This window comes from Cohaesibacter haloalkalitolerans, assembly GCF_003574655.1.
Lineage (GTDB): Bacteria > Pseudomonadota > Alphaproteobacteria > Rhizobiales > Cohaesibacteraceae > Cohaesibacter > Cohaesibacter haloalkalitolerans.
This window is the reverse complement of sequence record NZ_QNUM01000005.1, coordinates 172,577-229,643: the sequence shown is the minus strand read 5'-3', so window position 1 is coordinate 229,643 and position 57,067 is coordinate 172,577. Positions and strand designations below refer to the sequence as shown.

General features: G+C 58.3%; 54 protein-coding genes and 2 riboswitches (2 of these 56 cut by a window edge). Of the genes, 14 read left to right on the top strand and 40 right to left on the bottom strand.

Annotated elements, in window-relative coordinates; all coding sequences use genetic code 11:
* The 10 genes from cbiQ to DSL70_RS14125 form a co-directional block, all read right to left on the bottom strand.
* On the bottom strand, nt 1–410 hold the start of the coding sequence (gene cbiQ / locus DSL70_RS14170; RefSeq protein WP_119308596.1) for a cobalt ECF transporter T component CbiQ. 412 nt of this gene lie to the left of the window's left edge; 410 of the gene's 822 nt are visible here — the first part of the coding sequence; it begins with the start codon at nt 408–410; its stop codon lies off the left edge, out of view.
* Complete coding sequence (locus DSL70_RS14165) at nt 407–1,117, bottom strand: cobalt ABC transporter permease (protein WP_205563269.1); 711 nt, start codon at nt 1,115–1,117, stop codon at nt 407–409. Before DSL70_RS14165 ends, cbiQ begins: the two co-directional genes overlap by 4 nt.
* On the bottom strand, nt 1,114–1,749 hold the full coding sequence (gene cbiM, locus DSL70_RS14160) for a cobalt transporter CbiM (RefSeq protein ID WP_119308595.1): 636 nt from the start codon (nt 1,747–1,749) through the stop codon (nt 1,114–1,116). The genes DSL70_RS14165 and cbiM overlap by 4 nt, the downstream gene beginning before the upstream one ends.
* Nucleotides 1,750–1,775: 26 nt before the next feature.
* Entirely contained in the window at nt 1,776–2,567 is a 792-nt protein-coding gene (locus tag DSL70_RS14155) for a DUF4198 domain-containing protein (RefSeq protein WP_119308594.1), read from the bottom strand.
* A gap of 148 nt (nt 2,568–2,715) precedes the next feature.
* A riboswitch (cobalamin riboswitch) is annotated at nt 2,716–2,938 on the bottom strand.
* Nucleotides 2,939–3,023: 85 nt separating this feature from the next.
* Nucleotides 3,024–3,653, bottom strand: a complete 630-nt coding sequence (gene cobO, locus DSL70_RS14150; RefSeq protein WP_245418218.1) for a cob(I)yrinic acid a,c-diamide adenosyltransferase — start codon at nt 3,651–3,653, stop codon at nt 3,024–3,026.
* A complete protein-coding gene (gene cobN, locus DSL70_RS14145) occupies nt 3,650–7,438 on the bottom strand; it encodes a cobaltochelatase subunit CobN (RefSeq protein ID WP_119308593.1) in 3,789 nt (1,262 codons plus the stop codon). The genes cobO and cobN overlap by 4 nt, the downstream gene beginning before the upstream one ends.
* A gap of 34 nt (nt 7,439–7,472) precedes the next feature.
* Complete coding sequence (gene cobW / locus DSL70_RS14140) at nt 7,473–8,570, bottom strand: cobalamin biosynthesis protein CobW (protein ID WP_245418217.1); 1,098 nt, start codon at nt 8,568–8,570, stop codon at nt 7,473–7,475.
* 9 nt (nt 8,571–8,579) lie between these two features.
* Nucleotides 8,580–8,996, bottom strand: coding sequence for a DUF1636 family protein (locus tag DSL70_RS14135; protein ID WP_162916706.1), 417 nt, complete (start codon nt 8,994–8,996; stop codon nt 8,580–8,582).
* A 116-nt stretch (nt 8,997–9,112) separates the two neighbouring features.
* Nucleotides 9,113–9,326, bottom strand: a riboswitch (cobalamin riboswitch).
* 156 nt (nt 9,327–9,482) lie between these two features.
* Entirely contained in the window at nt 9,483–9,944 is a 462-nt protein-coding gene (gene derI / locus DSL70_RS14130) for a D-erythrulose-4-phosphate isomerase (RefSeq protein WP_119308591.1), read from the bottom strand.
* Nucleotides 9,945–10,176: 232 nt separating this feature from the next.
* Nucleotides 10,177–10,959, bottom strand: coding sequence for a DeoR/GlpR family DNA-binding transcription regulator (locus DSL70_RS14125; protein ID WP_119308590.1), 783 nt, complete (start codon nt 10,957–10,959; stop codon nt 10,177–10,179).
* Between the two features lie 179 nt (nt 10,960–11,138).
* On the opposite strand from DSL70_RS14125, the gene tkt reads away from it, so the two are divergent.
* A complete protein-coding gene (tkt, locus tag DSL70_RS14120; RefSeq protein ID WP_119308589.1) occupies nt 11,139–13,169 on the top strand; it encodes a transketolase in 2,031 nt (676 codons plus the stop codon).
* A 115-nt stretch (nt 13,170–13,284) separates the two neighbouring features.
* Complete coding sequence (gene fsa / locus DSL70_RS14115) at nt 13,285–13,938, top strand: fructose-6-phosphate aldolase (protein WP_119308588.1); 654 nt, start codon at nt 13,285–13,287, stop codon at nt 13,936–13,938.
* A 359-nt stretch (nt 13,939–14,297) separates the two neighbouring features.
* On the opposite strand, the gene dhaL is transcribed toward fsa, so the two are convergent.
* From dhaL to DSL70_RS14075, 8 genes are all read right to left on the bottom strand, one after another.
* Nucleotides 14,298–14,945, bottom strand: a complete 648-nt coding sequence (dhaL, locus tag DSL70_RS14110; RefSeq protein WP_119308587.1) for a dihydroxyacetone kinase subunit DhaL — start codon at nt 14,943–14,945, stop codon at nt 14,298–14,300.
* Between the two features lie 2 nt (nt 14,946–14,947).
* A complete protein-coding gene (locus DSL70_RS14105) occupies nt 14,948–15,946 on the bottom strand; it encodes a dihydroxyacetone kinase subunit DhaK (protein ID WP_119308586.1) in 999 nt (332 codons plus the stop codon).
* Nucleotides 15,947–16,061: 115 nt separating this feature from the next.
* Nucleotides 16,062–16,715: a class II aldolase/adducin family protein gene (locus DSL70_RS14100; protein ID WP_245418216.1), complete on the bottom strand. Its 654-nt coding sequence runs from the start codon at nt 16,713–16,715 to the stop codon at nt 16,062–16,064.
* Nucleotides 16,716–16,876: 161 nt separating this feature from the next.
* A complete protein-coding gene (locus DSL70_RS14095; RefSeq protein WP_119308585.1) occupies nt 16,877–17,827 on the bottom strand; it encodes a carbohydrate kinase family protein in 951 nt (316 codons plus the stop codon).
* A 172-nt stretch (nt 17,828–17,999) separates the two neighbouring features.
* Nucleotides 18,000–19,031, bottom strand: coding sequence for an ABC transporter permease (locus tag DSL70_RS14090; protein ID WP_119308584.1), 1,032 nt, complete (start codon nt 19,029–19,031; stop codon nt 18,000–18,002).
* Nucleotides 19,028–20,623, bottom strand: a complete 1,596-nt coding sequence (locus DSL70_RS14085) for a sugar ABC transporter ATP-binding protein (protein ID WP_119308583.1) — start codon at nt 20,621–20,623, stop codon at nt 19,028–19,030. Before DSL70_RS14085 ends, DSL70_RS14090 begins: the two co-directional genes overlap by 4 nt.
* A gap of 341 nt (nt 20,624–20,964) precedes the next feature.
* Complete coding sequence (locus DSL70_RS14080; protein ID WP_119308582.1) at nt 20,965–21,969, bottom strand: autoinducer 2 ABC transporter substrate-binding protein; 1,005 nt, start codon at nt 21,967–21,969, stop codon at nt 20,965–20,967.
* A 99-nt stretch (nt 21,970–22,068) separates the two neighbouring features.
* Nucleotides 22,069–23,085 carry an ABC transporter permease gene (locus DSL70_RS14075; RefSeq protein ID WP_119308581.1) on the bottom strand — a complete coding sequence of 339 codons (1,017 nt, stop codon included), beginning with the start codon at nt 23,083–23,085 and terminating at the stop codon, nt 22,069–22,071.
* Nucleotides 23,086–23,737: 652 nt separating this feature from the next.
* Between DSL70_RS14075 and DSL70_RS14070 the strand changes: the two genes are divergently transcribed.
* Entirely contained in the window at nt 23,738–24,520 is a 783-nt protein-coding gene (locus tag DSL70_RS14070; protein WP_162916704.1) for a sugar-binding transcriptional regulator, read from the top strand.
* 42 nt (nt 24,521–24,562) lie between these two features.
* Here the strand turns inward: DSL70_RS14070 and DSL70_RS14065 are convergent, their stop codons facing one another.
* Entirely contained in the window at nt 24,563–25,516 is a 954-nt protein-coding gene (locus tag DSL70_RS14065) for a LysR family transcriptional regulator (protein ID WP_119308579.1), read from the bottom strand.
* 152 nt (nt 25,517–25,668) lie between these two features.
* On the opposite strand from DSL70_RS14065, the gene DSL70_RS14060 reads away from it, so the two are divergent.
* The 9 genes from DSL70_RS14060 to DSL70_RS14020 all read left to right on the top strand — a co-directional run bounded on the left by DSL70_RS14060 (nt 25,669) and on the right by DSL70_RS14020 (nt 34,013).
* A complete protein-coding gene (locus DSL70_RS14060) occupies nt 25,669–26,454 on the top strand; it encodes a transporter substrate-binding domain-containing protein (RefSeq protein ID WP_119308578.1) in 786 nt (261 codons plus the stop codon).
* A gap of 149 nt (nt 26,455–26,603) precedes the next feature.
* On the top strand, nt 26,604–27,251 hold the full coding sequence (locus DSL70_RS14055; RefSeq protein WP_119308577.1) for an amino acid ABC transporter permease: 648 nt from the start codon (nt 26,604–26,606) through the stop codon (nt 27,249–27,251).
* A gap of 27 nt (nt 27,252–27,278) precedes the next feature.
* Nucleotides 27,279–27,935: an amino acid ABC transporter permease gene (locus DSL70_RS14050; RefSeq protein ID WP_119308576.1), complete on the top strand. Its 657-nt coding sequence runs from the start codon at nt 27,279–27,281 to the stop codon at nt 27,933–27,935.
* A 20-nt stretch (nt 27,936–27,955) separates the two neighbouring features.
* Complete coding sequence (locus tag DSL70_RS14045) at nt 27,956–28,726, top strand: amino acid ABC transporter ATP-binding protein (RefSeq protein ID WP_119308575.1); 771 nt, start codon at nt 27,956–27,958, stop codon at nt 28,724–28,726.
* Nucleotides 28,723–30,072: an aminotransferase family protein gene (locus DSL70_RS14040; RefSeq protein WP_119308574.1), complete on the top strand. Its 1,350-nt coding sequence runs from the start codon at nt 28,723–28,725 to the stop codon at nt 30,070–30,072. Before DSL70_RS14045 ends, DSL70_RS14040 begins: the two co-directional genes overlap by 4 nt.
* Nucleotides 30,069–30,761: a CoA transferase subunit A gene (locus DSL70_RS14035; RefSeq protein ID WP_119308573.1), complete on the top strand. Its 693-nt coding sequence runs from the start codon at nt 30,069–30,071 to the stop codon at nt 30,759–30,761. Before DSL70_RS14040 ends, DSL70_RS14035 begins: the two co-directional genes overlap by 4 nt.
* The gene (locus DSL70_RS14030; protein WP_245418214.1) at nt 30,748–31,401 is read left to right on the top strand and encodes a 3-oxoacid CoA-transferase subunit B; all 654 of its coding nucleotides are present in this window, start codon (nt 30,748–30,750) and stop codon (nt 31,399–31,401) included. The genes DSL70_RS14035 and DSL70_RS14030 overlap by 14 nt, the downstream gene beginning before the upstream one ends.
* A gap of 29 nt (nt 31,402–31,430) precedes the next feature.
* Entirely contained in the window at nt 31,431–32,723 is a 1,293-nt protein-coding gene (locus DSL70_RS14025) for an ArgE/DapE family deacylase (RefSeq protein ID WP_119308571.1), read from the top strand.
* Nucleotides 32,724–32,828: 105 nt separating this feature from the next.
* On the top strand, nt 32,829–34,013 hold the full coding sequence (locus DSL70_RS14020; RefSeq protein WP_119308570.1) for an acetyl-CoA C-acyltransferase: 1,185 nt from the start codon (nt 32,829–32,831) through the stop codon (nt 34,011–34,013).
* A gap of 110 nt (nt 34,014–34,123) precedes the next feature.
* Here DSL70_RS14020 and DSL70_RS14015 read toward each other — a convergent pair whose 3' ends face one another.
* From DSL70_RS14015 to DSL70_RS13950, 14 genes are all read right to left on the bottom strand, one after another.
* Nucleotides 34,124–35,128 carry a TIGR03842 family LLM class F420-dependent oxidoreductase gene (locus DSL70_RS14015; RefSeq protein ID WP_119308569.1) on the bottom strand — a complete coding sequence of 335 codons (1,005 nt, stop codon included), beginning with the start codon at nt 35,126–35,128 and terminating at the stop codon, nt 34,124–34,126.
* Between the two features lie 71 nt (nt 35,129–35,199).
* Nucleotides 35,200–35,868 (bottom strand): NADPH-dependent F420 reductase, encoded by a 669-nt coding sequence (npdG, locus tag DSL70_RS14010; protein WP_119308568.1) that lies wholly within the window; start codon nt 35,866–35,868, stop codon nt 35,200–35,202.
* Nucleotides 35,865–36,635 carry a coenzyme F420-0:L-glutamate ligase gene (gene cofE, locus DSL70_RS14005; protein ID WP_205563268.1) on the bottom strand — a complete coding sequence of 257 codons (771 nt, stop codon included), beginning with the start codon at nt 36,633–36,635 and terminating at the stop codon, nt 35,865–35,867. Before cofE ends, npdG begins: the two co-directional genes overlap by 4 nt.
* Nucleotides 36,635–37,297, bottom strand: coding sequence for a 2-phospho-L-lactate guanylyltransferase (gene cofC, locus DSL70_RS14000; protein WP_119308566.1), 663 nt, complete (start codon nt 37,295–37,297; stop codon nt 36,635–36,637). The genes cofE and cofC overlap by 1 nt, the downstream gene beginning before the upstream one ends.
* Entirely contained in the window at nt 37,294–38,274 is a 981-nt protein-coding gene (gene cofD, locus DSL70_RS13995; RefSeq protein ID WP_119308565.1) for a 2-phospho-L-lactate transferase, read from the bottom strand. Before cofD ends, cofC begins: the two co-directional genes overlap by 4 nt.
* Nucleotides 38,271–39,548 carry a 5-amino-6-(D-ribitylamino)uracil--L-tyrosine 4-hydroxyphenyl transferase CofH gene (gene cofH / locus DSL70_RS13990; protein ID WP_119308564.1) on the bottom strand — a complete coding sequence of 426 codons (1,278 nt, stop codon included), beginning with the start codon at nt 39,546–39,548 and terminating at the stop codon, nt 38,271–38,273. Before cofH ends, cofD begins: the two co-directional genes overlap by 4 nt.
* Before the next feature lie 5 nt (nt 39,549–39,553).
* Nucleotides 39,554–40,765 (bottom strand): 7,8-didemethyl-8-hydroxy-5-deazariboflavin synthase CofG, encoded by a 1,212-nt coding sequence (cofG, locus tag DSL70_RS13985; protein ID WP_205563267.1) that lies wholly within the window; start codon nt 40,763–40,765, stop codon nt 39,554–39,556.
* A 243-nt stretch (nt 40,766–41,008) separates the two neighbouring features.
* Complete coding sequence (locus DSL70_RS13980) at nt 41,009–42,010, bottom strand: ABC transporter substrate-binding protein (RefSeq protein WP_119308563.1); 1,002 nt, start codon at nt 42,008–42,010, stop codon at nt 41,009–41,011.
* An 80-nt stretch (nt 42,011–42,090) separates the two neighbouring features.
* Nucleotides 42,091–42,936: an ABC transporter permease gene (locus DSL70_RS13975; protein WP_119308562.1), complete on the bottom strand. Its 846-nt coding sequence runs from the start codon at nt 42,934–42,936 to the stop codon at nt 42,091–42,093.
* Nucleotides 42,933–43,796 (bottom strand): ABC transporter permease, encoded by an 864-nt coding sequence (locus DSL70_RS13970; protein ID WP_119308561.1) that lies wholly within the window; start codon nt 43,794–43,796, stop codon nt 42,933–42,935. The genes DSL70_RS13975 and DSL70_RS13970 overlap by 4 nt, the downstream gene beginning before the upstream one ends.
* Nucleotides 43,789–44,589 (bottom strand): ABC transporter ATP-binding protein, encoded by an 801-nt coding sequence (locus DSL70_RS13965; protein WP_119308560.1) that lies wholly within the window; start codon nt 44,587–44,589, stop codon nt 43,789–43,791. Before DSL70_RS13965 ends, DSL70_RS13970 begins: the two co-directional genes overlap by 8 nt.
* Nucleotides 44,590–44,695: 106 nt before the next feature.
* Nucleotides 44,696–46,150, bottom strand: a complete 1,455-nt coding sequence (hydA, locus tag DSL70_RS13960) for a dihydropyrimidinase (RefSeq protein ID WP_119308559.1) — start codon at nt 46,148–46,150, stop codon at nt 44,696–44,698.
* A 246-nt stretch (nt 46,151–46,396) separates the two neighbouring features.
* On the bottom strand, nt 46,397–47,638 hold the full coding sequence (locus DSL70_RS13955; protein ID WP_119308558.1) for a Zn-dependent hydrolase: 1,242 nt from the start codon (nt 47,636–47,638) through the stop codon (nt 46,397–46,399).
* Between the two features lie 126 nt (nt 47,639–47,764).
* Nucleotides 47,765–49,255: a CoA-acylating methylmalonate-semialdehyde dehydrogenase gene (locus tag DSL70_RS13950; protein ID WP_119308557.1), complete on the bottom strand. Its 1,491-nt coding sequence runs from the start codon at nt 49,253–49,255 to the stop codon at nt 47,765–47,767.
* Here DSL70_RS13950 and DSL70_RS13945 point away from each other — a divergent pair.
* Together DSL70_RS13945 and DSL70_RS13940 are read left to right on the top strand one after the other, a co-directional pair.
* Nucleotides 49,247–49,567 carry a hypothetical protein gene (locus DSL70_RS13945; protein ID WP_162916702.1) on the top strand — a complete coding sequence of 107 codons (321 nt, stop codon included), beginning with the start codon at nt 49,247–49,249 and terminating at the stop codon, nt 49,565–49,567. The genes DSL70_RS13950 and DSL70_RS13945 overlap by 9 nt on opposite strands.
* A gap of 98 nt (nt 49,568–49,665) precedes the next feature.
* Nucleotides 49,666–50,232 (top strand): TetR family transcriptional regulator C-terminal domain-containing protein, encoded by a 567-nt coding sequence (locus DSL70_RS13940; protein ID WP_245418213.1) that lies wholly within the window; start codon nt 49,666–49,668, stop codon nt 50,230–50,232.
* Between the two features lie 33 nt (nt 50,233–50,265).
* Here DSL70_RS13940 and DSL70_RS13935 read toward each other — a convergent pair whose 3' ends face one another.
* The 7 genes from DSL70_RS13935 to DSL70_RS13905 all read right to left on the bottom strand — a co-directional run.
* Nucleotides 50,266–51,942, bottom strand: coding sequence for an alpha-keto acid decarboxylase family protein (locus DSL70_RS13935; protein WP_119308554.1), 1,677 nt, complete (start codon nt 51,940–51,942; stop codon nt 50,266–50,268).
* 142 nt (nt 51,943–52,084) lie between these two features.
* The gene (locus DSL70_RS13930; protein ID WP_119308553.1) at nt 52,085–53,053 is read right to left on the bottom strand and encodes a glutathione S-transferase family protein; all 969 of its coding nucleotides are present in this window, start codon (nt 53,051–53,053) and stop codon (nt 52,085–52,087) included.
* 62 nt (nt 53,054–53,115) lie between these two features.
* A complete protein-coding gene (gene ygiD / locus DSL70_RS13925; protein WP_119308552.1) occupies nt 53,116–53,940 on the bottom strand; it encodes a 4,5-DOPA-extradiol-dioxygenase in 825 nt (274 codons plus the stop codon).
* A 168-nt stretch (nt 53,941–54,108) separates the two neighbouring features.
* Complete coding sequence (locus DSL70_RS13920) at nt 54,109–54,843, bottom strand: NADPH-dependent F420 reductase (RefSeq protein ID WP_119308551.1); 735 nt, start codon at nt 54,841–54,843, stop codon at nt 54,109–54,111.
* 43 nt (nt 54,844–54,886) lie between these two features.
* A complete protein-coding gene (locus DSL70_RS13915; RefSeq protein WP_119308550.1) occupies nt 54,887–55,783 on the bottom strand; it encodes a LysR family transcriptional regulator in 897 nt (298 codons plus the stop codon).
* Between the two features lie 114 nt (nt 55,784–55,897).
* Complete coding sequence (nifM, locus tag DSL70_RS13910) at nt 55,898–56,761, bottom strand: nitrogen fixation protein NifM (protein WP_119308549.1); 864 nt, start codon at nt 56,759–56,761, stop codon at nt 55,898–55,900.
* Nucleotides 56,758–57,067, bottom strand: the 3' portion of a protein-coding gene (locus DSL70_RS13905; RefSeq protein WP_119308548.1) for a nitrogen fixation protein NifZ. The gene runs 197 nt beyond the window's last position; 310 of the gene's 507 nt are visible here — the last part of the coding sequence; the start codon falls outside the window, past its right edge; it ends in the stop codon at nt 56,758–56,760. The genes nifM and DSL70_RS13905 overlap by 4 nt, the downstream gene beginning before the upstream one ends.

Sequence of the window (57,067 nt, the reverse complement as noted above, 5' to 3'; positions counted from 1 at the left end):
GCCATGACAATGGCATTGGCCCTCAGCAGGATGACAACCGCCTGCAACAACCCTTCATAGCTGGCGGGCCAACCGAACAGGCTGAACAGCTCGGTGCCCGACGTCGTGAAAGGCAGCATGACGAGCAGCAGGATTATGAAGCTGTCAACCGTCATCACGCGCTTGATTGTCGGCAGAAAGGGAAGCTGTGCCTGTAGCAGCAGAAACAGAGACGCACAAAGAGAGGCGACCAAAAGAGGCAGTTGGTCCAGTTGCACCACACAGATCGAGAAGACCAGAACCGTGATGATCCGGACGCGGGGATCCAGCTCGCGGATCCACATGCGCCGCGAGAACAGCACCGTTTCCGCCTGTTCAGCATCCGAGGTCAGAGTGCGAGCTCTGCCTGCTTCTTCCAGCAGATCACTCATGCAGCTTCCTTTTCCTGACCCACGTGTTTCTTGCGATCCCTTACCGCAGCAACATAGAAACCGATGCCGAACAGACCACAAATATATCCGATACCGCCGAGAATTGCCTGCAGGTCATTCTTCTCCATATATTCGGAGACGACCTTGCGCAGTGGCTTGATCTCGTTGCGCATTTGCGTTGCGATTTCCGGTTTGAAGGCTTCAAGCTGCTGGCCCACCTCGGCCGCGATCAGCTTCTGCAACATCGCCGGGTCAAGTCCCACGGCGACAGACGAGGCTGAGCCTTCCGGCGTACCAACATTGGTGGGAGCCATTTGCGCCACCACGTCGTTGACGGCATCAGCCGCCGCAGCGCTCCTTTCGTCGCCACCGATGCCCTCAGGCAGTTCATCCAATCCCATGTGATAGGTGGCAACATGCCCTGCCCCGAGATTGGCCCGAAACGTCAGCGGTATCCTTTTGGTCGGCGTGTAACGGAAGATGCCATCGTCATCGGTTTTGGTCGAAGCCAGAATGTTGCCATCGTCGTCAAGGATGTCGACGTCGGTCTCGATGGCCATGTCGCCGTTGGAGAAGCCGATCTCGCCTTCGATGTCAGCCCCGTCGGCATAGGCGGATACGATCACCTTGTGGGCCGATGCCGGAGCGGCAAAGGCGCAGGCAACCACGAGCATCAAGCCTGCCAGAGTTTTTCCAAACTGTCTCATTTCACGTTCCTTTCCCTGCTCGTCTGGCTCATGACATGGAGCAACTCGGGCTTCACCTTGAAAATCAGATAGATCGCGGCTGCCGACAGCAGCCCCTCGATGATCATGACCGGGATATGCGCCAGAAATACCAGCTTGGCCTGAGCAACGAAATTGTAGCCCGACAAGGCCAGCGACAGCGCCACACAAAGCGTTGTCAGGGCAATGGCCATGGCTCCCGCAACGCCACCGGCAAGAGCCGCTGAGCGTGCGCCGCAGGCCCTTACGATGAGGGGGTGGACCATCAGGCCAACCAGCACCGCAGGTGCCGCGATGTTGAAGGTATTGACGCCCAGCACAGAGATGCCGCCAAAGGCGAAGAAGACCGCCTGCAGCAGCAACCCGACAAACAGGGCAGGAAAGGCAGCCCAGCCGAGAATAATCCCGGCAAGGCCATTGAGAATGAGATGCACACTGGAAAAGCCCAGCGGCACATGAATGAGAGACGCGACAAAGAATGTTGCGCTGAGCACACCCGCAGCGGGGATCAGCTCCATTTCCAGCTTGCGCAAGCCCATGACGAGGCCGCAGGCACTGAGCACAGCCCCCGCTATCACGACCTCACTGGACAAGGCTCCATCGACAATATGCATGTTAGGTCCTCCCGACCTTCAAGGGGTTACCTGAGGTCGTAGGCCCGGATCCAGATCACTGCATCCTGCGAGAGGTCCTTGCCTTCATATTCGGTGTCCGGCCCGGAACCGAGGGCGGCAAAGCCCCAGAAACCGGCTTTGGGAATACCGAAGGTGAAGACGCCATTATCATCAGTGATAGCCGAGAGAGTGCCGCCTTCAGCTGGCTCTGCCGTCACCTTGCCAGCCGCATTGGCGACCATGTCGGGCTCCGCGGACATGTATTCGATTTCCAGCTCGGTTCCGGCAACAGGCTTGCCCTCGGACAGCACTCGTCCGGTGAAGGTGGAGCCGGTCAAAATGTTTGTCGGCTTGTTGAGCGGCACGATTTCGGTTTTGAGGCCCGCTGGCTCATGCCAATCCGTCGGCACCATGCCCTTGTTGATGTAGCTTTTGGTGATCTGCTGGATATAGATATCCTCGCTGCCCTCGTAATAGGGCGCAGGCTCCAGCACCACCGTGTAGTCGCCATTGCGCTTTACCTTCAGCGCGCCCTCGAAGGCATCGGCCTCGTTGCTGGCGCCCTTGAAGCGGATGGGCTTGAGGCTGTCCATCAGGTCGATCTTCTCACCCTTGTAGAGCGCATAGAATGCAGCAGGCGCGCCCATGTCCATGACATGACCGTTTTCGAACGGGTGCCAGAAAATCAGCTTGAAAGGAACATCGCCTGCCTTGGCGAGATTTACTTCAGGTGTATAGACCAATTGAAAGTGGGCGCTGGCGGCAGTTGATGCCACAAGCGCTACAGCCAGAACGGCCCCGGACAGAAATTGTTTCATAAATCATCTCCCTCAGGCAAAGCCTGGTTGGAGACGCTTTGGGAATGGAGGCAAGGGATTTGCTGGGGCATAAAGAGAACCACCAGACCATCTCCACCAAACGCACACCCCGGCGTCTTGTTAAGAGCAGCGACGGCTGACACATTCAGCACGCGCCTGTCTGATGGCAGGTCTCCTGGCTTGCGGGTCTTGGCTGTCCATCCGAACCTTCCCAGCGCATCGCGCCAGTGGCATATTTCGGGTGGAAGCTCACCGCTCACAGTTGCGGGGGCAGCCATGGTTTTGGTCCCTGTTTGGTCAACCTCACCATGTTCCCTTTTTCATTTTCGCGTCACGTCAGGACGAGAAAAACCATCGAACATATTCTGTCTATGGGTGTCTTGATGCCATGTCAACTCGGCTCAAAGACCCATCGACCCTTGGGCACAGAAAAGCGACTGTGCCTCCGCATTTCTTCTAATATTCAATACCTTCCTGAGCCTTGATGCCGGACCGGAACGGATGCTTGACGAGCGTCATCTCGGTGACCAGATCGGCAATCTCGATCAGTTCGTCCTTGGCATTACGACCTGTGATGACGACATGTGTCTGGTCCGGCTTCTGATCCCTGAGGAAGGCAACGACCTCGTCGATGGGCAGATAGTCATAGCGCAGAACGATGTTGAGTTCATCGAGCAGAACGAGCCGGACCTCCGGGTCAAGGATGGCTTCCTTGGCCGCCTCCCATGCCGCACGGGCATTGGCAATGTCCTTGTTGCGGTCCTGGGTTTCCCATGTAAAGCCCTCGCCCATCGCCTTGATGGTCACCAGCTCGGGGAATTTCTCCAGCATGCGCTTCTCGCCCGAATCCCATGCGCCCTTGACGAACTGGATGACGGCGATCCTGTGACCATGACCTATGGAACGGAAGGCCATGCCAAAGGCGGCGGTGGATTTGCCCTTGCCCTTGCCGGTATGGACGATGATCAGCCCCTTCTCTTCGGTCTTGGTCGCCAGAATCTTGTCGCGCGCCGCCTTCTTCTTCTTCATCTTCTCGGCGTGGTAGGCATTCTGCTCTTCTTCTGTCATGCCTTCGGTCTTCTTCATAGGAACTCCCCTTCCTTGTGAGTGGCCTTGGTCTTGTTGTCTAAAAGATTGAAACGGGCGCTGTTTGACCGGGGCGTCCAGAGCCCTCTATCCAGCGCTTCGAGAAACCTGTCGATCATGTCGTCATAGGCGGGACGGTTCTTGTCCTTGAGGAAATCCGCCACCGCTTGATCCTCGATATAGGCTTCATAGAGCTGGTCGAAATGGTGATCACCAACCGCATTGGTCGTTGCCGCAAAGGCAAACAGATAGTCGAGCGTTGCCGCCATTTCAAATGCTCCCTTGTAGCCGTGGCGCATGACGCCGGCAATCCACTTGGGGTTCGCCGCCCGACCTCGCACGACGCGGGCAATCTCTTCGTCGAGTGTGCGAATGACGGGGCGCTCGGCACGGGAATGATCGTTGTGATAAACCTTGGGGGCACTTCCCCGGAAGGTCTCAACGCTGGCCGCCAGACCGCCCTCAAACTGGTAATAGTCGTCGGAGTCCAGCAGATCATGTTCGCGGTTATCCTGATTCTGGATCACGGCATCCACCTGCGAGAGCCTGCGCTTGAGACTGTCGGCTGCGCGATTGCCATAGTCACCCGCGCCATAGGCGAAGCCGCCCCATGCAACGAAGGCCTCGGCGAAATCGGAACGCCTGTCCCAGATCTTTTCATCGATCAGCGCCTGTAACCCGGCCCCGTAGGCGCCCGGCATGGAACCGAAGACGCGAAAGGTGGATTGCCGTCTGGCAAGCTCGGAATCAATCCCTTTGGCTTCCGCCTCGGCCCGTTCGCGGCGCACCTTCGCGGCCAATGGGTTGGCATCTTCGTCCTCATCAAGCTCGGACACCTGCCGGACAGCGCTGTCAAAAAGATCGATCTGATGCGGGAAGGCATCGCGGAAGAAGCCAGAAATGCGCAGCGTCACATCTACACGCGGGCGGCGCAGCTCTTCAAGGCGCAGGATTTCCACCCCCGTCACACGACCCGACGCGGCCTCCCAGACGGGGCGCGCGCCAAGCAACGCCAGTGCCTGAGCGATATCGTCGCCACCAGTGCGCATGTTGGAGGTGCCCCAACAGGTCAGCACGATGGCCTGCAGCCATTCGCCCTCATCCTGAAAATGGCGCTCCATCAGCCGCCGGGCAGACAGTTCACCGATAGCCCAGGCCGTCTTTGATGGCACGGAGCGCACATCGACTGCGAAGAAATTACGTCCGGTGGGCAGAACATCGGGACGCCCTCTGGTCGGCGCGCCCGACGGGCCGGGCGGCACGAAGCGCCCTGCAAGTCCGGCAAGAAGATGGTGCATTTCCTGCGGCCCGCAGGCATCGATTGCCGCAGTCAGATCGGAACCGATCCAGTCCAGCACGGCCCGGGTTGCCTCCATGCTGGATGGGCAACCCAAGTCTCCTGCCACCAATGCCTTGGCCAACAGCTCAATCCGCTCGACGGTATCGCCACAATGCCGCCAGAGAGCCTCCGACTGTTCGGCAAGCAGGTCTGGCCGCGCACCATCCCACGCTTGCGCAAAGAGGCAATCCAGTGGGTCAAACACCTCTCCTGCCACTGTCAAGCCAAGATCCTGACTGATGGCACGGTGCAGTGACTGCTGGGCGGGCAAAGAGCCTCGTGGCACGCGGGCAATGGCCACAAGCAGATCGGTCCGATAGCCGCCTTGCGGAGAAGTGCCAAGCACATGCAGGCCATCGCGGATCTGCAGCTCCTTGATGTCACACAGATGCGCGTCGAGCTGCTGGAGCGCCGCCCGGTTATCGTCGTCACTGCTGACGCCAGCGTCCTTGTCAAGGCCGGTCCGGCTGGCGAGAAATCGGATTTCCTCCATCAGCTTGTCCGAGCGGCGCGGATCGACCCCTTGCGCGGTGTAGAATTCATCCACCAGCGCCTCAAGCTCTTCCCCTGCTCCGTGGCTCTCGGCCCGAGTCAATGGCGGCGTCAGGTGATCAATGATCACGGCGCTAGTACGGCGCTTGGCCTGACATCCCTCGCCCGGATCATTGACTATGAACGGATAGAGATGGGGCACAGGGCCAAGCACGGCCTCAGGATAGCAGGCCTCGCTCAGCGCCAGCGCCTTGCCCGGCAACCATTCCAGATTGCCATGCTTGCCCGCATGTATGACGGCATGCACACCATGGACCTGCCGGAGCCAGAAATAGAAGGCGAAATAGTTATGCGGCGGCACCAGATCCGGATCGTGGTAGGTATCCTTGGGGTCGATATTGTAGCCGCGGGCTGGCTGTACGCCGACCACCAAGTTGCCGAAACCGAGGATGGCGAGCTGGAAGGCATCCTCCCGGACCTTCGGATCCGTTTCCGGAGCACCCCAGCGGGCTTCGACACCTGCCCGAACTGCCTCTGGCAGCGCCGAGAACATCTGCTTGTAGAGGCTCAGGTCCAACCGGTGATCGCTTTGCCGGATGGCTGCGCCCAGCGCATTGGTCGGGCCGGAGAGGATCTGCTGCATCAGGGCGTCCGAGTCGGCGGGAATGCCCTCGACACAGTATCCTTCTGCCTGCATCGCCTGCATCAGGCCGATGACGGACCGAGGGCTGTCAAGACCGACGCCATTGGCGATACGGCTATCCTTGTTGGGGTAGTTGGCGAGAATGACAGCGACCTTGCGGTCACTGGCCTCTGTGTGGCGCAGCATGGCCCAACCGTTTGCCAGATCGGCAACAAAGGCGATCCGGTCCGCATGGGGCACGAGTTCCACAGGCCGGTATTGCGTCCGCTCGTCGAGCGCGCCCTCTTCCTTAAAGGCGACGGCGCGGCTCAGTATACGACCGTCGAGTTCCGGCAACACCACATGCATCGCCAGATCCCGGGCCGACAGTCCACGCGGGCTGTCTTCCCATGCCTTGCAACTGGATCCGGACAGGATCACCTGCAACACCGGGCAGTCATAGCGGTCAAGAATGGTTGGCTCATGGGCCTGCCCAGCTTTCGACAGAGCAAAGGCGGTGCAATTGAGGATGACGGACGGCGGAAGCGCCGTCAGTGCAGCAGCAAGGAATTCCTGCGCCTCCAGGTCCTTGAGACTGGGCACAAATATAGGCAGGGCATGAAGTCCCTTTGCAGCCAGAGCCTCGGCCAATGCCTCGACCGGCGCCGTCATGGCGCTCTGGACATAGGAGCGATAGAAAAGGATCGGCACCACCTTTTGGGTCGTTTCATTGGCAATGGTGGCAAGATATCTCTCAAGCCCATCCCCACCACTGAAGCTTTCGCAGCCCTTCAGAATGCCGACGCGGGGCAATGGCAGCGGATGGGGCACTGAGGCGCTATCCCCCGACAGCAAGGCATCGGCAAAGCGCAAGGCCAGTGCCATGTTCTCGGCACCACCCTCGACGCAATAACGCCAGAACTGACGGACGATGGCAACCGGTTCACTGGACCAGTCAGCAAGGCTTTCATCCCACTTGTCGTCGCCCGGCATGACCAGCAGTTTGACGCCATAACCACGGGACAGCTTTCTGAGTTGCTCAAGCCCGTATCGCCAATATTCAACGCCACCCAACAGCCTCAGAATGATGAGGTGGGCGTGGCTGGCTGTCTGGTCGACATAGAGATCAACCGAATAGGGATGACCAAGCGCCATGAGATTGGCAAGGCGCAGCGAGGGAGCATCGTCTGAGCGGCCACGGGCCGACAGGGCAAAGGCGGACAGCTCGCTGTCGGCGGACGACAGGATGAGGATGTCTCCGGCGCTCTGCCCCAGATCCACGGCCTCCTGTCCATTATCGATCCGCCCCGCATCGGGCGCCAGAATATGCATGTCGTCCCTATCCCCGTTCGTCTCTTGGGCCGCTTCAGGCCAGCTTTTCGTTGGCGCTCGCCAGATCGAAGTCCTTGAGGCCGATGACGACCAGACCGGTCTTGACATCGGCTCCCGTATCGAACCAGCTTTCGACGCGACGGCCCACGGCCTGCACGACGACACGCGCCTTTTTGCCCTCGACGGCGGCATAGCCCTTCACGCGCAACACACCGGGCTGCGCCAAAACGTCGGCGACTGCGTCCTTTAATGCCTCGACCGATGCAAAGGTGCGCGGTGGGACGACCGCGGAATGGAAGTCATCATGATCGTGATGATGGTGGTGATGCCCGTCATCATTGTCATCATCGTGGTCATGGTCGTCATCATCATCGTGGTGGTGGTGATGACCATGGGCGGCTTCACGACCATCGAGATTGTCCTCCACCCCGGCCTCAAGACCCAGCAGAACGGCGGCAGAGACATTGCCTTTGGCAGAATGGATGATCTTGACCCCCTCACGCATATGCTCGGCAATGAGGGTCTCGACGCGCGCCATCGCCTCGTCATCGACCAGATCGGCCTTGGAAATCACGATCATGTCGGCGCATTTGAGCTGGTCGGTGAACAGCTCGTCAATCGGGCTGTCGTGGTCGATGGTCTCGTCCATCTGGCGCTGGCGGGCAATGGCCTCCTCATCGGCACTATAGTGGCCTTCGCTGAGGGCGGCGGCGTCAGCAATGGTGATCACTCCATCCACCGTAACGGATGCGCGGACGCTTGGCCACTGGAAGGCCTGGACCAGAGGCTGCGGCAAGGCAAGGCCCGAGGTCTCGATGACGATGTGATCCGGGCGAGGCTCGCGCTTCAGAAGCATCTCCATTGTTGGTAGGAACTCGTCCGCCACCGTGCAGCAGATGCAGCCATTCTTGAGTTCGACCACATCGTCTTCGGTGCAGTTGGGATTGCCGCAACTGGCAAGCAGTTCGCCATCAAACCCCATATCGCCGAACTCATTGACGATGAGCGCGATCTTCCTGTCCCCGGCCCCTTCGATCAGGTGACGGATAAGGGTGGTTTTTCCCGAGCCGAGAAAGCCGGTCACGACAGTGGCGGGAATTTTTTTCGTCATCACGGGGGGCTGAAAAGACATGATGTGCCTCTAGCTTTCAGTTGAAGGGATGGAGGGAACCGGATGCAGACGCGCCAAGGTGTTCTTGCGGATATGCTGCGGCCGCAGGCGCCATTCAGGCAGACCGTCCTCGGCCTCGACATAGCTTCTGGCAAAGGCGACAAGATCGTCCACCCGCTCGGCGCTGCTGTCGAGTTCGCCAATGACGAACTGATACTTGCTGGCATCCATCAGGGCGGCTACGCAGCTGCGCGTACAGCCGCTCATGCAGCGAGCGGGCTGAACGGACAGCTTGCCGCAAAGGGCTTCGTCAGCGACCACAAGAGCTTCGACGGCCTTGAGAAGCTGCTCGCCTTCGGGGCGTTCGGTTGCCAGTCTTTCGGGATTTTTCTTGACAGCAGCACTGTTGCAGGTGCTGCAGATCTGCAAGATCGCCTTGTTTTTCAACGCCATTTCCTAGCTACGCCCAAAGGGTTGCATTCGTCAAAACGCCGATAGCAGGGAGAAACAGGCAGGGAAGCAAATCAGATTTGCCTCATCTCCGATACACCCCGACCGGTTAGTGAGATTCAGTGCGGCTGGCAGGTCTCCTGGCTCACGGTATTGCGCCCTGTTCCCTTCCCAAACCCGTTGGTTCAGTGGTTCACAAACAAGGCAATCCGCTTACAGTTGCGGGGGCAGCCATGGCATTGGCCCCGAGTTGGGTCGTCCGCACCATGTTCCCTTTTCATCTTTCCAGATACGATCGTGGAAAGAACCATCCGTTGAGTGTTTTGCGTGATTGGCCGGTCGTTGTCAATCTTGTTCAAAATGATTTCAAACTGCCAACCGACAAAAGAGGCCCGGACCACAAGGGGGACCGGGCCTCTTTCGGGTTATGAAATTCTGGTGGACGACAGCCGCAGCCCTCGCCCGCCATGGCTCAGCATCAGCCTAACTGTTGCGGGCGTCGAGGTCGTCGATTGCCTTGACGTTGCCTGCTGAGCGGCCGTTTTCGTCAAAATTCTCGGTGTTGGCAAAGAAGGTGTCAGCGATGGCCTTTGCCAGCTCGGTACCAATGACGCGAGCACCCATGGTGATGATCTGCGCGTTGTTGGAAAGCGCTGCGCGTTCGGCAGAATAGGTGTCGTGGCACTGTGCTGCCCGGATGCCATGAACCTTGTTGGCGGACATGGCAACGCCGATACCGGTGCCGCAGCACAGAATCGCGCGATCATAGTCACCCTTTACGACGCCCGTGGCGACGCGTTCGGCCATGTTGGCATAGAAGTCATCGGCCTTGCCTTCTACCCGGGAAACCTCATGGACTTCCATGGATCCCTTGCCGGCAAGATATTCAGCCAAAATGTGAGCCAGGCCTTCGCCTGCACTGTCACCAGCTACTGCAATTTTCATGTTTCTACTCCCTATTGCAACCGTGGTTAAGATAAGCGGCACATTCCTGTTGCGGCCCGGATATCTCCGAAACCGAAAAGGATGGCAAGGTCCATCAGGGGCCCGTCAATATGTGAACGCTGAATTGAAAATTGGCATTTGTCGACACCAGTGAGCGCGCTGGAGCAAAGCCCAGCCCCGCCCGTTTCGACGCCTCGTCGACAAATGGCCGCAAGAGATGAACAGGCTGCCCTCATGACGGCTCCTCACTGTCCTTCTGGGCGATGGTCAGGGTCAGACCGGCATTCTCGATAATCGCGAGCGCGTCTTTGGAGGGCGCCTTGTCGGTGATGATATAGTCGAACTCATCGAGTGTTGCGAGCTTGTGCAAGGCCGTGTGATCAAACCGGGTATGGTTCACCAGCAGGCAGCATCTGGTGCCACATGGCATCATCGCGCGCTTGGTTTTGACCACCATGTCATCCATATGGAAGACCTCAAGCCCTGAAATGGCCGGTGTCGAGATGAAGGAGATGTCGGCGCGCAGATTGGCCAGCCCCACTTCTGTAACGCTACCGAAATAGGCATTAAACTTGCTGGAATAGCACCCGCCGAGCGAGATCAACGTGATGCCGGACTCATTGCGCAGCGCATCCATGATCGCGGCATTGTTGGTGATGACAGTGAGCGGGCGTTTCTTGATCAGGGACTTGCCCAGAAAGGCTGCCATGGAGCCATCGTTGATGATGACACTCATACCCGGATCGATCAGCTTCAGGGCAGCTTCAGCCATCGCCACCTTGGCATCCTGACTCTGGCGTTCACGAAAGCGGAAATCACTCTCGAAGCGGGTACCCGACTCGATCGTCGCCCCACCGCGAATCTTGCGGATCACGCCTTCTGTTTCCAGATCATCAAGGTCCCGGTGAATGGTCATTTTCGATACGGCAAACTGCTCTGCCAGATTATCGACCTCAACCTCTCCATGGGTAACCAGAAGGTCCATGATCGCCTTTTGGCGGTCCTCGCGCTTCATGAAGTCTCCTTTCGATCCTGCCCCTCTTCCGACAACGCTACGCCATCGGACAGGCTCGATAAAATTTCAATATCACATATATTTCACAACATTTATAACATAACAAGTGTTATTTTGTGATTTTCCGTTGCGTTTTCTGTTGCAAAGGTGTACCTCAAAGCCAACATGGAGGAGTAAACATGTCAGACTATTCTTCAGAAACCGCCCTTGAGCACGCCAAGCGTGATGCCACCAACTTCTCTCTTGCCAATTGCATCCGCGCCTTGAGCATCGATGCCGTGGAAGCAGCCAATTCCGGCCATCCCGGCGCCCCGATGGGCATGGCCGACGCTGCTACGGTTCTTTTCAAAAATCACCTGAAATTTGATGCCTCCGCACCTGATTGGCCAGACAGGGACCGCGTTGTCCTGTCCAACGGCCACGCCTCTGCGATGCTTTACAGCCTGCTGCATCTGACCGGTTACGCCGACATGACGATCGACCAGTTGCGCAATTTCCGCCAGATGGGTTCCATTACAGCCGGTCACCCGGAATATGGTCATGCCAAGGGCATCGAGACAACAACCGGCCCGCTTGGCCAGGGCATCGCCACTGCCGTCGGCATGGCCCTTGCCGAACAGATCATGGCAAAGGACTTTGGCACCGACCTCGTCGACCATCACACCTATGTCTTCATGGGTGACGGTTGCCTTGAGGAAGGTATCGGTCAGGAAGCCATCTCGCTCGCCGGTCACCTTGGCCTTGGCAAGCTGATCGTGCTGTATGATGACAACGCCATCACCATCGATGGCCCAACTTCAGTTTCCTTCTCGGACAACATCCCGCAGCGCCTTTCGGCCTGCGGCTGGCATGTCCAGTCCTGCGACGGCCACGACGCCGCTGCTCTGGACGCTGCGCTGACCGCAGCCAAGTCCGTCACCGACAAACCGTCGCTGATCGCCATGAAAACCGTGATCGGTCTTGGCGCACCAACGAAGGCTGGCAAGGAATCCTCCCACGGCTCGCCGCTTGGCAAGGAAGAGGCCGCTGGCGCAAAGGCCGCTCTTGGCTGGACTGCCGCACCGTTTGAAATTCCCGCCGACCTTCTCGCCCAGTGGCGAGCCATTGGCAGCAAGGGCAAGGCTGACCGGAGCGCATGGGAAAGCCGTCTGGCCAAGTCGGACGAGGCCCTGCAGGCCGAGTTCCTGCGCCGCGTCGCCCATACCCTGCCTGCAGAATTCAAGGGTGCTGTCGCCGAGGCTCGCAAGGCCCTGTTTGCCAAGCCGCAGAAAGTGGCCACCCGCAAGGCCAGCCAGATGGCACTTGAGGCTCTCGCCCCTGCCCTGCCTGAAATGATTGGTGGCTCAGCTGACCTCACCGGCTCCAACCTAACCCGCGTGGCAGCCGTTGACAGCCAGTATAAGAAAGGCCAACCGGGACGCTATATCGGTTACGGCGTGCGCGAGTTTGCCATGGCAGCCGCGATGAACGGCATGATGACCCACGGCGGCATCATTCCTTATGGCGGCACCTTCATGGTCTTCTCCGACTACGCCCGCAACGGTATCCGCCTGTCGGCCCTGATGGGGATTGGCACCATCTACGTGATGACCCACGACTCCATCGGCCTTGGCGAAGACGGACCGACCCACCAGCCGGTCGAACATCTGGCCTCCCTGCGCGCCATCCCCAATCTTCTCACCTTCCGCCCGGCTGACGCGCTGGAAACGCTGGAATGTTGGGAACTGGCAATCCGCTCGCGCAACCGGCCTTCGCTGCTGGCGCTGTCCAGACAGGCTGTGCCGCAGTTGCGACTGGAAGAAACCGGCGAGAATCTCTCGGCCCGCGGTGCCTATGTGCTGCGCAGCTTTGGCAAGGGCGATCGTGCCCTGACGTTGCTGTCCACCGGCACAGAGGTCAGCCTCGCCATGGAAGCGGCGGAAAAGCTGGCCACGGAAAAGGGTATTTCCGTCGCTGTTGTATCAATGCCAAGCTGGGAGCTTTTCAAAGAGCAGGATCGGGACTATCGTATGTCCGTTCTTGGTGACTGCCCACGGATTGCCGTGGAAGCGGCCTCGAAGTTCGGCTGGGCTACCTTTGTTGGTGATGAAGACAATGTCATCGGCATGGATGGGTTTGGCGCATCCGCTCCGGCTGAAGAGCTCTATGAGAAATTCGGCATCACGAGCGACGCAATCATTGCACGCGCCTGTCATCTTCTCAAACTCTAGGAGCCAACGGTCGAGTGGACCTTCCACTCGACCCGCCCCAATATTGTAATGAATGCATGTCCAGTCCCCCGAAAGACATTTCACCAATGGGAGACATGCGCAAGGGAGAGAAAAAATGAAATTTTTCGTCGATACCGCCATCATCAAAGACATTGTTGAACTGAACGACTACGGTCTTCTGGACGGTGTGACCACCAACCCCAGCCTGATCGCCAAGTCCGGACGTGATTTCAAGGAAGTCATCGCAGAAATCTGCGCCGTCGTGACCGGTCCGGTTTCCGCCGAAGTCGCTTCGATGGACTATGACACGATGATGGCTGAAGCCGATTGCCTGAGCAAGATCGCTTCCAACGTGGTCATCAAGCTGCCGCTTACGCTCAATGGCCTCAAAGCCTGCCGCAGCCTCACCGACAAGGGCATCAAGACCAACGTCACCCTGTGCTTTGCCGCCAATCAGGCGCTGCTGGCTGCCAAGGCTGGTGCCACCTATATTTCTCCGTTCATCGGCCGTCTCGACGATCTCAACCTTGATGGCATGGATCTGATCCGCGACATTCGCGACATCTATGACAACTACGACTTCAAGACCGAAATTCTGGCAGCCTCCATCCGTTCTGCCAACCACGTCAAGGAAGCCGCTCTTGCCGGTGCCGATGTTGCCACCATTCCTCCGTCTGTCATCAAGAGCCTGGTAAACCACGCTCTGACCGACAAGGGTCTTGACCAGTTTGCCAAGGATTGGGCAGCCACCGGACAATCAATCCTCTAATCGGTCATCTCCGATCCGGGCATTCATGGAAATCCTCCAAAAAGAAGAGTGAAAGCGGAGGAAAGCAGCCTCTTCCCCCACTTTTCAAATTCGGGCTCCTTCAATCCTATCCAGCAGAGCCCCACCTCTCCTCATAAGCAACCAACCCAATTGTCGTCCCGTACGGCAATTGGGCTTTTTTTTTGCGAGCACACCTGAGCCGGAGGATCGGCAATGGACGCAGCCGTTCGACGGCTGCGCGCCCCTCAGCGGCAAAAGGCAAAGAAAAAGCCGGTGAGCTCCTCAAACAGGAACCCACCGGCTTTTCAATCTGCCATGGCTAACAGATTTCTTCATGGAGAAGAGGATTACTCAGGCGCTCAGGCGCCCATGCGCTGCCTGATACCCTTGGCAAGGGTCTGCAGGATGAGGCAACAGGACGTGGCACCGGCATCAAGCACTCCGCGAGACCGCTCACCAAGGCGTGAGGCCCGGCCAACCTTTGCGACCATGTCTATGGTGGCATCCCGCCCCTTTTCAGCGGCCAAAGACATGACTTCGAGGCACTCGGCAAAGCCCTTGCCAGACCGCCATGCCTCATCAAAAGCCTCACTCGCCGGAGACAGGGTATCAAGCAAGGTCTTGTCGCCAACATTGGCCGAGCCGATTTCCTGAACCCCTTCCAGTGCCGCATGCAGCATCTTGCCGAACACGTCGCCATCGAGCTTTTCCTGCCCTTCCAGTTCGTCGGCCATGCTCGAGAAGAGATAGCCATAGAGTGGCCCCATGGAGCCGCCCAGATCCTCGATCAGAGTCTCACTCAGGATGTTGAGGGCGTCAGGCAGAGGAGGAATCGGCTCGCCCAGCTTGCCACCAGCCAAGGTGAAGCCCTTGCTCATGTTGATGCCGTGGTCGCCATCGCCGATGGCTCCGTCGATCTTGGAAAGCCAGGCGCGGTTTTCCCGGATCACGTCGATGAGCTCGACCACAAGACCGCCGGAATCCTTGATGGAAATGGATGAAAGCATGGTCAAACCCTCGTCAGGCCGATGGAATGGGCAGGCGCGGCGAGTAGACGATCAAGCTCGCTGTCGAGACGCATCATGGTCAGGGTGACACCCTGCATTTCAAGGGACGTGAAATAGTTGCCGATAAAGAGATGGCGGGTCTTCATGCCGCGGGCCTCGATCACTTCGGCCAGCCGATCATAGAGAACATAGAGTTCCATGACCGGCGTAGCACCAAGACCGGAAACCAGGATCGCCACGTCGTCGTCCTTTTCAAACGGCAGATCCGGCAGGATATGGTCGAGCATCAAATCAGCCATCTCCCGGGCGGGCTTGACGGGCATGACAGCAACCCCCGGTTCGCCGTGATGGCCGATGCCGACTTCCATGTGGCCGTCTTCGATGTGGAAATTGGGCTTGCCGACTGCGGGAATGGTGCAGGCCGAAAGACCGATGCCGATGCTGCGGGTCGCATCGATTGCCTTCTGTGCGGAAGCGATCACCTCATCCAGATCAGCCCCCTCTTCGGCACGCGCGCCACCAACCTTCCACATCAGGATTTCCCCGGCAACGCCGCGCCGTTTGGACCGGTCGTCCTTCGAAGCGGACGGAACATCGTCGTTGGCAACGACAGTCTTGACGGTCAGTCCGTGCTTTGCGGCCTGTTTGGCGGCCAGCTTGACGTTCATGTTGTCACCGGCATAGTTGCCATAGAGACAGGCAACACCGCGCCCACCATCGGCGGCAATGAAGGCATCATGGAAGGCCTTGGCCGATGGCGAGGAGAAGATTTCGCCGATGGCCACAGCATCGAGCATGCCGTTGCCGACATAACCGAGAAATGCCGGTTCATGCCCCGAGCCGCCGCCGGTGACAATGCCCACCTTGTCCTTCTGCGGTGCGGCAGGACGGCGCAGAACGCGCGGATTGTCGGTTGCAGCAAGAATATCCGGGTGTGCCTTGAGATAGCCGCGGACGGCATCTTCGACGATAAAATCGGGGTTGTTAAAGATCCGGTTCATTGTCTTTCTCCATCGGACTGTGTCTTGTGAGGCACCTTCCAAGGTGTCTCACCTTCGGGGGAGTTCAACGTCGCCGGGCCATCACCAAGGGCGTGATGGCCTGCGCGTTCATCATTCAGGATGGGCTTCGGGTGACCCCGTAATGCATCTGGTTCATCTGGTTCATGACACGCCCCATTTCCTCTTCGCTAAGAACAGGCGGCTCGCCCATCTGGCGGGCAATGATATACATCTTGGCCAAGGTCTCGACCTCGATGGCCAACGCCAGCGCCTGCTTCAATGTCGAGCCAAGGGCGATCTGACCGTGCTGGCCGAGCAGACAGGCCTTGCGCCCTTCGAGCGCCTTGAGCGCGGAGTCAGACAGAGCCTGCGTGCCGAAGGTTGCGTAAGGGGCGCAACGAATATTGGTTCCGCCTGCGACGGCTACCATGTAGTGGAAGCTGTTGATGTCGAGCTGGTGACAGGCCATTGCGGCAGCATGGGTCGAGTGGCAATGCAGAACAGCGTTGACATCCCGCCGATTGGAGAGGATGTCGTGATGGAAGCGCCACTCCGACGACGGCTTGCGCTGGCCCTCAAAATGCCCGTCAGCATCCATTGCGACGATGTCTTCGGGCTGCATCTCGTCATATGGCAACGAAGTCGGCGTTACCAGGATCCTGTCACCACAGCGTGCCGACACATTTCCCGAAGTTCCCTGATTGAGGCCTATGTCATTCATTCGACGGCAGGCCGCAACCATCTCACGCCGCAGCTCTAGTTCTTCCATCGTCCCTTCCTCCAGTTTGGACGGAGCGGCTGGTCTTCAAGAAAATCAGCACAATTCTCCCGGGTCCGGCGCGAGGCAATCCCTTGCCCCGTGCGCCAGATTGATTGGTTCAAGTCTTTTTGGTTCGAAGTCGGTTCTGTCCGCTCTTCTCAGGTGGCGATCTAGCCAGCCATCGGCAGAGTTGGCGCGGTGTTCATCAGTTTTTCGGTTTCCTCGAAATTGACGATACCGGCATCAGAGCCCAGACCCGTGGACACCAGTGCGCCACAAGCGGACGCAAATCGTGCTGATTTCTCGATATCCCACCCATGGTTGAGACCGGCGATGAGACCTGCCGTGAAGGCATCGCCGCAGCCGGTCGTGTCCTTGACATCAATCTTGAATGCCGGCAGCCGGAACATGGTGTCCTGCGTTGCCACGATGCAGCCATCGCCGCCCATGGTCAGCAGGCAGTTGGTTGCCCCTGCGTCGAGGAAGAATTTGGCAGCGTCTTCCGGCACACTGAGGCCGGACATGGCTTCGGCGTCTTCGATGCTGGGCACGAAATAGTCGACAAACGGCAGCGAAGGCTTCAGGACAGCAAGGGTTTCTGCCGTTGCCGACAGAAGGTCGAATGTCGTCTGGCAACCGGCGGCCTTGGCAGCCTTGAGCAGAGCGGTTGTCGGAGCACCATCGAGTTTGGCCAGCAGCGGCATGCCGCCAACATGCACGAATCTAGCATCCAGAATGGCCGGATAGTCCTTGTCGCCAAGGGTCAGTTCATCGGATGCACCGCGGCGATGCAAGGCCGGGCGTTCGCCGTTCGGGCGGACGTTGAGGATGGTCGAAGAGGTTGGCACGCCCTCAAGCTTGCGCATCTCGGCGGTATCAACGCCAAAGCCGGTGAGCGTGTGCAGGATGAAATCCCCCTTCTCGTCGTCACCAATGGCCCCGACAGCGCGGGTCTTGAGGCCAAGTTTGGCGCAGTCAATGGCAGACCCACCGGCCGTACCGGCAACCGTCAGACGGATCTCATCGATGAAGCGAAGCTGTCCTCCCGGCGGAATTTCATCAACGGGGCGTCCCAGAATGTCCAGAATATACAGCCCAACCACACTTACATCAAAAGTCATGATCCTCACTCCTTGCAGTATATTGATCGAACAGGCCACAGGCGAATTGTTCAGCCTCCCGCACTGCGGGCCTGATCCTTGTTTCAGGGGGGCCGGGTCACCGCATCAGCCGACTGAGCTGGCGGGACCCGGGTAGATTTGCGTGCTGGCGCAGCGCGTTTGCCCTAGCGCCTCAGCGGTTGGACGAGTTGGCGAAAAGCGCGCCGGCCAGAATGATGAAGCAGCCGATGACAAAGGTCTGCCACGTGCTGGGGATACCAGCCAGGATGAGAACATTGTCGATCAGGGTGATCAGGATGACGCCCAGAACCGCGCCGATGACCGTTCCGCCACCGCCGGTGATCCGTGCGCCGCCCAGAACCACGGCCGCAATGACGTTCAACTCGTTGCCCGACAGATCGAAGGGGTTGGCAAGACGGTTGCTGGCGACATGGATGACACCTGCGATACCGGCCAGAAGTCCGGCATAGGCGAAGACGAACATCTGAACCTTGCGGTGGTCATAGCCAAGCCGCTCGGCGATGTCTGCACTGCCGCCAACCGCGAAGATGGCGCGGCCCATCAGGGTCCGGTTGAGGATCCACCAGGTCACGACGGCCGCGACAACCAGCACCAGCACATAGGCGGGCAGGATGGCGATGGACCCGCTCTGGGCGCCGACCCGCATCAGCTCGACCTTGCCGAAATTCTCCATGGAAAGCGGAATGTTGACGAACAGCTCAGTGCCAATAAAGGTCAACAAGAAGCCATGGATCACATATTGCGTGCCGATGGTCACGATCATGGCTGGCGCCTTGAGCGCATGAACCAGCAGGCCGTTGCCGATACCGATGACCATGCCTCCAAGCGCTGCCAACAGGATGATGGCCGGGATAGGCATCCACGGCGCATAGGCGGCGACGGCTGTTGTGATCCAGTACATCATCAGACCGGCAATCGCCGCAAAGGACATGTCGATGCCACCGGCAGCCAGCACCACAAGGAAACCAAGGCCAAACAGTCCGGTGACCACAGAGGCACGGGCAATATCGAAGATGTTGGAAATCTGCCAGAACTCAGGTGAGATCGTGCCGATGACCACACAGACGATGACGATCAGCAGCAGCGTGAAAATCGGCGGATAACGGATCATCCAGCTTGCGATCCGGGAGATCTGGCTTTCGCCCTTGCCCCCGTTGATGCCGTCCAGTGTAAAATCGCTCATGACTGTTTCCCCGTCGAGTTTTCCGCCACCATTGCCTGGTAAAGGGTATTTTCTTCTAGATTTTCAGCGTTGAAGGTTTCAACGATCCGACCCCGGCGCATGACGATGATCCGGTCGCAGTTCTGCAGCAGTTCCGGCAGGTCATCACTGACGATGATGACGCCCATGCCCTGACTGGAGAGCTTCTGGATGATGCGGAAGATCGTATCCTTGGAGCCAACGTCCACGCCGACGGTTGGGCCGTGCAGCACAAACACCTTGGGAGCGATGGTCAGCCCGCGCCCGATCAGCACCCGTTGCTGGTTGCCACCGGACAGCGACTGAACCGGGTTGTTGAGGTCAGCGACCACGATCTGCAGGTCCTTGACCAACCGCTCTGCCATCTTGCGGCTGCGGATCTTGCTGATCATGCCGAACTTGTCGCGCAGGTCATCAAGGATCTGGGCAACGATGTTGGACTGGATCGGTTTGGCAAGGAACAGACCCTCGGAAAGGCGGTCTTCGGGCACATAGCCAATCTGTTCGTTGATGGCATCGACCGGACGGCGCAGATGCAGAGACTTGCCGTCAAGCACGATGGATCCACCATCGGCGGGCTCTACCCCGGCTAGGGCACGGGCCAGTTCGTTGCGGCCGGAATCGAGCAGCCCGGTGACACCGACAATCTCGCCATGGGCAAGCGAGAAGGATACATCGGCAAACGCATTCCTGCGCTTCAGCCCCTCGACGACGAGCAGGTTCTCCGCGCCAATTTCGGTCGTGCGGTAACGGACAACATCGATCTTGCGGCCGGTCATCCAGAAACTGAGGTCCGTTTTCTGATAGTCGGCGACATCGCCTTCCTGAACCTTTTCACCATCGCGCATGATGATGAAATGACCGCCGATCGACATGACTTCATCAAGCTTGTGGGTCACGAACAGCACGGCCACACCGCGACTGCGCAACTGATCCACAATCTCGATCAGATTGTCGACCTCGCGCTTGGTCAGAGCGGCGGTCGGCTCGTCCATGATCACGAGGCGGGCGTCGGAGGCAATCGCACGGGCAATCGCCACAAGCTGTCGTGTGGCAATCGGAAGCTTGGCAACTTCAGTGGAGCAGAAGCGCTTGTCAGTTGGCAGGTTGACCGACTTGAGGGCGCGCGTTGCCGTCTCGGTCAGTTTGCCAAGATCAAGGCTGCGCGCCAGCTTGCCATCAGCGGCCACCAACTGCTCGGAAAGGGCAATATTCTCTGTCACCGAAAGGTTCGGCAACAACGAGAGATCCTGATACACGGTTTCGATACCGGCTCTCAGTGCGCCCAGCGGGTCAAGCGAGGTAACCGGTTCGCCGTTGATCCTGATCTCGCCTTCATCCGCAGGCTGCGCGCCGGAAATGATTTTGATGAGCGTACTCTTGCCGCAGCCATTCTCACCCATCAGGTGATAGATCTGGCCCGGATTGATGCAGAGATCGACACCGCGCAGGGCGTGCACGCCACCAAAGCGCTTGTGGATCCCGCGCACCTCCAGAAATGGCGTATCGATATCGCTCTGGGATGCCTCATCAGCGGCTTGAGAAAACTTGGGAATGGTGCCTATGCTATTCATGCTATATCCCGCAAACCCCCGGTTCTCCTCGCTCAGCTCCCGTTGCCCGAAGGGGCTGGTTCTGAACAGAGTGATGACCGTTTGACACAGACCAGGAGGGTTTTGTGTCCATGAGTGAATCTTAGCGCCGGATCCTGTGGGCGGGCGCCAATTGGGATGCAGACCGTCGGTCAGCCTGGTGGTCAGATTATGATCCGCAAGGACAGGTATCGGGCCTGCATCGCTTGGCCTGGAGGACGAGATCCGTTGCCGGATGCCGCCCTCCTCGGGAGATTTTCACAAAGGAAACGCACTTCGTCCGTTCGCTAGGGAAAAAATCCTTCAACCTTCAAGACAGTGTCTTAGAACTGATACTGATCGACATTGTCCTTGTTGATGTCGAGCCATGCCTGACCAACAAGAAGGACGCCCTTGCCCGGACCTTTTTTCAGCTGCATTTTGGTATAGCCGGGAACGCCGAGATCCATACCATCCTTAAGCTCTTCGCCATTGAGCACCATGTGGGCAATCTTGTTCATGATGAAGCCGGCGTCTTTCGGATCCCAGAGGCTGATGCCGGTAACGGCGCCGCTCTTGAGGTAACGGCTGGTATCGGTTGGCATGCCGATACCATAGACGCAAACCTTGCCAGTCAGACCAGCTTCTTCGATGGCGCGACCGATACCGATCACGTCAACTGCAGAACCACCCTGGAAGCCTTTGATATCCGGATACTTTTTCAGAAGTTCCTTGGCTTTGTTATAAGCGGTGTTTGCGTCGTTGAACGACTCATTCTTTGCGGAGACGAGTTTCATTTTCGGGTATTTTGCTTCTGCGTTGGCAGCGGAAGCATCAGCCCACTGAACATGGGTCAAGCTGCCCAGAGACCCGACGAAAGAGGTCCATGTGCCTTCTTCGCCCATGCATTTGGCGATCTGGTCGTTGAAGTGAGCTCCGAACGCGTCGTTGTCGAAGGCTTCCATGTCAACCTGGGTGTTTTTCAGGTTGGAAGCTTCATGGGTGATGACCGTGATGCCACGATCCATGGCGCGTTTCAGGGCACCTTCCATCATCGGAGGGTCGAACGGAACGACCGCGATAGCGTCAACTCCCTTGGCGATAAGGTCTTCAACCAGACGGACCTGCTGGGCAGCGTCGCCCTTGCCCGGTCCGATTTCCTTGGTGGTTACACCTTCGGTGACCTTGCCATATTCCGTGACGCCCACATCCATGCGGCGGAACCAGGTTTCACCCAGCAGTTTCACGACAGTGACGATTTCCTTGTCGTCCTGTGCAACAGCCTGGCTTCCCGTGAACATGGTACCAACCATCAGGGCGCACATTGCGATTTTGTTAAGCTTAGACATTGCGGTAGTTCCTTTCTCTCCCTAAAACCTTAAAGAACTCCCTCTGGATCAAACGTCCGGCATCGAGGGTGTCTGCCGGACTGGACCGGACCTTCCCTGTCAGGACTTGGTCAGACGCCAAACCCGAAGATCGAATTTGGATACAGCCAAGAAGATCAGCAGAAGCAAACCCCAGGCGAAGTCCCGGAAAAAGTTCGAGATATTCAAGAAGTTGAACATGCTCGAGAGAACCTGCAGCGCAACAGCCGAGAGGAGGACGCAGGAAATGCGACCATACCCGCCGTCCGGCTTCACGCCAGCCATCACGACAATCAGGATGGCGATGAGGACATAGGATGTCCCGTAATCCCATTTCACGGAGGAAATACGCGCTGCGATGATGAAGCCTGCAACCGAGGCCAGAACACCGGAAATGGTGTAGGCGGTCAGAAACAGTCTCTTTTCATCAAATCCGGCAAAGCGAGCCGCTTTCGGGTTGCTTCCCAAGAGATAGAGACGCGTACCAAACGGGGTGAAGCGCAGGACCGCCCCGATGATCACGGCAATGATCAGGAACAGGGCAAAGCACATCGGCACACCCAGAATGGGCGCATGTCCGAAGGCATCCAGTGGCTCGATATATCCCAGACGAACGCCGGAGCCATTGGTCAACACCACACTCACGCCGGTAAAGGCGAGCGAAGTCCCGAGGGTGGCGATGATTGGCGTAAGGTTGGCGCGTGAAACCAGCAGACCATTGACGATGCCGCCGACAAAGCCCACGCAGACGCAGACAAAGGCAAAGACAAAGACATAGGTCATCGGATTGTCGTCGGGTGAGATATATTGCGGCACCAGCAGGGCCGCCGAAATACCCGAAAGGTTGGCCAACGCGATGCCCGACAGATCAATGCCGCCATTGCCCGAGATCATTGCCAGAGTCACGCCAATTGCGAGAAGCCCGAGCTCGGGGATCTGGATAGCCATCGATTGAAGGTTGTAGGCGTTGACAAAGTCAATTCCAGAAATGGAGACAGCGGCTGCAAGAACCAGCAGATTGACCACAACAAGAAAATTGAACTGGCGGTCGGACGTGGCACGACGCCACAGAGACCCGTTCGACACGGTATTGGACATATATTCCTCCCTTATTGCGTCGCAGACAAAACAACCATGCCCGCGGCCCAATAATGTGCTTCGACCAGACCTCACCCTGATCGAACCAGCCTCCGCCCACCGCCAGAACGCCCTACCCCAGATTGCAATTTGGGCAAAAAGATCCCGTTGGCTCGCAGGCACCTCTACCTGGAACCGAAATTCTCTTGACCAAACTTGGGTAAAACACCTGACTGGATTACGAAAGCACAATTGACGTCAGGAAATAGCCTCCCTCCGTCGCGAAGAAACTAACATTTGTCATCGTTTTCTGTCAAGTGTCAAATTGTGCCTTGCAAACAGCGAAAAATAGCCGATATTTGGCGATTGAAAGACCAATGACATTTGCTATAATAATTTGACAATTGAATTTAAAGGTCATGGAAAGGCTGTCGGAACAATGAAATCTCCGAAGACTCAGGCAGGCAAAGCGTCATCGACAGCAAAACTGTCTACATCCAACGGAGTAACAGCTCCGGCGATGTATCAGAACGACCCCAGACTGTGGGCTGCATGGCTTTACTACCACGATGAACTGAACCAAAATCAGATCGCCACGCTATTAGGTGTGTCCCGCGCTTCCGTTGTCAATTACCTACAAGAAGCACGGGCAAACCACTACATAAAAATCTCAGTGCGCAGTGACCTGCTAACCAGCATCAAGCTGGCCGAAAAGCTCAAGGAGACATTCGGTCTCAGGGAGTGCATGGTCATTCCGGACGATGGCGGACTGCTGACCCCGACCCAGCGAATCGGCAAGGCGGGCGCCAGCCTTCTTGAAGGAGCGCTGAATCCAGATGATGTCGTGGGGGTCGCCTGGGGGCGCACCATTCAGGCCCTTGCCAACAATCTGACGGAACAACATCTCTCGAACATGTATGTGGTTCAAGTGGTGGGGAGCCAGCGCAGCACATCGGACGGTTTCAGCTCCGAGGAATGTGTTTCGCTCATTTCCCTGAAATTGCACGCAAAAGCCGCCAATCTCCACGCACCGGCAGCCCTGAGCAACAAGGAATTGCGCGACGCTCTTCTCAGCGAGACCATCATTCAGGAACAGTTCGCGCGCATTCGCTCCTGCAACAAGATCCTGTTCGGTGTCTGCTCAATCAAGGACAACAGCCTTGTGTTCGCCAGCGGGCTGACCAATGTCGAAGAGAGCAAATACTATATTTCCAAGGGCGCAGTCGGCGTCATCGCCGGTCGCTTCTATGACGCAGACGGAACATGGATTCAAGGCCCGCTCGATGACCGGCTGGTCGGCATAACCCTCGACGAGGTCAGACAGATCCCGACCCGCATTGCAGTTGCTGGAGGAACAGACAAGACCGCAGCGATGCTGGGGGCCCTGCGGGGCAATTACATCAACATGTTGATCACTGACGAACAGACTGCGCTAAGCATATTGGAGCGGGCGTAGCCCTCTTCCACACTCGCGACCTTCGCTTTCCACCCTCCGCCCCTAACGGAACGTCCGCTCAGACAGAGGCAGACTGAAGATGCGCTCCTGACAAAGGCGCAAGAACTCGACCTCGGCCTCCGAGAAGCGCCGTTTCGGGTTGGAGACAAGATGCACATCCACCGCCGGCAGTCCTTCATAGGGTGGCAACTGGAACAGCAACCCGCGATCCACTTCCCGGCGTGCCACATGGACCGGCAGGGCCCCGATGCCGATGTTGGCCATGATCATTCGACGCACTTCCACCAGATTGGATGATACGCCATGCCATCGGGTTGCCGCCTGAACGCGAGCCCTGAGATTGGCGACCGGCTCTAGTGCACCGCCCTCCACTTCCGTCTGGAATGACACGCTCGGCTCGCCGATCAATTCGGCCACATCAATATCCTTCTTGCCGAAAAGCCTGTGGCTCGGCCCGCAATAGAGCGCAAAGAACTCCCGATACATGACTTCCGCACTCAGATTGCTCAGCGGCTTGTTGGCTAGACACACGCCGAAGCTGGCCCGGTTCTGCCCGACGCGCCCAACGATTTCCTCACTATCAGCCACTGCGATGGAGAAGGTCACCTTGTCATGCAGCCGGGCATACTCGGCAAGCACGTCATCAAACTGCGGGCAGACCACATGACTGGCCACGACAAGCGTGATGTGGCCGCGCAGCTCGTCCTCCCCACGGTCCAGCAATGAAGGCAGTTGCGATACGCTGCCGAAAATGGTCGAGCACTCATAATAGAGAATCTCGCCCGAGCGGGTGACGCGGAACTGGTTCGGCTTTCGGACGATGAGCTTATGCCCTGTTATTTCCTCAAGCCGCTTGAGCGCCGCACTGACCGTCGGTTGCTTCAGGCCAAGAAAGTCGGCGGCCTTGGTAATGCTTTTCTGTTCAACGACAACCATGAATGTTCGGAGCAGGTTCCAGTCCAGATTCCAAGGAAACCGCTGTTCGTAGGGCCTCATTATAGATCCAATCTATATCAAACATTGGAATTATTTATTTGCTTGATGATACATCCCATGCAACCTTCAACACAAGGTGGCAAAAAATTAGTCACTGCTAAAAATTAGGCAAAACGCCAGGGAACAGTTTTCGCTTCAAACAGGAGATATTCATGATCAACCGTCGCAGCTTGTTGAAGTTTGTCGCGGCCACCGGCACTCTCGTGCTGGCAAGCCTTAGCATTTCCGCTCCGGTTCTTGCTGACGAACTCGACACAATCAAGGAAAAGGGCGAGATCCGCATTGCCATGAGCGGGGCCTACCCTCCGTTCAATTTCGTCAACGACGCCAACGAAGTGGTTGGCTTCGACCCCTCGATTGGTGCAGAAATCGCCAAGCGCATGGGCGTGGATGTCAAGATCATCACCACCGCATGGGACGGCATCATCGGCGGCCTGTTGGCCAACAAATATGACGCCATTGTCGGCTCGATGACCATCACCGACGAGCGGGCAAAGGTCGTCGATTTCGTTGGCCCATACTACAGCACCCAGCGCGCAATCTTCACCAAGAATGACTCGCCGATCAAGGATCTGGCCGGTCTCAAGGATGCCACCCTCGGCGTCACCCTTGGCGAAACCCATGAGCAGTGGGCCCGTGATGAAGGCTACAAGATTCGCACCTACAAGGGCCTGCCGGAGCTGATGCTCGAACTCAAGAGCGGTCGCGTCGATGCCATTGTCAACGACCGCATTGCCGCCATGCTGGCGATGAAGGAAAACGGTTATGACTTCGTTGAAGTGCCGGTTCCTGCTGCCGAGAAATATGATCAGGGCATTGCCATCCGCAAGGGCAACCCGGAGCTGAAAGCCGCCATGCAGAGGGCTCTTGAAGAGGTTATGGCCGACGGCACCTATCTCGAGATTGCCAACAAGTGGGTCGGCGGCGACATCCGCTAACCCCTGAAACAGTCGCTTGAAAGGCCCACCATCCCCCACCTTATGGCTGTGAGTGGTGGACCTTTCGACCCTCTTTTCTCCCACTCTTTGCGGATTGCTGAAAAGCTCCTGGTTCCGCTCTTCCAGCCCGTCATTGAGGACTGCTCTTTATGGATATTGATCTCATCCTCCGGGTCTATCCCCATTTTCTCAAGGCGGCGATACTGACCATCGAGTTGTCGGTGCTGACCGCGATATTGGGCCTTGTCTGCGGCTCTCTGGGGGCTGCGGCACGATTGTCGCGCTTTCAGGCACTGCACTTTCTCGGGGCGGCCTATGTCAGTCTGTTTCGGGGCACCCCTGCCCTCATCCAGCTGTTCCTGCTCTATTTTGGCGGACCGCAGATCGGCATTCAGCTTGATGCCTTCGAGGCCGGCGTCATCGGGCTCGGCGTCAACATCGGTGCCTACATGACCGAAACCATCCGTGGCGCAATCATCTCGGTACACAAGGGTCAGACGGAAGCGGCCAGAACGCTGGGCATGAGCAGCTGGCAGGCCATGCGCTACGTCATCCTGCCGCAGGCCTTTCGGCTGATGGTGCGCCCGCTCGGGGTCAACATCAACGCCCTCATCAAGGGCACGGCACTGGTTGCTGCCATCTCGGTTGTCGAACTCACCTACACGGCGCAGCGCTACATCGGCTCCACCTACAAGCCATTCGAGATGTTCCTGCTCGCCGGTGCTCTCTACATGGTCATCATCTATATCACCGGTCGTGGCATCAGCTGGCTCGACAGGAAGGTGCGGATCCAATGACCAACTCAGCTATGAAAGGACGTCGTCATGGGTCTTGATTTCTCGGTCGTACCCGGCTTTTTCGACGTCATCCTGCAAGGCGTCTTCTGGACCATCGCCATCACCGTTTCTGCGGCGGTGCTCAGCTTCTTCGGCGGCATCTTCTTTGCCGTGATCGCCCTTTATGCCCCGCGCGCCATCAGTTGGCCGATGAAGGGCTTCGAATGGCTGTTTATGGGCACGCCGCTGCTGTTGCAGTTGTTCCTCATTTATTTTGGGCTGATCCAGATCGGCATCGATCTGCCCGCATTTGTCGCAGGCTTTGTCGGTCTGGGATTGCATTTTGCGGTGTATAATTCCGAACTGATCCAGACCGCCATCCTGGCTGTCGACAAGGGACAGATGGAAGCGGCGCGAACCCTTGGACTCAGTCGCGGACAGGCCCTTCGCCACATCGTCATCCCGCAAGCCGTGCGCGACGTCATTCCGCCGATTGGCAACAACATGATCGCGCTGTTGAAGGACTCGGCGCTGGTATCGGTGATCGGCGTGAGCGAGTTGACCCTGTCGGCGCAGCTGGCCATTGGCCGGACCTATCGCCCGTTCGAATTCTATGCGGTCGTTGCGGTCTGCTACTACATCATCAATCTGGGTATGGAAGCGGTGTTGCGTCGCCTAGAACGCCGCGTTCAAGCCTCCCGTTAAGCCTGTCGAAGGATCATTCCATGACGCACCACCGTCCCTTTGTCGATATCCGCCACGCCCAGAAGTGCTATGGCGAACTGGAGGTTCTCAAGGACATCAGCCTTCAGGTCGAACAGAAGCAGATCGTGGCCATCATCGGCCCCAGCGGCTCGGGCAAATCGACCCTGCTGCGCGCTATCAACGATCTCGACCCGCTCACCTCGGGCGAGGTGTGGCTTGATGGCGTACAGGTCAACAAGCTGTTGCCGCACACGCAATACGAAAAGCATATCAACCAGATCCGCCAACAGATCGGCATGGTGTTCCAGCATTTCAACCTGTTCCCCCATCTGACGGTGAGGGAAAACATCACGCTGGCCCCCAAACTGCTCAAGGGCATTTCGGATGATGAAGCCAACGTGCTGGCCGAACAACAACTGGAGCATGTCGGGCTGATCGACCGGATCGACTATCATCCTTCCCAGCTCTCCGGTGGCCAGAAGCAACGCGTCGCCATCGCCCGGGCGCTGGCCATGAAACCCAAGCTGATGCTGTTTGACGAAGCGACATCGGCCCTTGACCCGGAACTCGTCGAAGAGGTCAACCAGGTCATGAAAATGCTGGCTGAGGAAGCCATGACCATGATCATTGTCACCCATGAAATGGGCTTTGCCGAAAGCGTCTGCGATCGGGTCCTGTTCATGGACGGCGGTGTCGTCGTCGAGGAAGGCGCCCCCGAGGTGATCTTCCGCAACCCGACACAAGAAAGAACAAAGAATTTCCTTAGAAAACATCTTGAAGGCGTAAAATGAGAAAAGAAGCGTCTCACCTCTTCTATCAGTCCCGTGCCCCCCGTCCGTTTCTGGATCGCGCGGAAGGGATCTATATGTACGACCAGTCCGGCAAGCGCTATATCGACGGCTCTTCCGGTGCGATGGTTTCCAACATTGGTCATTCCAACCCCAATGTGCTGGCGGCCATGAAGGCCCAGATGGACAAATCCACCTTCGGCTATCGCCTGCATTTCCGCACAGAGCCCTCCGAGGATCTTGCGACGATGGTGGCCGAGCGGATGCCGGGCAATCTTGACCGGGTGTTCTTTGTCTCCGGTGGCTCCGAAGCTGTGGAAAGCGCCATCAAACTGGCGCGGCAATATGCGATCACGCAAGGACAAGCCAGCCGCTGGAAGGTGATTTCTCGCTTTCCGTCCTATCACGGCAGCACATTCGGGGCACTGGCCCTCACCGGCTATGATCCGCTCGCCCGGCCGTTTGACCCGATGATGCGCGATATGCCCAAGATCGCCGCTCCCGCCTGCTACCTCGACCGAGACAACCTTACCGACGAACAGCGCGGCCTCAAATATGCCGAGCTGCTGCGTGACGAGATCCTCAAGCAAGGCCCGGAAACCGTCCTCGCCTTCATCATGGAACCGATTGGTGGCGCCTCCACCGGTGCGCTCGTCGCCCCAGACAGCTATTACGGGCGCATTGCGGAGATCTGCAAGGAATTCGGCATTCTCCTCATCTATGACGAGGTGATGACCGGCGTCGGGCGAACCGGCTCCTTCCTTGCGGCCAATCACTGGGATATCGAACCGGACATCGTGGCGATGTCCAAAGGCTTTGCCGCCGGCTATGCGCCGCTCGGGGCCGTGGTTGCCCGCGAAACCATGGTCGAAGCGTTGCTGGACGCCGGCGGCTTCCTGCATGGCTACACCTATGCCGGCAACCCTCTTGCCTGCGCTGCCGGGGTGGCCGTTCTCAAGGAAATCGACCGGCTCGACCTCATCGGCAATTGTGCCGCCATGGGCGATCTCCTCAAGGCACGACTGGAAGGGCTGATGGAGCGCTATCCCTTCATCGGCGATGTCCGCGGCAAGGGTCTGCTGCTGGCCTTCGAGCTTGTCAGCGACAAGGAAACCATGAAGCCGTTGCCCAAGGAGTACAACTGCTATCTCGAACTGGTGGAAATGGCCTATGAGCGCGGTCTGATTATCTATTCCCGGCGGACACGCGGTGGCATCGAGGGCGATCATTTCCTCGTGGCACCGGCCATGATCGTCACGGAATCGCAGATCGACGAAATCATGGCGATCCTCATCGACAGCCTTGATGCCCTCGCGGCAAAATACAATCTGCCCGTGAATGCCTCATGAGACTGCCGCAGAAAAACCGAACCATCGAGGAAGCCGTCGCCCATATCGGCGACGGAGCCTCGATCATGGTGGGCGGGTTCGGGGTGCCCGGAACCCCGTTCAACCTGATTGCCGAACTGGTGCGGCAGGGCCAGAAGAACCTGACCATCATCAAGAATGACGCCAACGAGGCGGGCATGGGCATCGACCATCTGCTCGCCAATGGTCAGGTGCGCAAGCTCATCGTCACCCATCTCGGCCTCAATGCCCACGCCATCGAGCTGATGAACCGGGGTGTCATCGAGGTGGAATTCTGCGCTCAGGGTATTCTGGCCGAACGGATTAGAGCCGGGGGCGCCGGTCTTGCCGGGTTTATCTCGGACATCGGCATCGGCACCGAGTTGGCCGAGGGCAAGCAGATGGTTACGGTTGATGGCAGTGACTATGTGCTGGAAACCGCCCTGCGCACCGATGCCGCGCTTATTCATGCGGAGCGGTGCGACGGGTTTGGCAACCTCTGCTTTGCCAAGACTGCGCGCAATTTCAACCCGTTGATGGCAATGGCTGCCGATTGCGTCATTGTCCAGAGCCGCAATTGCCTGCCGATCGGCGATATTGATCCAGACTCCATTCACACGCCCGGACCGTTTGTCGACCATGTGGTTGCCCTCGATCAGTTGCACAAGGAATATGCCATTGTCCGACGCTAGAGACAGAATGGTCGCCCGCGCCGCCCGCGCCATCGAGCCGGGCATGCTGGTCAATCTCGGGATCGGCCTTCCGACCCGGGTGGTCAATTTCCTGCCGACCGGCATGGAGGTTGGCCTTCATACGGAAAACGGTCTCGTCGGCGTTGGCCCAACCATGGACTATGATCACGCCGATTGCGATCTTATCGACGCTGGCGGGGCCTATATCAGCGCCCTGCCCGGCGGTGCCTTCATCGACAGCGCCATGTCCTTTGCCATCGTCCGGTCTGGACGGCTGGATCTGACGATGCTTGGTGCCTTCGAGGTGGCGCAGAATGGCGATCTCGCCAACTGGAAGATTCCGGGCAAATTCTCCCCCGGCGTCGGCGGCGGCATCGAGCTTGCGCAGAAGGCCGCCCATGTGATGGTGCTGACGACCCACACCGACCGCAAAGGCAATCCCAAACTGCTTGAGCGCTGCACGCTGCCGCTGACAGCAATAGGGTCGGTGGAGCGCATTTTCACCGACATGGCGGTGGTCGATGTGACACCCCAAGGCTTTGTCCTGCGCGAGTTGGCCGAAGGGATATCCGTTGCCGAGGTCAAATCCGCGACCGGCGCACCGTTGATGATCCCGGATGGTGATATCCCGACCTTCTGAGCGAGCAGGACTATTTGGAGAGAGCAATCATGGACAAGAGCATTGAGCGCCGGATTCTTGCTGCTGTAGACGACAATTCCGATCAGCAGACCGCCTTTCTGGCAGACCTCGTCAGCCATCCCTCGACACGGGGGCAGGAACAGTCTGCGCAGACCCACATGGCGGACGCACTTGCCGAGCGTGGTTATGCGGTTGATCGCTGGCAGATCGACGTCGACGCCATTCGCCATCTTCCGGGCTTTTCGCCGGTCATCGGCTCCTATGCCGATGCGGTCAATGTGGTCGGCACACACAGGAGCCGTTCGAACAAGGGCCGTTCGCTGATCCTCAATGGCCACATCGATGTCGTGCCCGCCGGACCACTGGAAATGTGGGAGACCCCGCCCTTCTCGCCCAAGGTCGATGGTGACTGGCTCTATGGCCGGGGGGCTGGCGACATGAAGGCCGGGCTGGTAGCCAACCTGTTTGCGCTTGATGCCCTGCGCTCTGCCGGATTTGCCCCGGCGGCGGATCTGTTCTTTCAGTCGGTTGTCGAGGAAGAATGCACGGGCAACGGTGCCCTTGCCTGCCTTGAGCGCGGCTACAAGGCGGACGCCGTGCTCATTCCCGAACCGTTCGATGAAACGCTGGTGAAGGCCCAGACCGGCGTGATCTGGTTTCAGGTGCATCTTCAGGGCCTGCCCACTCATGTGGCCTATGCAGGTGACGGGGCCAATGCCATTGAGGCCGCCGTACCGCTGATCAACGCCCTGCACGGTCTTGAGAAGCGCTGGAACGCATCCGAGAACCGTCACCACGCCTTTGCCCACCATGAGCACGCGCTCAATCTCAATGTCGGTAAGATCGTCGGCGGCGACTGGCCAAGCTCGGTTCCGGCGTGGTGCGTGTTCGACGTGCGCATGGGGGTCTTCCCCGGTCAGGACATGGCAGCGGCACGCGCCGACATCGAGGCCACACTTATGCAAGCCGCCGAGGAAAACAGCTTCCTGAAGGCCAATAAACCCAAGGTTGTTTACCACGGATTCATGGCTGAGGGGTATGCCTTGTCTGACGACAGGAGCGAACCTGCGCTGAGCGCCATCAAGACTCTGGGCGACGCCCACAGGGTGGTCAACGACAGGGAACTGGAACAGATGGCCATCACCTGCACGACGGACACCCGTTTCTTTGGCCTCTATGCCAATACACCGGCTCTTGTCTACGGACCACATGCCGAAGCCATTCACGGCTTCAACGAACGGGTATCGCTGGAAAGCGTCAATCGGGTCACTAAGGCCACGGCCCTGTTCATCGCAAACTGGTGCGGACTGGAACCCGTTTAGGGGATCCGCATCCGCGCTTGCAGGATGGCTCGAACGCAGCATCGCTTGCCGCACAACAGGGTGCGACAGGCTGAAGCAGGACGAGCGACCGAGGAGGAGAAAGAAATGCGCAAGGCCGTCATCGTTTCAACTGCCCGCACCCCCATCGGCAAGGCCTATCGTGGCGCCTTTAACAATCTCGAAGGCCCCAGTCTTGCTGCCCATGCCGTGCGCGCCGCAATGGAACGGGCTTCGCTGGAGGGGGACGCCGTCGAGGAGGTCACCTTCGGCTCGGCCTTGACGCAGGGCTCCACCGGCATCAACGTTGGACGCCACATCGTGCTGGCCTCCGGGTTGCCGGACACGGTTGCCGGGTCGACCATCGATCGGCAGTGCGCCTCCGGACTCAATGCCATTGCCATTGCCTCGCACATGATTGCCAATGAAGGGGTTGATGTAGCTATCGGCGGCGGCCTTGACAGCATTTCGCTGGTGCAGCTGGAGCAATACTGGAACCAGTATCGTTACCGCGATCCGAATGTGCGAGACAGCTACTACATGTCAATGATCGAAACCGCCGAACGGGTCGCCGAACACTATGGCATCAGCCGTGACGCTCAGGACGCTTATGCCCTGCAAAGCCAGCAGCGCACGGCTGCGGCACAGCAGGCCGGTCGCTTCGATGCCGAGATCATTCCCGTGACGACTCAGAAGCTGGTCTGGGACAAGGAAGCGGGAGCCAACTGCGAGGAAACGGTCACCCTCAGCCATGACGAGTGCAATAGGCCGCAAACGACAGCCGAGGGGCTGGCGCGTCTCAAACCGGTGCTCGGACCGGACAAATGCGTTACCGCAGGCAACGCCAGCCAACTGTCGGATGGGGCCTCGGCCTGCGTTCTGATGGATGCGAACGAGGCCAACCGCCGCGGCCTTCGCCCGCTTGGCACCATGCGCGGCTTCGCCGTTGCCGGATGCGCCGCAGAGGAAATGGGAATCGGTCCGGTACGGGCCATCCCCAAACTGCTCGCCCGCAATGGTCTCAAGGTTGACGATATCGATCTTTGGGAAATCAATGAGGCTTTCGCAGCACAGCTGCTCTATTGCCGCGATGCGCTCGGCATCGACAATGACAAGCTTAACGTGAACGGTGGGGCCATTTCCATCGGCCACCCCTACGGCATGTCGGGAGCAAGGATGGCCGGGCACATCCTCATCGAAGGGCGCAGACGTGGCGCAAAATATGGCGTCGTCAGCATGTGCATCGGCGGCGGTCAAGGCGCAGCCGGGCTGTTCGAAATTTTCCCTGAATAACGCCCGGTCTCGCTTCTTCCCAGCAGGCAAAAAACGGGGCAGGATCGCAAGGATCCGCCCCATCAAGTTTAACCAGCTCTTACCGAACCAGTCCGCGTTGATGATTGGTCTCAGGCTGTGAATGCCGGAATGATCTTTTCGCCATATTCGGCGATGATCTGTTCTTCCTTGCCGTTGTCCAGATAAATGTTGAACTGGGTGACACCGGCGTCCTTGAGGACGTTGAGTTTGGCAACCTGCTGCTCTGCCGGGCCAAGAACGCTGAAACCCTCAATGATTTCATCGGTAATGAAATCAAGATACGGGTTGTCGCTCTGGCCGTGCTTGGAATAGTCGTAGCCCTTGCGATCCTTGATATAGGCGGTCAGCGCTGGCGGAATATCGTCCCGCTCGGTGCCGTATTTTTCAACGATGTCAGCAACGTGGTTGCCCACCATGGCCGGGAACCAGCGCGTTGCGGCGATGCATTCTTCCTTGGAGCCAAAATAGGCAGGCGCAGCCGACATAACCTTGTAGTTGGACATGTCACGACCCGCCTTCTTGCCCTCTTCGATGGCGGTACTGGCGAGCCATTTGACGATGCTCGGCTCGGCAATCTGCAGGATGAGGCCATCGCCGACACGCCCCGCAGAGCTAAGCGCCTTGGGGCCATAGGCAGCGACCCAGACCGGCAGCTCATAGCCCTCGGCCCACGGAAATTTCACCGGCTCGGGGCATTCGCCATATTGGGCCTCGTCGCCACGCACCAGTGCCTTAACCACATGAGTGAATTCCTCCAGACGTCTCAGCGGCGCCGGCTTGAGGCCCATAACCCGCACCGCGCTGTCGCCACGGCCAAGGCCGATGTCAAAGCGCCCTTCGGACTGCTTGGCCAGCGAGCCGAACATCGAGGCTGCCAGCGACCAGTCGCGGGTGTTCGGGTTGGTCACGCAAGGGCCAAAGCGCATTTTAGTGGTGTGTTCCATGCACATGGCCATGGCCATGTAGCTTTCCCGCCAAAGAATGTGGCTGTCATAGAACCAGCAATAGGTGAAGCCGGCATTTTCAGCCTGTCGCACAAGGGCGCGGGCGCGTTTGGGCTCAACAAAGCCCTTAAAGCAAATAGCGAATTCCATCTCTCTCTCCTGTCCTTGTTCTTCAAGTCTTCTCGGTTGTTCAGGTGGTGATCGTTTGTCGGTCACTTGGATCAGTGATCCGGCGCCCAGATCTTCAACCCGGCGTGGGTGAACGGCACCTGTTTGGATATGTTGATGCGAATGAGAATGGGGGTGATGGCCTCGATGCAGCGAGCCGCTTCGGCGTCGCCAGCGTTATAGGCCGTGACCCCGAGTTTCCCGATGAGATCCATGACGGTCTTGCGGGCTGCCAGCGAGTTGCCACAGACCAGAATGTCACAGTTGATATCCCATTCGAGGGTCTTCAATGTCGTTGCAGAGACATTGTGCAGCGCACCGACAACGGGGATGTCCGGCCCGAGCAGCGCCTGCGCGGCTTCCGTTGCCGAGCCCTCCGGTGGCATTTCCACCTTCTTGGGGTCACCCTCCTTCAGGGGTACGACGATATCGACGAGGATCTTGCCCTCAAGATGTGGTTTAAGCGCGCTGAGTGTTGCGTTGTGGCCAGAGAACGGCACCGCGAGAATGACGATTTCGTCAGCCATCCGCACAGCCTCTTCGTTGGCAACGCCGGTGATCGGGGCGCAGTCGTCCGCCAACTGCTGCCGCAACGCCACCCCGATTTCGGCGGCGCGCGCTGCATCCCGCGAGCCGAGGGCGACCGGCACACCGGCACGGGCAAATCTCAGCGCCAGCCCCTGTCCTTGCGGTCCTGTACCGCCAATGATTGCGATCGTCATTTGAACATGTCCTCTTGTTTTCCTCTCAACAGATCTCCTGCCCGACTTTCGGTAGGGCACCAGTCGAGCCCGCGAAACAGCACGAGGGGTGTTTTGGCGGCCTTCTTGACCACCAGTCCGGATGCGGCGGCCAGTTCATCGGCGAAGGCGGCTTCGGTCACCTTCATGATGCGGCCCCAGGCGTCCTGATTGCCTTGCTCGCGGATGGTGGCTGGCACCCCGGCAAGTCCGATCGCCACATTGACCTGAGCAATACGCCAGGGCCTGCCGAAGGTGTCTGTCATCACCACGCCGATACGGCAGCCGAACCGCGCTTCGAGCGCCTTACGCATGGCGCGAACGCTGGCGTCAGGGTCCGGTGGCAATGTCATGGCGGCGTCGGTTTCCGCGATGTTGGATTCATCAACCGCAGCATTGGCCGAGATGAACCCAAGCCGGTGGCGGCAAATCATTGTCCCCTCATTCTGGCCGGGATGGCGGAAGGCTCGCACAACCTCGGTACTTTCTCGCAGCACGATCTCGACCTTGCGCGCGTCCTTGCCCAGCTCTTCGGCATAGCGCAGCGCCTCTGCTGACGGCGTGATGCTGGCAAGAGGGTAGATGCAGCCCTCAGCCTTGGAGAAGACCTTCTGAGCCACGCAGAGGATATCGCCCTCGATAGGCGTATTGCCGCTCGCTACCAGACAATCGCCGAGAATGGCGGCAAGGTCATCGTCCGCCACAATATCGGGAACGCCGGGAATGGCCGTGATCATCAGGCTGGCCATCACGCACCCTCCCCGCCATTGGCGATCACGGCCGTCTGGGCTGCATCGAGATAGCTCAGGTCCGCCATCGTATCGATATCGCGACGCAGGCTCTTGAGCGGCAGAATGACCGGCATCAAACCAAGATCGGCGGCCTGACTGAAATGCCGCGAAAAAGAGTCCGGACCGAAGGAAAATGGCATCGGGCTCGGTAGAGGCACGACAAGGGCGTTGGTGCCCAGATCCTCTGACGGGCAGACAATGATTGTCCGCACGTCGACCGGATAGGACAACAGGCTGACGATATCCTGCGCCGTTGGATCGGCCAGATCTCCAGGCAGGATGCAGAGCCGTCCGTAGCCCTGCTTGAGGGCGCATTCAGAGGCGGCCTGCAAGGCATCATTGAGGCCGGTGTCTCCAGCTTCCGGCAGAAAGAGGATGTCCAGCTCTTCGGCCACCTGCCGGATGACCTCACTGGAAGATACCACCGCGATATCAATCACATCGATCTGGGCCTTCAAATGATCAGCACTCGCAAGAGCGGTTTTGATCCGTTCGACCACAGCCTTGAACAGCATCAGCGAGAGGGTCGACCGTTCGCCTTCCGAAAGACCGGATGCCAGCCGCGATTTCGCCCGGGACGGGTCTTTCATCGGGATGAGGATCAGCAGCTTTTCAGTCATGCGGCAGCTCCGTTTTGGCCTTTGTCTGCCGCAAGCATCACACCAAGATCGACAACCGCACGGGCGAGCCGCGCCTTGTCTTCTGCGTCCTTCATCAGGATATCTTCGTAATGGGGCTGGATCGACAGACCGGTGATCTCCTCGGCGAGCGCGCCGTCTTGATGATCGATCAGCAGGGCATCGATCAAGCCGGCATAGTGCGCGGCCACGCCAACGACATCGGCGCGCATGCCTAGCGCCGTCATCATCCTGTCGGCGGGGCCCTTGACGACCTTGCCAGCAATCAGCGGGCTGACAGCGATCCTTGGCACGCGAGCCTCTTTCACCGCATCACGGATGCCCTTGACGGCAAGGATCGGCTCGATGCTGACCAATGGATTGGACGGGGCGATGACGAGCAGGTCGGCGTTGGCGATGGCCGCAAGCGCTTCCGGGGTTGCCGTGGCGTCCTCTATGCCCTTGAGCTCAAGCGCCTCGACGGTGGGGGCGCATTTCTCGCGCACGAAATATTCCTGAAAACTCAGCCAGCCCTTTTCCGTCTTGACCCGGGTCTGCACCCGATCATCGGTCGGCAAAAGAATGCGCGGTTTGACACCAAAGGCTTCAGCCACATCGGCTGCTATGTCTGTGGGGCGATCACCTCTCGTCCGCCGCATGGTACGATAGATGTGGAGGCCGAAATCCTTGTCCCCGAGCATCATCCATGTGTCCTGACCAAGGGTCGTCAGGATATCGAGCGCACGGGTGCCCTCGTCGGCCAGCCCCCAGCCCTGCTGACGGTTGATGCGGCCAGACAGGGTGTAGGTCATGGTATCGATGTCCGGCGACACCCAAAGGCCATGGAAGTCGTCGTCATCGGCGATATTGCCGATGATCGTCAGCTCCACATCCTTGAGCGCAGCGAGGCCTTCGGCCATCTTTGCGCCGCCAACCCCGCCGGCCAGCAGGGTAACCTTCAGCTTCTGTGGTTCGCTCATTCGGCAGCCTCCAACTTGGCAGAGGTGGCCGAGAACAGCTTGAGAAAGTCGAGCGGGTCCTTGCCGCCCCGATCGATCAATGGCGCAAGCGGCTGCGGATCATGGTCATCATAGATGTCGAGAATACGATAATCGCTCGACCGGCGCGCAGGCATGCGGCCAGAAGCGCGGACGATCTGCGTCAGTTCATAGGCCGTGATCTCCTGGCCATGATCTGCCCCGGCAGAACGGGAAATGCTTTCTTCCATCAGCGTGCCGCCCAGATCATTGGCACCGCGATTGAGCATTGCCATGGCATGGTCAGGGCCGAGCTTGGTCCAGGAAACCTGAATATTGTCGATCAGCCCATGGAGCATGATGCGAGAGACGGCATGCATCTTGTCGATTTCATCGATGCTCGGCCCCTTGCGCACTTTGCCCGGATTTTCCGTATAAAGCGCCGTGCCGACATGTTGGTAGGACAGCGGCACAAATTCGGTAAAGCCGCTGGTATCCTTCTGGATCGAGCGCAGCAGGTCAATGTGAGCGGCCCAATGCTCCGGCGCATCGATATGGCCATACATAATGGTCGCTGTGGTCCGGATCCCCACCTCATGGGCGGTGCGGATGATCTCGACCCACTTCTCGGTGCTGAGCTTGTCCTTTGTCAGTTGTTTGCGAATGTCGGTATCGAGGATTTCGGCAGCCGTTCCCGGCATCGTGCCAAGACCGGCGTCCTTGAGGCCTTGCAGGAAATCGCGGTAGGACTTCCGCGTCTTGGACGCACCGTACCAGACCTCGAAAGGTGAGAAGGCGTGCAAGTGCATGTCGGGCAACTCCGCCTTGATGGCGCGGCAAAGCTCCTCATAGTAACTACCGGGCAACTTGGGGTGCAGCCCGCCCTGAATGCAAACCTCGGTCGCGCCCCGGTCCCATGCCTCGTGGCAACGGCGCAGCACCTCGCCCACAGAATGCCAATGAGCATCCTCCTCTTCGGCCCGCTTGGCGAAGTTGCAGAACTTGCAGCCCATGTAGCAGACATTGGTGAAGTTGATGTTGCGGTTGACAGTGAAGGTCACCAGATCCCCGTTGGCCCGCTGGCGCAGCAGGTCGGCGGTATAGTAGATCGCCTGCAAGTCGGCGGACGCTTCGGCCTTGAACAACAGCACGGCGTCCGCTTGTGAAATCTCACGTCCTTCAAGCGCCTTGTCGAGAATTCTCCGAACAGGAACAGCGGCGTTTTGAGCGTCAAAAGCAAGGGGATTATCGAATGTTGGCTCTGTTTCATTGGACATGATGATTATTCTCCTTGCATCAAGTGGCGCTGTTCGCTGGCAAGGCCGTTGCTGGCCGACATACGGGCAACACGGTCCTGCAGCTGGGGGCTCAGAAATTCGGATCCCGACCGAAGATAGGCCGGATAGACGGGCAGTCGTTCCCTGAGCGAGAAGCCAGCCTTGTCACAGCTTGCGGCTAGTGCATCAATCTGCGGCCAGGCATGCTGGGGGTTGATGAAATCGATGGTGACCGGAGAAATCCCACCCCAGTCATTGATGCCAGCATCGAGATAGGCGATATGGCGGGCACTGAGATTGGGCGGAGCCTGCAGGCTGATCTCCGGGGCAAGGATGATGCGCGCAGCCGCGATGGTGCGCAGCATGTCCTCAAGGCTCGGCTCGGGGTGATTGGCCATGGCGATATCGGGCTTGGTCTGGAAATTCTGGATGATGACTTCCTGAATGTGACCGTGGCGCTTGTGGCTGTCATTGATAGCGTGGAGGGCCTCGATCCGCTCTTGCCACGTTTCGCCTATGCCAATCAGCAGGCCGGTGGTGAACGGCACCTTGTGCTCCCCTGCCCGTTCCAGCGTGCGCAACCGCTGCAAAGGCACCTTGTCCGGACAGGCATGGTGGGCCTCACCCTTGCCGGTCAGGCGGCGGGAAACGGTTTCGAGCATCATGCCCATGGAAACGGAAACGGGGCGGAGCCTTGCAAGTTCCTCGTCGCAGAGTGTGCCCGCGTTGACATGGGGCAGCATGGTGGTTTCTTCGAGAACCAGCGCGCACATGTCGGCCAGATAGTCCGTCATGCTCTGATAGCCAAGCAAAGCCAGCGCAGCCCTTGCCCGCTCATAGCGCAGTTCGGGCTTTTCCCCGAGGCTGAACAACAGTTCCTTGCAGCCCTTAGCCTCGCCCTTGCGGGCAGTGGCAAGAACCTGATCGGGCGACATGATGTTGGCATCCGGGTGATCGGGGTGCTTGACGAAGGTGCAATAGGCGCAGGTATCGCGGCACATGTTGGTCAGTGGCACGAAGGCCTTGCGCGAATAAGTCACGGTGCGGCCCCAGCGGGCATCGCGGATGACGCTTGCCCGCGCCATCAGGCCTGCCAGATCCGCCTTCTGCAGGTGGCGGGCCTGATCGTTGAGCTCCCGCGCCCCGGACGGCAAGCGTGCAGCGCTATCCGACATGACATCGGCGGATCGACTGTTGAGTTCGCTTTCTACCAGCATCCTGTTGCCTTTAGCGTTATGAAAACACCTGCCATTCGGGGCTGTCGTTTGCGCATTTGATGGCATTCCCAACGGAAAATCGGCGCAAAGGAACCCTGTTCGCGCCAAACGGTGTTTGCGCGGGGCAAGACATTTCCTTGAATTGTTCGGTTGCCTCGGAGTTGGCTCCGCCGAACAGGCCGGCGGGCCAGGGTCGTCACCCCGCCCCCGGCACAATGTCCGGAGGCGGAGAATGGGACGGGCCTATTTCAGGGCCAGATCAGTGATCTTGTGGGTCCATGCGCCTTCCGGTTCCTTGGAAATGACCGGAGCAGAACCGCCGCTCATCAGCGTCTTGACGGTACGCTCATAGTCGGCCGTATCCAGAGCGCCATTGGAACCGGCGGTCAGCTTTGCCACTTCGGCCATCATGCGCTTCTGGTGCTTTTCGGTCTGGGCACCGGTTTCGTCATATTCAAGCACGATATCTGCGGCTTCATCCGGGTTGGCTTCAGCGTATTTCCAGCCTTTCATGGACGCACGAACAAAGCGGACCAGCTTGTCGACTTCTTTCTCGTCAGCCAGCTTGTCTTCCAGCACATAGAGGCCGTCTTCCAGCGTAGCCACGCCCTGATCTTCATATTTGAAGGTGATCAGATCGTCGGCAGAGATACCGGCGTCGATGACCTGCCAATATTCGTTGTAGGTCATGGTGGAGATGCAGGCAGCCTGTTTCTGAAGCAGCGGATCAACATTGAAGCCCTGCTTGAGGACGGTCACGCCCTTGTCGCCGCCTTCGGTCGGAATACCGAGAATGCTCATCCAGCTCAGGAACGGATATTCGTTGCCAAAGAACCAGACACCAAGGGTCTTGCCGGGGAAGTCTTCAGGCGACTTGACGCCGCTTTCCTTGAGGCACGTCAGCATCATGCCCGAGGATTTGTAAGGCTGGGCAATGTTGACGAGCGGCAGGCCCTTTTCACGGGCAGCCAGAGCCGAAGGCATCCAGTCGACAACCACATCAGCGCCACCACCGGCCAGAATTTGGGTCGGGGCAATATCCGGACCGCCCGGCTTGATGGTGACATTGAGGTCCTCTGCCTCGTAATAGCCCTTTTCCAGAGCAACATAATAGCCGGCGAACTGGGCCTGCGTCACCCATTTCAGCTGAAGGGTAAAGTCATCTGCCGCGTTGGCTCCGGTGGCTGCAAAGATCGAGGCAGCTGCACATGCGCCAATCGCAATTTTCTTGAAAGTGTCTCTCATCTTCTATTCCCTTTGGTAGTCCGTAAAGGAGTATGGTTAAGGTGTTGCTTTGTTTTCTTTTGGTTATTGAATGGGGTCTTCTAGCCCCTTTGTGAGGGGTGCCAGAAGGTCACCCCTTTTTCGATTGCGGCCACCGCCCCGTAAAACAGGGAGCCAGCAATTGCCGCAACCGTGATTTCCGCCCAGACCATGTCGAGCCCAAGCTTGCCGACCTCAGTGGAGATGCGGAAGCCCATGCCGACGATGGGAGAGCCGAAGAACTCGGCAACGATCGCGCCGATCAGAGCCGAAGTGGTTGAAATCTTGAGACCGTTGAAAATGAACGGCATCGCGGCAGGCAACCGCAGCTTGAGCAAGGTGTCGGAATAGCTCGCCGCATAGGTCTTCATCAGATCGCGCTGCATGTGATCCGTGTCGGCCAGGCCCTGCACGCAGTTGACCAGCATCGGGAAGAAAACCATCACCACGACAACGGCGGCCTTGGATTGCCAGTCAAAGCCGAACCACATCACGAGGATCGGGGCAATGCCCACGATGGGCAGCGCGGCGACAAAGTTGCCAACCGGCAGCAGGCCCAGTTGCAGGAAGGGCACGCGGTCGATGAGGATCGCCGTCAGAAAGGCCGCACCACAGCCGATGATGTAGCCGCTGAGCGCCCCTTTGGCGAAGGTCTGCAGGAAGTCGAGCCAGAGGATATCGGTGGACGCGGCAAACCGCGTTGCGATGGCGGTCGGCGGCGGCAGGATGACGCCGGGAATATTCAGCCCGCGCACCAGCAGCTCCCAGGCGACAAGGATCGTCACCCCGAAAATGAATGGCACCAGAAAGCGCACCAGCAGCGTGTTGTGGGCCTTCGACCGGGAGAGTTTGACGTTGACCCATGAGGCCACAATCCAGATGACAAGTGCAGCAAGAACAAGGGTCATCGTACCATCCCCATTTTCTTCAGAACCGATTTTTCGGCAAGTCCCACGAGCGCCACGAGGCCTGCGGCCAGCAGGGCGGCGGCAAAGAGAGCGGCCCACATCTGGATGGTCTGGCCATAGTAGGAACCGGTCAGCAGCCGGGCACCCAACCCGCGAATGGCACCGGTTGGCAACTCGCCAACGATGGTGCCGACGAGCGAAGCGGCAATGCCCACTTTCATCGAAGTGAAGAGATAGGGCACGGAGGACGGCAGGCGCAACTTGTAGAAGGCGTCGCTTCTGGAGGCGTTGTAGGTTTTGAGCAGATCCAGCTGCATGTGATCGGGTGCCCTCAGCCCCTTCACCATACCGACCAGAACCGGGAAGAAGCTCAGATAGGCAGAGATGATCGCCTTGGGGATCAGCCCCTGGATGCCGACCGAGTTCAAGACCACGATGATCATTGGCGCAATTGCCAGAATGGGAATCGTCTGGGAAGCAATGGCCCATGGCATGACGCTCATGTCCATGGCGCGGATATAGATGATACCGACAGACAGCACGATTCCGAGCAGTGTGCCGACCACGAAGCCCAGCAGGGTCGCCTCAAGCGTGATCCAGCCGTGAAAGATCAGCGAGCGCTTGGAATTGACCTTCTTCATCACCGTGCTGTCCCACAGTTCCGCAGCCACCTGATGCGGTGCAGGCAGAACAGGACGCTCCTGTGCCCAGGTGTCCCTGACCAGATCGGAGAAGGACAGCTCCACCTTGGCGCGGGCGGCCTGATCATGGGCCCACTTGGCATTCATTTTGACAGCAGCGCTATACCAGAGCACCACGATCACCAGCACGACCGTGCAAACGGCAAAGAGCTTACGCATCGGCCGCTCCATCGCCATGACCGGCCCTAAGCCCCTCGCGGACGCGATGGGCGATGTCGATGAAGTCCTGACTGTCACGAATGGACAGCGGTCGTTCCTTTGGCAGGGTGCTCTCGATCACATCAGTGATGCGGCCCGGACGCGGGCTCATGACCACAATCTTGGTGGAGAGATAGACGGCTTCGGGGATGGAATGGGTGACGAAGCCGATGGTCTTGCCGGTGCTGGACCAGAGTTTCAAAAGCTGTTCGTTGAGGTGATCGCGGACGATCTCGTCAAGCGCTCCGAAGGGCTCGTCCATCAGCAGGATATCAGCATCGAACGACAGGGCCCGGGCAATCGACGCTCTTTGCTGCATGCCGCCCGACAGCTGCCATGGAAACTTGTTGCCAAAGCCTTCCAGATCCACCAGCTTGAGCACCCGTTCGACGCGCTCCTTCTGCTCGGCCTTGGTAAAGCCCATGATCTCCAGTGGCAGCTTGATGTTCCGGGCAATGGTCCGCCAAGGATAGAGCCCGGCAGCCTGAAAGACATAGCCATAGGCACGATCCTTTCGCGCCAGTTCTGGCGTGGTTCCATTGACCATCAGCTCACCCGATGTGGGATTTTCCAAAGCAGCGATGGCACGCAGAAAGGTCGTCTTGCCGCAGCCGGACGGGCCGATGAAACTGACAAAATCGCCCTTGTCTATTTGTAAATTGACATCCTTGAGCGCATGGACCGGCCCATCATTGGTCTGAAACGTCAGACAGAGGTCCTTGGCTGAGACCACATGGAAGTCGGAGTGCATCATCTTTGCTTGTTCCCGTTCGGATTGGCTGTTTGGTCATTCGGTTCCTGCGGATGCACCGTGCACCCGCAGAGAAATCTTGATTGGGCGGTCAGCCCCGCCGGGCCGATCAGACACCACTCGGCGGGATGCCTGCGCGGACGATCGGACGTGGCGAAACCAGTTCCTTCCAGGTGGACAGTGCCTTGTTGACCGCGCCATAGGGCTTGCGCGCCACGAACTGGCCGTGCCCTTCTTCGGTCTTCAGGGTGCTTTCCTCGACCACGACCTTGCCGCGAGACAAAGTGAAGCGCGGCAGCCCCGTGACTTCCTTGCCCTCGAAGACGCTATAATCGATGGACGAGACCTGGGTTGCTGCGGAAATGGTCTTCTTCAGCTTCGGATCCCAGACGACGATATCGGCGTCCGCCCCGACGAGGATGGCCCCCTTCTTCGGGTACATGTTGAGGATCTTGGCGATGTTGGTGGAGGTGACCGCCACGAACTCGTTCATCGTCAACCGGCCAGTACCGACGCCATAGGTCCAGAGCATCGGCAGACGGTCTTCTAGGCCGCCGGTGCCGTTCGGGATCTTGGTGAAATCACCAACGCCATAGCGTTTCTGGTCGGTCGTGAAGGCGCAGTGGTCGGTTGCCACGCAGGAAAGCGAGCCAGCCTGAAGACCTGCCCAGAGGCTGTCCTGATGCATCTTGTTGCGGAATGGAGGGCTCATGACGCGGCGGGCGGCGTGATCCCAATCCTTGTCAAAATACTCGCTTTCATCAAGGGTCAGATGCTGGATCAGCGGCTCGCCATAGACGCGCATGCCCTTCTGACGGGCACGACGGATGGCCTCGTGGGCCTGTTCGCAGGAGGTATGGACCACATAGAGCGGAACGCCAGCCATATCGGCCAGCATGATGGCGCGGTTGGTGGCTTCCCCTTCCACTTCCGGCGGGCGGGAATAGGCGTGCGCTTCCGGCCCGGTGTTGCCCTCGGACAGCAGCCTTGCAGACATGGAGGCAACCACGTCGCCATTCTCGGCATGGACAAGCGGCATGGCGCCAAGCTCGGCACAGCGCTGGAAGGAGGCAAACAGCTCGTCGTCGTTGACCATCAACGAACCCTTGTAGGCGAGGAAATGCTTGAAGGTGTTGATGCCCTTCTCGCGAACGACAGTTTCCATTTCCTCGAACACCTGCTTGTCCCACCAGGTGATTGCCATGTGGAAGGAATAGTCGCAGGTGGCGCGGGTCGACTTGTTGTCCCAGCGCATCAGGGCGTCCATCAGGCTCTGACCGGGATCGGGCAGACAGAAGTCGACGACCATCGTCGTACCGCCCGCCACCGCAGCGCGGGTGCCTGAAGAAAAGTCATCTGCCGAATAGGTGCCCATGAAAGGCATTTCCAGATGCACATGGGGATCGATACCGCCCGGCATGACATAGCAGCCGGTGGCGTCCAGAATTTCATCGCCGGAGAGATCGGGGCCGATTTCGGTGATGACACCGTTCTCGATTTTCACATCGGCTTCATAAGTCAGATCGGCGGTGACAACAGTACCACCCTTAATCACTTTGCTCATGTTGCTGTTCCCTTCAAGTTTCATGCCAAGAAGCGGGCACCGGACACAGTTCGGGCGTTCCCGGTAAGCGAACGATCAGCCTCTTGCCTTGGTGTCTTGAACTCCGACAAGTAGCGGGTGCCTCTGGCGGAGTGTTTGTCTTGTCTGGTAATTGCCGGGCCGGATACCATCGGGCTTTGTGCCCTGTTCTTGGATCGGGTATCCGTGCCCCTTGTCTTGTCGCCGTTCGGCGTCTTGTCCTGATCGCTACTCGACGATCTCGGCCGTTTCCAGAACCGCCTGCAGCAGCACGTCTGCCCCTGCTGTAGCCCACTCCTTGGAAATTTCCTCGGCTTCATTGTGCGAGAGGCCATCGACGCACGGACACATGATCATGGTCGTGGGAGCGACCTTTGCAGCCCAGCATGCGTCATGGCCAGCACCGGAGACGATATCCATGTGCGAGTAGCCAAGATCGATGGCGGCGTTACGGACCCGCTCGACAAGCGTCGGATCGAAGGTCACCGGATCGAACTGGCCGACCTGCTCCACCGAGCAGCCGACGCCCAGCTCTTCACAAATGACAGCAGCCTTTTCCTTGATGGCATCGCGCATGCCGTTGAGTTTTTCGATGTCAACGGTGCGGATATCTACCGTAAAGACCACCGTTCCGGGCAGTACGTTGCGCGAGTTCGGCGAGAAGGTCACCTGACCGACACCTCCAACTGCGTTCGGCTGGGCTGCCATGGTCACGTCCTGCACCATTTCGAAGATGCGGGCCATGGCCAGACCAGCGTTGACGCGCATGGCCATCGGCGTGGAGCCGGTATGGGCTTCTTTGCCGGTCAGGGTGAATTCCAGCCACCACAGACCCTGACAATGGGTTACGACGCCGATTTCCTTGTTTTCGGCTTCAAGGATCGGACCCTGCTCGATGTGATATTCGAAATAGGCGTGCATCTTGCGCGCGCCAACCTCTTCGTCCCCAACCCAGTTGATGCGTTTCAGCTCGTCACCATAGGTCTTGCCTTCCAGATCCTTGCGGCCATAGGCATAGTCGAGCGAATGCACCCCGGCAAAGACACCGGATGCCAGCATCGGCGGCGAGAAGCGCCCGCCCTCTTCGTTGGCCCAGTTGGTCACGACAATCGGGTGTTTGGTCTTGATGTCGGCATCGTTGAGCATGCGCACCAGTTCCAGCGCAGACAGCACCCCGAGCACGCCGTCATATTTGCCGCCGGTTGGCTGGGTATCAAGGTGTGAGCCGACATAGACCGGCAACGCATCGGGATCGGTTCCCGGACGGGTCATGAACATGGAGCCCATCTTGTCGACACCCATGGTAAGACCAGCTTCTTCGCACCATTTCTGGAACAGCGCACGCCCCTCGGCGTCCTCATCGGTCAGGGTTTGACGATTGTTGCCACCGGCAACACCCGGTCCGATTTTTGCCATGTCCATCAGAGACTGCCAAAGACGGTCTCCATCCACTCGCAGATTCTTCTTCATGATCCGGTTCCCCTGTCATAGGTCATTTGCCCAAAGGGCTATTCTGGAAGTGCACCCGCCGGTTTTCCGGTCTGCCAGTGCCGAAATTCATTCTTCACACCAGGCGCGCAAGGCCCAGCCGCTCCCCTAGCTCGGAAAGGTAAACACAGCGCCCTCGGACAATCCCTCGGGCCAGCGCGTCGTGGTGGTCTTCAATTTGGTATAGAAATGGATGGCTTCCGGCCCATAGATGCCGTGAGAGCCGAAACTTGAGCGTTTCCAGCCGCCGAAGGAATGGAAGGCCACGGGCACCGGAATGGGCACGTTGATACCGACCATGCCGACCTCGATCTGGCTGGAGAATTTGCGGGCAGCGTCGCCGTTGCGCGTGAAGATCGCGGTCCCGTTGCCATATTCGTGGACATTGATCAGCTCGACCGCGCTCTCGAAACTCTGAGGTGCCATGACAGACAGCACCGGCCCGAAAATTTCGGTCTTGTAGATGTCCATTTCCGGGGTCACCCTGTCAAACAGGGTGCCGCCGACAAAATAGCCTCCCTCGTAGCCCTGCAGGGCAAAGGCGCGACCGTCAACCACCAGATCCGCGCCCTGCTCAACGCCACTGTCGATCAGCCCGACAATGCGCTTCTTGGCGTCTGCGGTGATGACGGGACCCATCTCGGCGGTCTCGTCACTTGAAGGACCGATCCTCAGGGCCTCTACCTTTGGCTTGAGGCTGGAGATGAGTCTCGTTGCCGTTTCCTCTCCGATGGGAACAGCGACCGACACGGCCATGCACCGCTCACCGGCCGAGCCGAAAGCGGCACCCATCAGGGCGTCGGCGGCCTGATCCATGTCGGCATCGGGCATGATGATCATGTGGTTCTTGGCTCCGCCCAGAGCCTGCACTCGCTTGGCACTGTCGGTGCCACGGCGGTAGACATATTCGGCAATCGGGGTCGAGCCGACAAAGCTCACGGCCTTGACATCGGGATGATCGAGCAGGCAGTCAACGGCACTCTTGTCGCCATGCACCACGTTGATCACGCCTTCTGGCAAACCGGCTTCCACCAGCAATTCGCAAACGAAGTTGGCAGCAGACGGATCCCGTTCGGAAGGCTTCAGCACGAAGGTGTTGCCACAGGCAATCGCCATGGGGAACATCCACATCGGCACCATGGCCGGAAAGTTGAAGGGGGTAATACCCGCCACGACACCAAGCGGCTGACGCTCCGAATGGGTGTCGATACCAGTGCCGACGTTGCGAGAGAACTCGCCCTTCAGAAGATGCGGGGCACCACAGGCAAACTCGATCACTTCAAGGGCGCGGGCCACTTCGCCCAGGGCATCATCATGGGTCTTGCCATGTTCACGGCTGATCTCGCGGGCAATGTCGTCTGCCCGTTCGCGCACCAGCGCCTGAAAGGCAAACATGACACGGGCCCGCCTGGCTGGAGGCGTGGCCGCCCAGCCGGGCAAAGCTGCCTTCGCCGCAGCAACCGCTGCATTGACTTCGGCATCGCTCGACAGGCCCAGCGTCGCAATCTGTTCGCCGGTGGCCGGGTTGAAAATTGCCGATGTGCGCCCGGAAACCGAAGCGACCTTTTTTCCCTTGATGATATTGTTGACGTGATACATCACGTTTCCCCTCGCCTCTGTTTGCGCCCCGTGTTCCCCTTGGGTGCCATTTGCCGAGTGCGGTTTGGCGGTGCATTTTATTTTGCGATTTTTTTTGCCAAACGCCTCTTTCGTGGTAAGAACGCTTGCATTATCCGCACGATCGGTCAATATTTTTTCTGCACGATCGGTCAGCTTTTTGAGTGTTTGCAAAATATTGGTGCAACTGCTCAAAAAACGAACAAGAAAAGTCAAAAATTGATGCAGGCAACTTTGTGCATGGAAGCGTTTATCTACAGGCCCAACACTAAAGTTCTTGTGATCGAAAAATAACTAAACTACCCGCACAGACTAACCAGACAGGCAAGTTCATGAGACCCCAGCAATACACGAAACAACAAAAAAACAGGGCACAGAATACCGAGAAAATATTGTCTGCTGCGGAAATAGTTTTCGCTCAGTTTGGTTATAATGGCGCCTCAATCAGTCGTATTGCAGAAGAAGCCGGTCTACCCAAGTCCAACGTGGTTTATTACTTTTCGACCAAAGAGTTACTATACCGCACGGTCGTGGAAGACATCTTCAATGTCTGGCGTGCGGCGGCCGATGAAATCGTCGAGGAAGCCGACCCGAGAGAGGCGCTTGGCAGCTACATCGACACCAAGATGGAACTGGCCAGAACGCGTCCCTATGGCTCGATGGTCTGGGCCAACGAAATCATTCAGGGCGCCCCTATCGTGCAGGACTATCTGGAAACCGAACTGCGGTCATGGACCGAAGAGCGGGTCAATGTGATTCACAAATGGATTGCTGCCGGCAAGATTCGCCCGATCAGCCCCAAACACCTGCTCTTCACCATCTGGGCAACCACGCAGCATTACGCCGATTTCAAGCATCAGATCTCGACGCTCAACGAGGGCAGCGATCTCAATGACGAGCAGTGGGAAGAAACCAAACAGGCAGTCAAGGAACTGTTGCTGTTTGGCATCTGTCACTAGCTTTAGCAGCCGGGTTTCTCAGGGCTGGATCTTTCAGGACCGGGGCCCCCTGCGGGTGCCATAATCAAGTTCGGCAGTCTTGGGTCCGAAGATCTTCAGAGGCTCGGGAGCATCAAACGGGTCGAGATGGATCTCGATGAAGGAGGCACAATCCGCCTTCCCGCATGCCGCAAGAGCGGCAACCAGTTCCCCTTCGGTCGAAACCGATGCGGTGAATGACTCAACGCCGGGTGCGAACACCTTCATGAGGGCCGTATAGTCCCAGTTGGCGACGTCATTGTAGCTGGCTTTCATGCCCTGAATATAGCGCTCGATGGTATAGCCGCGGTTGTTGATCAGGAAGATGATCGGCTTCAACCCTTCCCGCAAGACGGTAGAAAGCTCCTGCACGGTGAGCTGGAACGAGCCATCACCGATGAACAGGATCTGCCGCCGGTCAGGCGCAGCCATCATCGAGCCGAGCAGCGCGGGCAGCGTGTAGCCAATGGCCCCCCAGACCATCTGGGAGAGATAGCTGACCCCAGCGGGCAGCCGGACGCTGGTCATCGCGATATTGGACGTTCCGTTTTCCGCCAGAATCACGTCGCCTTCTTCAAAAAAGCCTTCCATGATGGGCCAGAAGCGCTTTTGTGTCAGGGCGAGATCTGGCTCGATGGTCACCGGTTCGCCACCATGAGCCTCAAGTCTCACGACCGACTCAGGGCGCGCATCAATGCTGTCGACCAGCCCGTTGATCAACTCCTCGGCCATCACTCCTTCAAACACCTCGCCACCGACGGTGACGCTGTGACCGCGGATTGAAACGATCCTTTCTGCTGGCATCTGGTCGATGAACTGCAGGGTACTGGCTTCAACGAAGCTCGGAGCCGTCACGAACAGGCAATCTGATTTTTCGATGATATCACGCACATGCGGGGCGGAGGCGGCACCGTTGTAGATGCCTGCAAACAAGGAAGACGCTTCGCTGAGAATCGCCTTGCCGGAGCGAAAGGAAGCGTAGGGAATCCGGTATTTTTCAACCAGTCGCACAAGGGCGTCGGCGTAGCCGGTGCGGTCAACATCCATGTCGATCAGCACCGCAGGACGCCTGGCGTTTTCCAGATACTGCCTGACCAGAGCGATGGCGCTCTCGATACGTTCGCTGTCACTTTCCGGCATCGCCAGATTCAGCGGCTGGGTTGGCGCGTCGATCATGAGATAAGAAATATTGGACGGGATCTGGATGAACACCGGCTGCCGTTCAATCCAGCAGATGCTCAGGATCCGGTCGATCTCGAAGGCTGCATTGGCCGGGGTCAGACGGGTCTGCGCGACAGTGAATTCGCGCACGCTGTTCATGACATTGTCAAAGTTACCCTCAGCCAGCGAATGATGAATCCTGAGATGGCCTTCCATGGCGTAGAGCGGCGGCGCACCGGAGATGAACACAATGGGCACATTCTCCGCGCAGGCACCGGCGACGCCGCACAGGGCAGACAGGTCGCCCACGCCGTAGGTGGTGATCATCGCCGCAATCCGGTTGAGCCGGGCATAGCCATCGGCGGCATAGGCCGAGTTCAGTTCGTTGCAGTTGCCCACGAAGGTGAGGCCTTCGACATCCTCGATCTGATCGAGCATTTGCAGGGTGAAATCGCCGGGTACGCCGAACACATGCCCGATTCCCATTTCCTTCAAACGCGTGAAAAGATAGTTGCCAATGCTCGTCTTCATGGTTGCTCTCGGCCTCAAAGCTGGTTCTGTTACAAATGCTTAGTGATTATCTAGCCAGAACGGCTGAAGCGATCATGGCCACTGGAGGCTGATTTGTCCAGAACCATTCGATCGCTTCAACGCCTTGATCAACGAGCCTGTTCTAAGAGGCAACGGACTGCAGAAGAGCCTCCACATGAGCGGGTCCGGTCGGGCGAATACCGTTCGGGTTGAGCGCCTTGATGGAGTAGTAGCCTCGGGTGATGTGATCCATGTTGACGGTTTCGACAACACCCGGGAGACGCAGGATGCGCTCCATGTAGGCTGACAGCTGCGGATAGTCCTTGATCTGCTTGCGGTTGGTCTTGAACAGGCCATGGTAGGCTGCATCAAAGCGGATCAGGGTCACGAAAGTGCGGATATCCGTCTCGGTGAAGCGATCCCCGAAGATGAAGCCGCCATCGAGACGGGCTTCCAGCATGTCGAGCGTTTCGAACACCCCGTCAACGGCCTCGTCATAAGCGGCCTGGGTTGTCGCGAACCCGGCCTTGTAGACCCCGTTGTTGAGCTTGTCGTAGATGACCGGATTGAGTGCGTCGATTTCCTCGTGAAGGTCTTCGGGATAAAGACGCACATCAGACGGTATCATGTGCTCGAAAGCAGTGTCGAACATCCGGACGATATCGGCGCTCTCGTTGTTGACCATGACATTGCGCTTCATGTCCCACAACACGGGCACCGTGGCCCTGCCGGAAAAATGCGGGTCGGCGCGGGTGTAAAGCTCGTGGATATAGGTGGCGACAAACAATGGATCTTCATCCGCACCGGCGTAGCCACCGAAGGCCCAGCCCTGATCGGTCATGGTCGGGTTGACGACGGTAACCGGGATGATCTCCTCAAGGCCTTTGAGCTTGCGGGCAATCAGGGTGCGGGATGCCCATGGGCAGATGAGCGCCACATAGAGGCGATAGCGTCCGGCCTCTGCTTCAAAGCCCCCTTCCCCGGTTGGACCAGGAGCACCGTCCGGCGTGATCCAGTTGCGGAAACTTGAGGTCTGGCGCACGAAGCGTCCGTCCTTGTCGGATTTCTGTACGGGCTCCCAGTCCTTTGTCCATTTTCCATCGATCAGCATGGTCGTCTCCTGTCTTTCTTTGTTCTCTCTGTTTTTGTTATGGTTGTGTCGTGTTACGGCCTTCAGGCGCTGTGGAAGATGAACGAGCGCATCGAGACCGAACCAAGATCGATCGACTCGGTCATGAAGGTCAGATCGTCCCGTTCGTCGGAAGCCCCGGCGATGGTCAGGGCCGGCAGATAGTGGTCTACCGTTGGATGGGCCATGCGCAGCAGGGACCCGAGCTGTTGCGTATCAGCCAGCGCGCCGTAGTCACGTTCGGACAGCTTGTCGGTGAACAGCTTGTCGAATTCCAGCGCAAAGTCCTGTGCCTTGCCGCCCCAGCGCATGGCGCGCAGGTTGTGCACCACATTGCCGGACCCGAGGATCAGCACGCCCCGCTCACGCAGCTGGGCAAGCGTCTTGCCGATTTCCATATGCCACTTGAGCGGCTTGGTCATGTCAATCGACAGCTGGAACACCGGCACGTCGGCTTCGGGATAGAGATGCGTCAGAACCGACCATGCGCCATGGTCAAGGCCCCAGCGATCATCTTCCTCGGCGTGATGGCTGGCCAGAATGGCCACCACATCGCGTGCAAGGGCAGGATCGCCATGAGCCGGATACTGCTGGGCGAACAGCTCATCGGGGAAGCCGTAGAAGTCATGAATGGTCTTTGGCAGCTTGGAGACATCAACCAGCGTCGAGCCCTGCGTCATCCAGTGGGCGGAGACCACGAGAATGGCCTGTGGGCGCGGCAGGCTCTTCCCAAGCTGGCTCCAGCTCTTGCTGTAGACATTGTCCTCGATGGCGTTCATCGGGTTGCCATGGCCAAGAAAGACCAACGGCATGCGGTCGGATGCCTTCAGACTGTCGCGAAGGCTATTAAGGGAATGGGTCACGCTCATCGTCTTTCTCCTTTGATACGAATTTCCATGCTGCTTCTTGTGATTGGCGGGAGCCAATTGCCCGGCTCCCTGCCTGCTGGTTTGGATTTTTATTATTGTTATTGTTCTTATTGTTGTTTCAAATCTTGGGCCGATGGTTGATCGGCCACTCCGGTGCGGGGGGCCGGATTATTCAGACAGCCACTTCGGAGCGATCTGCGTGCCGTAGCCCAGGATATAACCGAAGTTGATGTTCAGGTAGCCGAGCGGCTCGAGGTAGCGGGCGTTGGAAAGCGGACCTGCGTCTTTTGGTTCCAGGCCGATTTCTGCGGCCAGATCCTTGACGGCAGCCCGTGCGGCTTCATCGTCGGAAGCAACAAACGTCTGCAGGGCTTCGCCGTTCAGTTTCAGGCCGGATGCATAATGCTGGGCGAACACCGTATTGAACGCCTTGACCACCTTGGCGGCCGGAGCCAGCTTTGCCAGTTCTTCGGCAGCAGAGCTGTTGAAACCAACCTGCAGGCCGGAGAAGTCGTCGGTGATCGGGTTGGACACGTCGACAATGATCTTGCCAGCAAAATCAGCTTCGGCGACAACAGCCTTGGAGGCGGCGAACGGGGTGGCCAGGATGACCAGATCAGCAGCTGCGACGGCCGGGCTCAGTTCGCTCACGGCGACATTCAAGCCCTGTTCCTTGAGTTTTGCGGCAGCGGCGGCGCCATTCTGAGCATCAACGATGGAGATGCTGTGGCTGGTTTTTGCCAGTACGCTTGCCAGACCGGATCCGATGTTACCTGCGCCTACGATTGCAATGTTCATTGTATTCACTCCTTGTTTTTGTTGCCGTCTGTTTTCTGGTTTGGAAGGCGGCTTGTTTCGTCTGAAGTGAATATGGACTTTTCCCTCTAGGAATGAAATGGACATTATATTGAATAACTATCTCCAATTCATTCCCAAATGAATATCCTCAGAAGGGACTGTTTGTCTTGATGTCATCAAGGGCAAAATCGATGATGGCCCTCACCTTGCGCGGTAGCACCGTACCATCGAGATAGACAGCGCTGAGGGGCGTTGACAGGCCCTGATAATTGCCAAGCAGCTGCACGAGCCTGCCCTCGGCCAGATCATCGGCCACGATGAATCGCGGACAATAGGCTATCGCATCGCCCGCCACGGCCCAGTCGCGGGCCACCTTGGCGCTGTTGACCACGAAGCGCCGCTTGACCACAACATCAATGGTCTTGTCGCCCTGCACAAAGCCCCAGCGGGTGGGATCGCGCCGGTTCGCATCGACCATGCAGATATGATCCAGTAGATCATTGGGTTCACTGGGCTCTCCATGCTTGCTGATATAGTCTGGCGATGCGACGATGGCCGATCCCATATCGCCCAGCTTTCGCATCTTCAGAGACGAGACGCTGGGGGTGCCAATGCGGAAGGCGAGATCGATGCCATCTCTGGCCAGATCGACATAGGCATCGTTGAGGCGAAGGTCGACATTCATCTGCGGATGGTTGCCAATGAAACGGCGGATCATGTCGCCAACATAGATTTCACCGAAAGACACTGGAGCGGAAATACGCACGAGGCCGGAAAGACCGCGGGATTCTTCGCGCACCGATCCGATCAGGTCGTCCAGTTCGTCAAGCAGGGCCGGAGCACGCAACAGGAGATCCTCCCCCACCGGGGTCAGCCCGACCTTGCGCGTGGTTCTCTGCAACAGTCGAGCGCCGATCCTGGCTTCCAGCTCGGCGACATATTTGGACGTCAGCCGGTTGGAAATCCCCATGCGTTCCGCCGCATCGGTGAATGAGCCGGTTTGCGCAGTGGCAACAAAGGCCTTCAAGCCATCAACAAGATCCATGACAAATTTCCTTTCGCAACAGCTGGTACTGGGGAGCACTCAAACTTTAAGAACGTTTGAAGGATAATAAGCCCAGATAGTCGTTACAATAAAGGAAATACTGATCGGATCAGATCAACTATTGCGGTGTTGCGGGTGATGTTGAGCCAACAGGTCTGCAATGAAGCGCTTTTGCGCCATGGCCTGTCGCTTGTCATCGATAGCGGCCCTTATCTTCGGGGCAGCGTCTGTAAAGCTGGCGATCTCGGCGGGGTAGATCGCCTCACAAAGAAGAATGTGGAAGCCCGCCTCACTCTCTAAAACCTCGCTGACGCCCCCGGCCGACATGGCAAATAGAGCCGCGTCGAGACCTGCGTAGAGCTTGCCGCGCGGGATGCGTCCGAGCGTGCCGCCATTGAGGGCACTGGGGCATTCCGAATGGCGCAAGGCGGCATCCGCGAACTGATCCACATCGCCGGTCAAGCCTTGCTGAAGATCGCAGATCCTCTGCCATGCGGCATCACGCCGGTTCTCGGCAATCTGCTCATTGATGGTAATCAGAATGTGGCGCGCATCGCGGGTCTCGCCAACGCAAAAGCGTTCGGGATGGGCCTCGTAAAAGTCCCGAGCCTCCTCATCGGTCGCGGCCGGTTCTGCCTTGGCGACCAGATCGAGCACCGCATCCGCCGTCAACTCCCGCACAATGGCCTGTTCCAGCCCCGCCTCGGTGAGGCCATTGGCAGCAAGATCATCAGCGAAAGCCGATGCTGTCTCATAGCGCTCCCTGATGCTATCAACCGACTGGCCCAGCATTTCCTGCGGGACAACAAGATTTTGTGCCACAGCACTCGCCAGAACCAGCCCTTCGAGCAACAGGGCGCGCCTTGCCTGAGCGTCGATCCTCGCCTGCGCTCCTGCGGGCAGCTCATCATAACGGCACTCATGGGCCGCCAACGATGCGCTCATCAGATGATAGGCCAGAAGCGGATCGCCAATCATTCCGCCGCCCCCGGCAGGTCCATGTTGTCCGACATCTCGTAAAGCGGGTCCAGCGCCTGTTCAGGCACCTGCAAGGTCCGCCCGGGAAAGCGCACATGGTAGGCAACGGAGCCAATGGCCTTCATCGTCGCTTCGTCGCGTACCACCTTGATCACCTCGCCGATATCGCCAACCTCGGCCACCACTTGCCCGGCGACACCGAGCGAAACGTGGGCCTTGACCTTGTCGCCATATTCATAGCGATTGGGCATCCATGGCGCTTCAGCAGCAATCAGCTCCCGGTCGCGACAGCCGACGATGATGTCT

What these genes read in the sequence shown, in the direction of transcription:
- tkt (WP_119308589.1), top strand. Translation starts at nt 11,139, where the DNA reads ATGTCAGACTATTCTTCAGAAACCGCCCTTGAGCACGCCAAGCGTGAT.
- DSL70_RS13915 (WP_119308550.1), bottom strand. Translation starts at nt 55,783, where the DNA reads ATGGATCTTGTTGATGGCTTGAAGGCCTTTGTTGCCACTGCGCAAACC.
- DSL70_RS14045 (WP_119308575.1), top strand. Translation starts at nt 27,956, where the DNA reads ATGACGCACCACCGTCCCTTTGTCGATATCCGCCACGCCCAGAAGTGC.
- DSL70_RS13970 (WP_119308561.1), bottom strand. Translation starts at nt 43,796, where the DNA reads ATGCGTAAGCTCTTTGCCGTTTGCACGGTCGTGCTGGTGATCGTGGTG.
- DSL70_RS14065 (WP_119308579.1), bottom strand. Translation starts at nt 25,516, where the DNA reads ATGAGGCCCTACGAACAGCGGTTTCCTTGGAATCTGGACTGGAACCTG.
- DSL70_RS14080 (WP_119308582.1), bottom strand. Translation starts at nt 21,969, where the DNA reads ATGTCTAAGCTTAACAAAATCGCAATGTGCGCCCTGATGGTTGGTACC.
- npdG (WP_119308568.1), bottom strand. Translation starts at nt 35,868, where the DNA reads ATGACGATCGCAATCATTGGCGGTACAGGACCGCAAGGACAGGGGCTG.
- ygiD (WP_119308552.1), bottom strand. Translation starts at nt 53,940, where the DNA reads ATGAGCGTGACCCATTCCCTTAATAGCCTTCGCGACAGTCTGAAGGCA.
- DSL70_RS14015 (WP_119308569.1), bottom strand. Translation starts at nt 35,128, where the DNA reads ATGGAATTCGCTATTTGCTTTAAGGGCTTTGTTGAGCCCAAACGCGCC.
- DSL70_RS14165 (WP_205563269.1), bottom strand. Translation starts at nt 1,117, where the DNA reads ATGAGACAGTTTGGAAAAACTCTGGCAGGCTTGATGCTCGTGGTTGCC.
- cobO (WP_245418218.1), bottom strand. Translation starts at nt 3,653, where the DNA reads ATGAAGAAGACCGAAGGCATGACAGAAGAAGAGCAGAATGCCTACCAC.
- DSL70_RS14105 (WP_119308586.1), bottom strand. Translation starts at nt 15,946, where the DNA reads ATGAACCGGATCTTTAACAACCCCGATTTTATCGTCGAAGATGCCGTC.
- DSL70_RS14060 (WP_119308578.1), top strand. Translation starts at nt 25,669, where the DNA reads ATGATCAACCGTCGCAGCTTGTTGAAGTTTGTCGCGGCCACCGGCACT.
- DSL70_RS14040 (WP_119308574.1), top strand. Translation starts at nt 28,723, where the DNA reads ATGAGAAAAGAAGCGTCTCACCTCTTCTATCAGTCCCGTGCCCCCCGT.
- cofD (WP_119308565.1), bottom strand. Translation starts at nt 38,274, where the DNA reads ATGAGCGAACCACAGAAGCTGAAGGTTACCCTGCTGGCCGGCGGGGTT.
- DSL70_RS14090 (WP_119308584.1), bottom strand. Translation starts at nt 19,031, where the DNA reads ATGAGCGATTTTACACTGGACGGCATCAACGGGGGCAAGGGCGAAAGC.
- DSL70_RS13975 (WP_119308562.1), bottom strand. Translation starts at nt 42,936, where the DNA reads ATGACCCTTGTTCTTGCTGCACTTGTCATCTGGATTGTGGCCTCATGG.
- cbiM (WP_119308595.1), bottom strand. Translation starts at nt 1,749, where the DNA reads ATGCATATTGTCGATGGAGCCTTGTCCAGTGAGGTCGTGATAGCGGGG.
- cofC (WP_119308566.1), bottom strand. Translation starts at nt 37,297, where the DNA reads ATGACTGAAAAGCTGCTGATCCTCATCCCGATGAAAGACCCGTCCCGG.
- DSL70_RS13920 (WP_119308551.1), bottom strand. Translation starts at nt 54,843, where the DNA reads ATGTCCATTTCATTCCTAGAGGGAAAAGTCCATATTCACTTCAGACGA.
- nifM (WP_119308549.1), bottom strand. Translation starts at nt 56,761, where the DNA reads ATGATTGGCGATCCGCTTCTGGCCTATCATCTGATGAGCGCATCGTTG.
- DSL70_RS13950 (WP_119308557.1), bottom strand. Translation starts at nt 49,255, where the DNA reads ATGTATCACGTCAACAATATCATCAAGGGAAAAAAGGTCGCTTCGGTT.
- DSL70_RS14075 (WP_119308581.1), bottom strand. Translation starts at nt 23,085, where the DNA reads ATGTCCAATACCGTGTCGAACGGGTCTCTGTGGCGTCGTGCCACGTCC.
- DSL70_RS14155 (WP_119308594.1), bottom strand. Translation starts at nt 2,567, where the DNA reads ATGAAACAATTTCTGTCCGGGGCCGTTCTGGCTGTAGCGCTTGTGGCA.
- cofG (WP_205563267.1), bottom strand. Translation starts at nt 40,765, where the DNA reads ATGCTGGTAGAAAGCGAACTCAACAGTCGATCCGCCGATGTCATGTCG.
- derI (WP_119308591.1), bottom strand. Translation starts at nt 9,944, where the DNA reads ATGAAAATTGCAGTAGCTGGTGACAGTGCAGGCGAAGGCCTGGCTCAC.
- DSL70_RS14020 (WP_119308570.1), top strand. Translation starts at nt 32,829, where the DNA reads ATGCGCAAGGCCGTCATCGTTTCAACTGCCCGCACCCCCATCGGCAAG.
- DSL70_RS14125 (WP_119308590.1), bottom strand. Translation starts at nt 10,959, where the DNA reads ATGAAGCGCGAGGACCGCCAAAAGGCGATCATGGACCTTCTGGTTACC.
- DSL70_RS14025 (WP_119308571.1), top strand. Translation starts at nt 31,431, where the DNA reads ATGGACAAGAGCATTGAGCGCCGGATTCTTGCTGCTGTAGACGACAAT.
- DSL70_RS14055 (WP_119308577.1), top strand. Translation starts at nt 26,604, where the DNA reads ATGGATATTGATCTCATCCTCCGGGTCTATCCCCATTTTCTCAAGGCG.
- DSL70_RS13935 (WP_119308554.1), bottom strand. Translation starts at nt 51,942, where the DNA reads ATGAAGACGAGCATTGGCAACTATCTTTTCACGCGTTTGAAGGAAATG.
- cofE (WP_205563268.1), bottom strand. Translation starts at nt 36,635, where the DNA reads ATGGCCAGCCTGATGATCACGGCCATTCCCGGCGTTCCCGATATTGTG.
- hydA (WP_119308559.1), bottom strand. Translation starts at nt 46,150, where the DNA reads ATGAGCAAAGTGATTAAGGGTGGTACTGTTGTCACCGCCGATCTGACT.
- DSL70_RS14095 (WP_119308585.1), bottom strand. Translation starts at nt 17,827, where the DNA reads ATGACTTTTGATGTAAGTGTGGTTGGGCTGTATATTCTGGACATTCTG.
- cobW (WP_245418217.1), bottom strand. Translation starts at nt 8,570, where the DNA reads ATGTCTTTTCAGCCCCCCGTGATGACGAAAAAAATTCCCGCCACTGTC.
- cofH (WP_119308564.1), bottom strand. Translation starts at nt 39,548, where the DNA reads ATGTCCAATGAAACAGAGCCAACATTCGATAATCCCCTTGCTTTTGAC.
- dhaL (WP_119308587.1), bottom strand. Translation starts at nt 14,945, where the DNA reads ATGCTTTCATCCATTTCCATCAAGGATTCCGGCGGTCTTGTGGTCGAG.
- DSL70_RS13980 (WP_119308563.1), bottom strand. Translation starts at nt 42,010, where the DNA reads ATGAGAGACACTTTCAAGAAAATTGCGATTGGCGCATGTGCAGCTGCC.
- DSL70_RS13955 (WP_119308558.1), bottom strand. Translation starts at nt 47,638, where the DNA reads ATGAAGAAGAATCTGCGAGTGGATGGAGACCGTCTTTGGCAGTCTCTG.
- DSL70_RS14085 (WP_119308583.1), bottom strand. Translation starts at nt 20,623, where the DNA reads ATGAATAGCATAGGCACCATTCCCAAGTTTTCTCAAGCCGCTGATGAG.
- DSL70_RS14100 (WP_245418216.1), bottom strand. Translation starts at nt 16,715, where the DNA reads ATGGAAGAACTAGAGCTGCGGCGTGAGATGGTTGCGGCCTGCCGTCGA.
- DSL70_RS14050 (WP_119308576.1), top strand. Translation starts at nt 27,279, where the DNA reads ATGGGTCTTGATTTCTCGGTCGTACCCGGCTTTTTCGACGTCATCCTG.
- DSL70_RS14035 (WP_119308573.1), top strand. Translation starts at nt 30,069, where the DNA reads ATGAGACTGCCGCAGAAAAACCGAACCATCGAGGAAGCCGTCGCCCAT.
- DSL70_RS13930 (WP_119308553.1), bottom strand. Translation starts at nt 53,053, where the DNA reads ATGCTGATCGATGGAAAATGGACAAAGGACTGGGAGCCCGTACAGAAA.
- DSL70_RS13965 (WP_119308560.1), bottom strand. Translation starts at nt 44,589, where the DNA reads ATGATGCACTCCGACTTCCATGTGGTCTCAGCCAAGGACCTCTGTCTG.
- cobN (WP_119308593.1), bottom strand. Translation starts at nt 7,438, where the DNA reads ATGCATATTCTGGCGCCCGATGCGGGGCGGATCGATAATGGACAGGAG.
- fsa (WP_119308588.1), top strand. Translation starts at nt 13,285, where the DNA reads ATGAAATTTTTCGTCGATACCGCCATCATCAAAGACATTGTTGAACTG.